This is a genomic window from Burkholderia seminalis DSM 23518 (assembly GCF_902832885.1).
GTDB lineage: Bacteria > Pseudomonadota > Gammaproteobacteria > Burkholderiales > Burkholderiaceae > Burkholderia > Burkholderia seminalis.
The window spans coordinates 743,241-795,452 of the sequence record NZ_CADFDK010000001.1 but is presented as its reverse complement, the minus strand read 5'-3'; the positions used below and the strand labels follow the sequence as shown (position 1 = coordinate 795,452).

The 52,212-nt window shown below is 61.3% G+C and carries 73 protein-coding genes (1 of these 73 cut by a window edge); 58 read left to right on the top strand and 15 right to left on the bottom strand.

The window, feature by feature from the left end:
- Positions 1-249: the 5' end (the start) of a hypothetical protein gene (locus tag HWX00_RS03730; RefSeq protein WP_175027014.1), read on the bottom strand. It extends 441 nt beyond the left edge of the window; the window shows 249 of its 690 coding nt (coding positions 1-249); the start codon lies at positions 247-249; the stop codon falls past the left edge of the window.
- Here HWX00_RS03730 and HWX00_RS03725 point away from each other — a divergent pair.
- Entirely contained in the window at positions 248-766 is a 519-nt protein-coding gene (locus tag HWX00_RS03725; protein ID WP_175026901.1) for a hypothetical protein, read from the top strand. The genes HWX00_RS03730 and HWX00_RS03725 overlap by 2 nt on opposite strands.
- A 122-nt stretch (positions 767-888) precedes the next feature.
- On the opposite strand, the gene HWX00_RS03720 is transcribed toward HWX00_RS03725, so the two are convergent.
- Positions 889-1,134, bottom strand: coding sequence for a hypothetical protein (locus tag HWX00_RS03720; RefSeq protein ID WP_175026900.1), 246 nt, complete (start codon positions 1,132-1,134; stop codon positions 889-891).
- Positions 1,127-3,103, bottom strand: coding sequence for a hypothetical protein (locus HWX00_RS36695; RefSeq protein ID WP_244131153.1), 1,977 nt, complete (start codon positions 3,101-3,103; stop codon positions 1,127-1,129). Before HWX00_RS36695 ends, HWX00_RS03720 begins: the two co-directional genes overlap by 8 nt.
- 205 nt (positions 3,104-3,308) lie before the next feature.
- Here HWX00_RS36695 and HWX00_RS03705 point away from each other — a divergent pair, with 205 nt between their 5' ends.
- Together HWX00_RS03705 and HWX00_RS03700 are read left to right on the top strand one after the other, a co-directional pair.
- Positions 3,309-4,013, top strand: a complete 705-nt coding sequence (locus HWX00_RS03705) for a hypothetical protein (RefSeq protein WP_175026979.1) — start codon at positions 3,309-3,311, stop codon at positions 4,011-4,013.
- A 15-nt stretch (positions 4,014-4,028) separates the two neighbouring features.
- Positions 4,029-4,679 carry a hypothetical protein gene (locus HWX00_RS03700; protein ID WP_175026978.1) on the top strand — a complete coding sequence of 217 codons (651 nt, stop codon included), beginning with the start codon at positions 4,029-4,031 and terminating at the stop codon, positions 4,677-4,679.
- Between the two features lie 64 nt (positions 4,680-4,743).
- Here HWX00_RS03700 and HWX00_RS03695 read toward each other — a convergent pair whose 3' ends face one another.
- From HWX00_RS03695 to HWX00_RS03680, 4 genes are read right to left on the bottom strand one after another with little or no spacing between them, the layout of a single operon-like run.
- A complete protein-coding gene (locus HWX00_RS03695; protein WP_175026899.1) occupies positions 4,744-4,965 on the bottom strand; it encodes a hypothetical protein in 222 nt (73 codons plus the stop codon).
- Positions 4,965-5,294 (bottom strand): acetyl-CoA carboxylase, encoded by a 330-nt coding sequence (locus HWX00_RS03690; RefSeq protein WP_175026977.1) that lies wholly within the window; start codon positions 5,292-5,294, stop codon positions 4,965-4,967. The genes HWX00_RS03695 and HWX00_RS03690 overlap by 1 nt, the downstream gene beginning before the upstream one ends.
- A 47-nt stretch (positions 5,295-5,341) precedes the next feature.
- Positions 5,342-5,521, bottom strand: a complete 180-nt coding sequence (locus HWX00_RS03685) for a hypothetical protein (protein WP_175026976.1) — start codon at positions 5,519-5,521, stop codon at positions 5,342-5,344.
- A gap of 28 nt (positions 5,522-5,549) precedes the next feature.
- Complete coding sequence (locus tag HWX00_RS03680) at positions 5,550-5,729, bottom strand: hypothetical protein (protein WP_175026975.1); 180 nt, start codon at positions 5,727-5,729, stop codon at positions 5,550-5,552.
- A 721-nt stretch (positions 5,730-6,450) separates the two neighbouring features.
- Here HWX00_RS03680 and HWX00_RS03675 point away from each other — a divergent pair.
- Positions 6,451-6,714: a hypothetical protein gene (locus HWX00_RS03675; RefSeq protein WP_175026974.1), complete on the top strand. Its 264-nt coding sequence runs from the start codon at positions 6,451-6,453 to the stop codon at positions 6,712-6,714.
- Here the strand turns inward: HWX00_RS03675 and HWX00_RS03670 are convergent.
- Positions 6,682-7,083 carry a hypothetical protein gene (locus tag HWX00_RS03670; protein ID WP_175026973.1) on the bottom strand — a complete coding sequence of 134 codons (402 nt, stop codon included), beginning with the start codon at positions 7,081-7,083 and terminating at the stop codon, positions 6,682-6,684. The two genes, HWX00_RS03675 and HWX00_RS03670, sit on opposite strands and share 33 nt — an antisense overlap.
- A gap of 85 nt (positions 7,084-7,168) precedes the next feature.
- On the opposite strand from HWX00_RS03670, the gene HWX00_RS03665 reads away from it, so the two are divergent.
- Positions 7,169-7,453, top strand: coding sequence for a transcriptional regulator (locus tag HWX00_RS03665; RefSeq protein WP_175026972.1), 285 nt, complete (start codon positions 7,169-7,171; stop codon positions 7,451-7,453).
- An 8-nt stretch (positions 7,454-7,461) separates the two neighbouring features.
- Here HWX00_RS03665 and HWX00_RS03660 read toward each other — a convergent pair whose 3' ends face one another.
- The gene (locus HWX00_RS03660) at positions 7,462-7,992 is read right to left on the bottom strand and encodes a hypothetical protein (protein ID WP_175026971.1); all 531 of its coding nucleotides are present in this window, start codon (positions 7,990-7,992) and stop codon (positions 7,462-7,464) included.
- Positions 7,993-8,251: 259 nt separating this feature from the next.
- On the bottom strand, positions 8,252-8,527 hold the full coding sequence (locus HWX00_RS03655) for a hypothetical protein (protein WP_175026970.1): 276 nt from the start codon (positions 8,525-8,527) through the stop codon (positions 8,252-8,254).
- 146 nt (positions 8,528-8,673) lie between these two features.
- On the opposite strand from HWX00_RS03655, the gene HWX00_RS03650 reads away from it, so the two are divergent.
- The 13 genes from HWX00_RS03650 to HWX00_RS03590 all read left to right on the top strand — a co-directional run bounded on the left by HWX00_RS03650 (position 8,674) and on the right by HWX00_RS03590 (position 14,677).
- Positions 8,674-8,973 (top strand): DNA-binding protein, encoded by a 300-nt coding sequence (locus HWX00_RS03650; RefSeq protein WP_175026969.1) that lies wholly within the window; start codon positions 8,674-8,676, stop codon positions 8,971-8,973.
- A 97-nt stretch (positions 8,974-9,070) separates the two neighbouring features.
- Positions 9,071-9,370, top strand: a complete 300-nt coding sequence (locus HWX00_RS03645; protein WP_175026968.1) for a hypothetical protein — start codon at positions 9,071-9,073, stop codon at positions 9,368-9,370.
- A gap of 1 nt (position 9,371) precedes the next feature.
- On the top strand, positions 9,372-9,716 hold the full coding sequence (locus HWX00_RS03640; protein ID WP_175026967.1) for a hypothetical protein: 345 nt from the start codon (positions 9,372-9,374) through the stop codon (positions 9,714-9,716).
- A 21-nt stretch (positions 9,717-9,737) separates the two neighbouring features.
- Positions 9,738-10,619 carry a hypothetical protein gene (locus HWX00_RS03635; RefSeq protein ID WP_175026966.1) on the top strand — a complete coding sequence of 294 codons (882 nt, stop codon included), beginning with the start codon at positions 9,738-9,740 and terminating at the stop codon, positions 10,617-10,619.
- On the top strand, positions 10,616-11,629 hold the full coding sequence (locus tag HWX00_RS03630) for a helix-turn-helix domain-containing protein (protein ID WP_175026965.1): 1,014 nt from the start codon (positions 10,616-10,618) through the stop codon (positions 11,627-11,629). Before HWX00_RS03635 ends, HWX00_RS03630 begins: the two co-directional genes overlap by 4 nt.
- The gene (locus tag HWX00_RS03625; RefSeq protein ID WP_226193768.1) at positions 11,626-12,171 is read left to right on the top strand and encodes a DUF1064 domain-containing protein; all 546 of its coding nucleotides are present in this window, start codon (positions 11,626-11,628) and stop codon (positions 12,169-12,171) included. The genes HWX00_RS03630 and HWX00_RS03625 overlap by 4 nt, the downstream gene beginning before the upstream one ends.
- 13 nt (positions 12,172-12,184) lie before the next feature.
- Entirely contained in the window at positions 12,185-12,526 is a 342-nt protein-coding gene (locus HWX00_RS03620) for a winged helix-turn-helix domain-containing protein (RefSeq protein WP_175026964.1), read from the top strand.
- Positions 12,523-12,957, top strand: a complete 435-nt coding sequence (locus HWX00_RS03615) for a nuclease domain-containing protein (RefSeq protein ID WP_175026963.1) — start codon at positions 12,523-12,525, stop codon at positions 12,955-12,957. Before HWX00_RS03620 ends, HWX00_RS03615 begins: the two co-directional genes overlap by 4 nt.
- Positions 12,948-13,271 carry a hypothetical protein gene (locus HWX00_RS03610; protein WP_124668901.1) on the top strand — a complete coding sequence of 108 codons (324 nt, stop codon included), beginning with the start codon at positions 12,948-12,950 and terminating at the stop codon, positions 13,269-13,271. The genes HWX00_RS03615 and HWX00_RS03610 overlap by 10 nt, the downstream gene beginning before the upstream one ends.
- Positions 13,268-13,756 carry a hypothetical protein gene (locus HWX00_RS03605; protein ID WP_175026962.1) on the top strand — a complete coding sequence of 163 codons (489 nt, stop codon included), beginning with the start codon at positions 13,268-13,270 and terminating at the stop codon, positions 13,754-13,756. The genes HWX00_RS03610 and HWX00_RS03605 overlap by 4 nt, the downstream gene beginning before the upstream one ends.
- Positions 13,753-13,992 carry a hypothetical protein gene (locus tag HWX00_RS03600; protein WP_175026961.1) on the top strand — a complete coding sequence of 80 codons (240 nt, stop codon included), beginning with the start codon at positions 13,753-13,755 and terminating at the stop codon, positions 13,990-13,992. Before HWX00_RS03605 ends, HWX00_RS03600 begins: the two co-directional genes overlap by 4 nt.
- Positions 13,992-14,252: a hypothetical protein gene (locus HWX00_RS03595; RefSeq protein WP_175026960.1), complete on the top strand. Its 261-nt coding sequence runs from the start codon at positions 13,992-13,994 to the stop codon at positions 14,250-14,252. Before HWX00_RS03600 ends, HWX00_RS03595 begins: the two co-directional genes overlap by 1 nt.
- A gap of 26 nt (positions 14,253-14,278) precedes the next feature.
- Positions 14,279-14,677, top strand: a complete 399-nt coding sequence (locus tag HWX00_RS03590) for a hypothetical protein (protein ID WP_175026959.1) — start codon at positions 14,279-14,281, stop codon at positions 14,675-14,677.
- A gap of 53 nt (positions 14,678-14,730) precedes the next feature.
- Here HWX00_RS03590 and HWX00_RS03585 read toward each other — a convergent pair whose 3' ends face one another.
- Entirely contained in the window at positions 14,731-15,690 is a 960-nt protein-coding gene (locus HWX00_RS03585) for an SEC-C domain-containing protein (protein WP_175026958.1), read from the bottom strand.
- A gap of 243 nt (positions 15,691-15,933) precedes the next feature.
- On the opposite strand from HWX00_RS03585, the gene HWX00_RS03580 reads away from it, so the two are divergent.
- From HWX00_RS03580 to HWX00_RS03425, 32 genes are all read left to right on the top strand, one after another.
- Complete coding sequence (locus HWX00_RS03580) at positions 15,934-16,554, top strand: hypothetical protein (protein WP_175026957.1); 621 nt, start codon at positions 15,934-15,936, stop codon at positions 16,552-16,554.
- Positions 16,555-16,635: 81 nt separating this feature from the next.
- Entirely contained in the window at positions 16,636-17,241 is a 606-nt protein-coding gene (locus HWX00_RS03575; RefSeq protein ID WP_034176046.1) for a hypothetical protein, read from the top strand.
- Positions 17,177-19,363, top strand: coding sequence for a phage terminase large subunit family protein (locus HWX00_RS03570; RefSeq protein WP_175026956.1), 2,187 nt, complete (start codon positions 17,177-17,179; stop codon positions 19,361-19,363). Before HWX00_RS03575 ends, HWX00_RS03570 begins: the two co-directional genes overlap by 65 nt.
- A 10-nt stretch (positions 19,364-19,373) precedes the next feature.
- Positions 19,374-19,622: a gpW family head-tail joining protein gene (gpW, locus tag HWX00_RS03565; RefSeq protein ID WP_175026955.1), complete on the top strand. Its 249-nt coding sequence runs from the start codon at positions 19,374-19,376 to the stop codon at positions 19,620-19,622.
- A gap of 11 nt (positions 19,623-19,633) precedes the next feature.
- Positions 19,634-21,256 (top strand): phage portal protein, encoded by a 1,623-nt coding sequence (locus HWX00_RS03560; RefSeq protein ID WP_226193766.1) that lies wholly within the window; start codon positions 19,634-19,636, stop codon positions 21,254-21,256.
- Positions 21,256-22,146 carry a S49 family peptidase gene (locus HWX00_RS03555; RefSeq protein WP_175026953.1) on the top strand — a complete coding sequence of 297 codons (891 nt, stop codon included), beginning with the start codon at positions 21,256-21,258 and terminating at the stop codon, positions 22,144-22,146. Before HWX00_RS03560 ends, HWX00_RS03555 begins: the two co-directional genes overlap by 1 nt.
- A gap of 20 nt (positions 22,147-22,166) precedes the next feature.
- Positions 22,167-22,787: a hypothetical protein gene (locus HWX00_RS03550; RefSeq protein ID WP_175026952.1), complete on the top strand. Its 621-nt coding sequence runs from the start codon at positions 22,167-22,169 to the stop codon at positions 22,785-22,787.
- A gap of 35 nt (positions 22,788-22,822) precedes the next feature.
- Positions 22,823-23,500, top strand: coding sequence for a head decoration protein (locus tag HWX00_RS03545; RefSeq protein WP_175026951.1), 678 nt, complete (start codon positions 22,823-22,825; stop codon positions 23,498-23,500).
- Positions 23,501-23,581: 81 nt separating this feature from the next.
- A complete protein-coding gene (locus HWX00_RS03540; RefSeq protein ID WP_175026950.1) occupies positions 23,582-24,652 on the top strand; it encodes a major capsid protein in 1,071 nt (356 codons plus the stop codon).
- The gene (locus tag HWX00_RS03535; RefSeq protein ID WP_175026949.1) at positions 24,652-24,918 is read left to right on the top strand and encodes a hypothetical protein; all 267 of its coding nucleotides are present in this window, start codon (positions 24,652-24,654) and stop codon (positions 24,916-24,918) included. The genes HWX00_RS03540 and HWX00_RS03535 overlap by 1 nt, the downstream gene beginning before the upstream one ends.
- A gap of 1 nt (position 24,919) precedes the next feature.
- Positions 24,920-25,243 (top strand): head-tail joining protein, encoded by a 324-nt coding sequence (locus HWX00_RS03530; RefSeq protein ID WP_175026948.1) that lies wholly within the window; start codon positions 24,920-24,922, stop codon positions 25,241-25,243.
- Positions 25,240-25,803, top strand: coding sequence for an ATP-binding protein (locus HWX00_RS03525; protein ID WP_175026947.1), 564 nt, complete (start codon positions 25,240-25,242; stop codon positions 25,801-25,803). The genes HWX00_RS03530 and HWX00_RS03525 overlap by 4 nt, the downstream gene beginning before the upstream one ends.
- Before the next feature lie 9 nt (positions 25,804-25,812).
- Positions 25,813-26,013: a DUF2635 domain-containing protein gene (locus tag HWX00_RS03520; protein WP_175026946.1), complete on the top strand. Its 201-nt coding sequence runs from the start codon at positions 25,813-25,815 to the stop codon at positions 26,011-26,013.
- A complete protein-coding gene (locus HWX00_RS03515; protein ID WP_175026945.1) occupies positions 26,010-27,494 on the top strand; it encodes a phage tail sheath subtilisin-like domain-containing protein in 1,485 nt (494 codons plus the stop codon). The genes HWX00_RS03520 and HWX00_RS03515 overlap by 4 nt, the downstream gene beginning before the upstream one ends.
- A 61-nt stretch (positions 27,495-27,555) precedes the next feature.
- Complete coding sequence (locus HWX00_RS03510; RefSeq protein WP_111442574.1) at positions 27,556-27,927, top strand: phage tail tube protein; 372 nt, start codon at positions 27,556-27,558, stop codon at positions 27,925-27,927.
- An 8-nt stretch (positions 27,928-27,935) separates the two neighbouring features.
- Positions 27,936-28,280 (top strand): phage tail assembly protein, encoded by a 345-nt coding sequence (locus HWX00_RS03505; RefSeq protein WP_175026944.1) that lies wholly within the window; start codon positions 27,936-27,938, stop codon positions 28,278-28,280.
- Between the two features lie 135 nt (positions 28,281-28,415).
- Positions 28,416-30,329: a lytic transglycosylase domain-containing protein gene (locus HWX00_RS03500; protein ID WP_175026943.1), complete on the top strand. Its 1,914-nt coding sequence runs from the start codon at positions 28,416-28,418 to the stop codon at positions 30,327-30,329.
- Between the two features lie 11 nt (positions 30,330-30,340).
- Positions 30,341-31,771 carry a DNA circularization protein gene (locus tag HWX00_RS03495; protein ID WP_175026942.1) on the top strand — a complete coding sequence of 477 codons (1,431 nt, stop codon included), beginning with the start codon at positions 30,341-30,343 and terminating at the stop codon, positions 31,769-31,771.
- Complete coding sequence (locus HWX00_RS03490; protein ID WP_175026941.1) at positions 31,768-32,922, top strand: phage baseplate assembly protein; 1,155 nt, start codon at positions 31,768-31,770, stop codon at positions 32,920-32,922. Before HWX00_RS03495 ends, HWX00_RS03490 begins: the two co-directional genes overlap by 4 nt.
- On the top strand, positions 32,919-33,542 hold the full coding sequence (locus HWX00_RS03485) for a phage baseplate assembly protein V (protein WP_175026940.1): 624 nt from the start codon (positions 32,919-32,921) through the stop codon (positions 33,540-33,542). Before HWX00_RS03490 ends, HWX00_RS03485 begins: the two co-directional genes overlap by 4 nt.
- A 59-nt stretch (positions 33,543-33,601) precedes the next feature.
- Positions 33,602-34,042, top strand: a complete 441-nt coding sequence (locus HWX00_RS03480) for a phage GP46 family protein (RefSeq protein ID WP_175026939.1) — start codon at positions 33,602-33,604, stop codon at positions 34,040-34,042.
- The gene (locus HWX00_RS03475; RefSeq protein ID WP_175026938.1) at positions 34,042-35,193 is read left to right on the top strand and encodes a baseplate J/gp47 family protein; all 1,152 of its coding nucleotides are present in this window, start codon (positions 34,042-34,044) and stop codon (positions 35,191-35,193) included. The genes HWX00_RS03480 and HWX00_RS03475 overlap by 1 nt, the downstream gene beginning before the upstream one ends.
- Positions 35,194-35,835, top strand: a complete 642-nt coding sequence (locus HWX00_RS03470; protein WP_175026937.1) for a YmfQ family protein — start codon at positions 35,194-35,196, stop codon at positions 35,833-35,835.
- 8 nt (positions 35,836-35,843) lie between these two features.
- Positions 35,844-36,770 carry a hypothetical protein gene (locus tag HWX00_RS03465; RefSeq protein WP_175026936.1) on the top strand — a complete coding sequence of 309 codons (927 nt, stop codon included), beginning with the start codon at positions 35,844-35,846 and terminating at the stop codon, positions 36,768-36,770.
- Between the two features lie 4 nt (positions 36,771-36,774).
- Entirely contained in the window at positions 36,775-36,969 is a 195-nt protein-coding gene (locus HWX00_RS03460) for a hypothetical protein (protein WP_175026935.1), read from the top strand.
- An 11-nt stretch (positions 36,970-36,980) separates the two neighbouring features.
- Positions 36,981-38,237: a hypothetical protein gene (locus HWX00_RS36690; protein ID WP_226193763.1), complete on the top strand. Its 1,257-nt coding sequence runs from the start codon at positions 36,981-36,983 to the stop codon at positions 38,235-38,237.
- A 60-nt stretch (positions 38,238-38,297) separates the two neighbouring features.
- Positions 38,298-38,480, top strand: a complete 183-nt coding sequence (locus HWX00_RS03450) for a hypothetical protein (RefSeq protein WP_124668928.1) — start codon at positions 38,298-38,300, stop codon at positions 38,478-38,480.
- Positions 38,481-38,490: 10 nt separating this feature from the next.
- Positions 38,491-39,060: a glycoside hydrolase family 19 protein gene (locus HWX00_RS03445; RefSeq protein ID WP_175026934.1), complete on the top strand. Its 570-nt coding sequence runs from the start codon at positions 38,491-38,493 to the stop codon at positions 39,058-39,060.
- Between the two features lie 59 nt (positions 39,061-39,119).
- Complete coding sequence (locus tag HWX00_RS03440) at positions 39,120-39,656, top strand: hypothetical protein (RefSeq protein ID WP_175026933.1); 537 nt, start codon at positions 39,120-39,122, stop codon at positions 39,654-39,656.
- A complete protein-coding gene (locus tag HWX00_RS03435; protein ID WP_175026932.1) occupies positions 39,656-39,985 on the top strand; it encodes a hypothetical protein in 330 nt (109 codons plus the stop codon). Before HWX00_RS03440 ends, HWX00_RS03435 begins: the two co-directional genes overlap by 1 nt.
- A gap of 25 nt (positions 39,986-40,010) precedes the next feature.
- Positions 40,011-40,634: a hypothetical protein gene (locus tag HWX00_RS03430; protein ID WP_175026931.1), complete on the top strand. Its 624-nt coding sequence runs from the start codon at positions 40,011-40,013 to the stop codon at positions 40,632-40,634.
- On the top strand, positions 40,634-41,449 hold the full coding sequence (locus HWX00_RS03425; RefSeq protein WP_175026930.1) for a patatin-like phospholipase family protein: 816 nt from the start codon (positions 40,634-40,636) through the stop codon (positions 41,447-41,449). The genes HWX00_RS03430 and HWX00_RS03425 overlap by 1 nt, the downstream gene beginning before the upstream one ends.
- A gap of 18 nt (positions 41,450-41,467) precedes the next feature.
- On the opposite strand, the gene HWX00_RS36685 is transcribed toward HWX00_RS03425, so the two are convergent.
- The gene (locus HWX00_RS36685; protein ID WP_226193761.1) at positions 41,468-41,929 is read right to left on the bottom strand and encodes a hypothetical protein; all 462 of its coding nucleotides are present in this window, start codon (positions 41,927-41,929) and stop codon (positions 41,468-41,470) included.
- An 80-nt stretch (positions 41,930-42,009) separates the two neighbouring features.
- Between HWX00_RS36685 and HWX00_RS03415 the strand changes: the two genes are divergently transcribed.
- Positions 42,010-42,660, top strand: a complete 651-nt coding sequence (locus tag HWX00_RS03415; protein ID WP_175026929.1) for an SOS response-associated peptidase — start codon at positions 42,010-42,012, stop codon at positions 42,658-42,660.
- A gap of 58 nt (positions 42,661-42,718) precedes the next feature.
- Positions 42,719-43,429: a hypothetical protein gene (locus HWX00_RS03410; RefSeq protein ID WP_175026928.1), complete on the top strand. Its 711-nt coding sequence runs from the start codon at positions 42,719-42,721 to the stop codon at positions 43,427-43,429.
- A 581-nt stretch (positions 43,430-44,010) separates the two neighbouring features.
- Here the strand turns inward: HWX00_RS03410 and HWX00_RS03405 are convergent.
- On the bottom strand, positions 44,011-45,099 hold the full coding sequence (locus HWX00_RS03405; RefSeq protein WP_226193759.1) for a class I SAM-dependent methyltransferase: 1,089 nt from the start codon (positions 45,097-45,099) through the stop codon (positions 44,011-44,013).
- A gap of 417 nt (positions 45,100-45,516) precedes the next feature.
- Between HWX00_RS03405 and HWX00_RS03400 the strand changes: the two genes are divergently transcribed.
- A complete protein-coding gene (locus HWX00_RS03400) occupies positions 45,517-46,629 on the top strand; it encodes a hypothetical protein (RefSeq protein WP_175026927.1) in 1,113 nt (370 codons plus the stop codon).
- Positions 46,630-47,244: 615 nt separating this feature from the next.
- Positions 47,245-47,760, top strand: a complete 516-nt coding sequence (locus tag HWX00_RS03395; protein WP_175026926.1) for a GNAT family N-acetyltransferase — start codon at positions 47,245-47,247, stop codon at positions 47,758-47,760.
- A gap of 42 nt (positions 47,761-47,802) precedes the next feature.
- Here HWX00_RS03395 and HWX00_RS03390 read toward each other — a convergent pair whose 3' ends face one another.
- Entirely contained in the window at positions 47,803-48,267 is a 465-nt protein-coding gene (locus tag HWX00_RS03390; RefSeq protein ID WP_175026925.1) for a plasmid fertility inhibition factor family protein, read from the bottom strand.
- Between the two features lie 448 nt (positions 48,268-48,715).
- Here HWX00_RS03390 and HWX00_RS03385 point away from each other — a divergent pair, with 448 nt between their 5' ends.
- Positions 48,716-48,982, top strand: coding sequence for a hypothetical protein (locus HWX00_RS03385; RefSeq protein ID WP_226193757.1), 267 nt, complete (start codon positions 48,716-48,718; stop codon positions 48,980-48,982).
- A gap of 775 nt (positions 48,983-49,757) precedes the next feature.
- On the opposite strand, the gene HWX00_RS03380 is transcribed toward HWX00_RS03385, so the two are convergent.
- Positions 49,758-50,501 (bottom strand): DUF695 domain-containing protein, encoded by a 744-nt coding sequence (locus HWX00_RS03380; RefSeq protein WP_175026923.1) that lies wholly within the window; start codon positions 50,499-50,501, stop codon positions 49,758-49,760.
- A gap of 185 nt (positions 50,502-50,686) precedes the next feature.
- Here HWX00_RS03380 and HWX00_RS03375 point away from each other — a divergent pair, with 185 nt between their 5' ends.
- The 3 genes from HWX00_RS03375 to HWX00_RS03365 all read left to right on the top strand — a co-directional run bounded on the left by HWX00_RS03375 (position 50,687) and on the right by HWX00_RS03365 (position 52,068).
- Positions 50,687-50,995, top strand: coding sequence for a hypothetical protein (locus HWX00_RS03375; protein WP_034187035.1), 309 nt, complete (start codon positions 50,687-50,689; stop codon positions 50,993-50,995).
- Positions 50,996-51,185: 190 nt separating this feature from the next.
- Positions 51,186-51,425 (top strand): hypothetical protein, encoded by a 240-nt coding sequence (locus tag HWX00_RS37260; RefSeq protein WP_124607996.1) that lies wholly within the window; start codon positions 51,186-51,188, stop codon positions 51,423-51,425.
- A gap of 103 nt (positions 51,426-51,528) precedes the next feature.
- Complete coding sequence (locus tag HWX00_RS03365; RefSeq protein WP_034187034.1) at positions 51,529-52,068, top strand: hypothetical protein; 540 nt, start codon at positions 51,529-51,531, stop codon at positions 52,066-52,068.
- Positions 52,069-52,212 lie beyond the last annotated feature (144 nt).

Genomic DNA, 52,212 nt, shown 5'->3' with positions numbered 1-52,212 from the left:
CAGACGGTCGCCGACGTCGCCATGCGGGCAGACGTAGCAATCGCCGGTGCGTGTGTGCCAGATCGCGGCCAGGTCCGGCGCGGGCGTCCCGCCGGCATACTTCACCGAGCCGCCGCCGGCCGTTGTCGGTTCCCACACGCCGAGCGGATTGTTGTGCGGCAGCTTCACGATGCGCCGCGTCTGCGTCTTGCGACCTTCGAGGATGGCTCGTACCATCGGGCCGGAGAACAATACCGGGAGTTCACGCATGTCTTGGCACCATGAGGATTGGTTATCGTTTGCCCAAGCTGCCGCTTCTATCGCGGCGATCATTGGGGCATTCGGTGTCGTTTTTCTTCAGCATCATCTGGAAGGTAGGCGTAAGCGCAAAGCCGACCGGGACGATGCCCAAAGAGTGTTGAGAATCGCGCATGCTTTTACGAAGAGAGCATGGCTCGTGGTTTGCGACGTTTCCAACATGCGGAACAATCCGGATCACGTAGAGAATGAGCCGGACCGCCGGAAATTTCGCAACGATTTGTGTCAGGTGCTGGAAGCCCTGAATGGGCTTCCGATCAATACGTTGCCTACCGCTGTGTCGGCAGAGCAAATCATCCGGGTACGTACTGAGCTCGCCGCTGCTTGCTTTGAAGCGTCAAAACACCGAGGGGTGGACGGCCCGGGCAGTAGGGAGCTTGGCGCGCCGTGGTTGAAATGGGACGCGCGGCTCGCGGACGCAATGAAGATCATTCGAGACGAAATGGAAAAACTCTCGAACGAGAAGTAGCACAGTCACATCCCAGGCTGACCTTCAGATGCCTTTCCACGTGTCGAACAGGCGATCGCGTAATTCGATCTGCGCATTGTCGCCGCGGAAATTGTCCGTCAGCACGTTGTCATTCGGCATGGTCAATCTCCCCAATACGACATTTCGCAGTCGGCCGCGCCTTCCGGATCGTTTTCGAAACCGAAGTCTGCAATGTTTTCGAAGCACGATTCCGCGAATGACCGCGCGATGGTTTCGTTGACATGGGCGCGCTCGACGAAGCGTGCGGCGCAGCGCTTGAGCCACTGCTCATCGGTCATGACCTCGGGTTCGCGGCCAATGCCAAGGATTGCGGTGCGCCAGCGCTGGAAGAACGAAGGTTCACGCATGGTTGGCTCCTTGGAGAAGGGCGAGTGCCTCGTCGACCAGTTTCGGTGTGTCGTGCGCGGGGTCCGGGCAATTCGCATCCGGCATGCGGATGAATCCCAACTCGATGCCATTCGCGATGAAATGCTTGGCTGCCGTCAGGCCAAGCCGAATCGTGGCGAGCTGCTCGTCCGTCAGCCCGACCCGAGCGTCTGCCTGCGCGGGCTGCGGAGTGGTGTAGACGGGCACCAATCCGCCGATGCGCTTTGCGCTGGATTCATTGCGCGTGAAGTAGTTGCCGCCCTTCGGCTGCGCCCATCCAAACGGCTTCTGAGCTTCCGCCGCCATAGCGGGCGAGCGGGCGGTGACCGGGCGCATCGACGTCCAGCGTTCGATCGTCTTATTGGCGTAGTCGCTGGCAGCGCTCCAGCTATCGGCTTGGTCGGGCATATCTTCGCGGTCGTAGTGCTGACCTTCGCGCCACGCCGCGCGCAGATACGCGAACAGGTCGCGAACGTCGAGCATCACCAGATACGGTTCATCCGCCCCTTCCGCCCCCGTCTCGTTGGCTGATGCGGCGCGGGCTTCGTCGCGCTCGTTGATGAGGTCGCTGACGATCTCGACCGGGGATTCGTTCCAGTGATAGCCGGGCATCATCCGATCAATCTGTTCGAGCAGCGCGTACCCGATGTTCGCCATGTCTGCGACGGCGTGCCGCGCGCTCGGCTCGAAATCCAGATCGCTGTCGATGAACGACGGATCGCGGTCGGTCGTCTTGATCGGGTTCGCCGCGAGCAGATCACCATGCCGAGGCCCGAGCAGCGACACGTCGTCGCCGCCGCAATGGCGGATGACCTGACGCCACGTGTCGTCGAGCGACCGGCGGTGCACGTTGATGAGAGGCCGGTTCTTCACTTCGGCCTCCCATCGGCCGACGGCCCATTCCAGCAATTTCAGCATCGAGGAGGGTGCCGCCCGCTCGTCCGCCGGCGAGGGTGCGGGTTCTTCGACCGGGTTCTCGCTGCCGATGCCGAAGCGCACGGGCGATCCCGCCGCCTTCAGCAGACTGTTGCAAGATTCCTGAATCCGCTCGGCATACCAGCCGCCTATTCCGGTTTCTTTCTCGTAGGCATTCACAGCGCCCATCAGCACCCGGAGCGGGGCTTCGATCGGCGCTGCTGCGTGCTGCTCGACGGGGGATGCGGCGAGGACGGCGCGGGCGTATTGGCGACGAAGGACAGCTGTCGGAATAGGGATGCTATATAGATCCATCGTCGGGATCGAATACCAGATCGCGTCTAATTGCTCGTCCGTCAGCGCATCAGCGCGGCTATTGTCGGTGGTCATGGTGTGGTCCTCAGGTAATGAGCTGCTTCGCGTTCGCCGCAAACACTGCTCGGGCGAACCCGAGCGGCGTAGCCGAGCGGATGTCACCGCGGTCATCGGATGGGGGGCAGCGTGGATGCGGTTGTCGGGCGCGCCGAGCCCATCGGCGCGGTTCGGTGCCGGCATCTCGAATCCACCGCCGGCCCAGATGCACGTCTTCTTCGTGTAGTTGTCGGACAGCTCGAAGCCGGTGAACTCGTACGGGTGGAACGTGTAGTCCGGCTTGCGCCAGTGCGACGAGATCACGCTCACCGGGTTCTCGATGCCGTACGGCACGCCGAGGCCACTGAGAAACTCGTCGGCGACAGCAACCATCTCGATCGCCTGGGCGAGCCGGCGCAGGCCCTTTTCCTTGAACCAGCGCGCGCCGCTGACCGCGAGGTCCGTGCATGGCGGAAATGCGAAGCCGAATACGACGGTCGAGTCCGCGGGAATCGCCGGCGCGCCGAGCAGCGCGTCCCATTGCTGGAAGATGATCCCGTCGCGCACCGTGCGGCCGACGTGCTGGATGTCGTAGCAGATGCATCGATAGCCGGCGTCCGCCCACGGCCGTGCCATGTTGCCCGTGCGGTCGAACAGGAAAATCGCGGTCGGTACCATCGTCATCCTCTAAATCAGTAGATCAAGCCTCAATGGCTGGTGCTCTGCTACGTGGTGTAGTCAAGCAACTGCCGTTGAAGCCGGGAGGGAAAAAGACGGGCGCCAAACTGGCCGCCCTCAAGAAGAAACCGCGCATCCGAGGCAACGGTAAGTGCGCGGTTTGGGGCAGGGTGGTCGTGCTACGATTTGAAAAAAATCATCGGGGTTGCGTATGCAGACATTCGTCCGAATCGCCAAATGGGCGACTATTCCCTTGGGTCTCGCAAGCTTGTACGGTCTAGCCTATTTGATCGGGTCGTACGGAGGGTCGCAGGGCGTCACGAAAAAGGATCTCGTTGATCTTGCGGTGGCCGTTGGAACATGTGCCTCTGCGCTTTTGGCGCTCGCGTTCGCACTCCGGCAAGAATTCATCAAGCGTCAGGAATCGCTCGTAGTGGCGAGAATCACGGTCCACACAATTTTGTCGACGCTCATATCCATGAACAACACACTCATTGAGTGTGCCAAGTTGCTTCGGAAGGTTGCGAGTCAAGATGTTCTCAACCTTGGAACCATTTCGGAAATTGTCGTCAAGCTGGACACTCTCCCCCAGGTGACGGACCAGCAACTTATTGCGGTTACACCATTGCAATACAAATGTGCCGCTAAGATTGCGCAGGTCCAGGGGTCGATGACATCCGTCAAGACCCAATTGGAGCGTTTCCGAGGTCGGTCAGATCAGATCTATGGGGCTCCTCCCTCTTTACTCGAGATGATTGCCCTAGTAGCGCAGGCGCTTGAGCAAGGTGCGTCGGAAGTCGATCAAGCGCTGAAAGAGCTGAAAAGCAAGGCTGGATCGGAAATTACTCCTGTGAAAATCCCGCCTTCAGTGAAGAAAGCGATGGAGTCCATGAACCAGGCGTCTGTCGATGCTTAATGAATGGGGTGCGCGATGAAGACGTGGAAGCACGCGTTGGCTGCCCTTGGTGGAGTCGCTGCCGTTATCATCATTTCAGCTTTCGGAGCGACGTCTGCTGGCACACAGCCATATAAGACTGACTACATGGCATCGTGGATGCAAGCGATTGGCTCGATCGCTGCGATCGTTGCATCCGTCGCGCTTGTGCGGTGGCAAATGAACGCAGAACGCTCGCGACAAGAGCTTGCCGAACAGAAGCGTATTGAGCTGCGCGTCGAAGTTGTTCTGCGAATTCTCGCTGAGACGCATGGGTGGATTGGCGTGATCGCGGCGAACATGAAAACAGATGAGGACGTCCGCGTGAATGTCTGGCGGGTTATCGACGAGCACACAATCGCGACGCTACAGACGGCTCTTGATGGAATTCCTCTCTGGGATTTGCCATCGTCAGACTTCGTGACGCCGATCATTCAGTTCAAGCATTCTGCCGCGCGCGTATTTCAGTCACTTCATGTGATCAAGGCGGAGCTTTCTCAGAATCCGATCGACAGCACGACCGACTTTAGTCAGCACGAAGATGTTCACGCCATCCGAAGCCTGCTGCCGACGCTTGGTCGCGCATTCGACCGCGCAAAGCGGTATTCGCGCCAGTTTGGGGTAGATCCAGTGCTTGTTACTGGCTAACGATCGAGTGTTGCTTGCATCAACAAGAATATGACGATGGCTATCACGGAACCGATCCAGACCTTCACCAGGGCCATGCGAGCACCCCAGCACGAAAGGCGACACAGAGAAACCAGACACATGCGACAGCGATCCCGCTCCCGACGACCCACAGGCTTCCCTTGATGATGTAGCCATGGAGGTCGCCGCAGGCAGCGAGCAGCTCGTTATCGGTTGATCCGGCCAGGACGAGCGATCTTTTGTTTTTGTGCATTTCAGGCTGAAGGCTATCGGCGACGGTCGGCATCACAGGTTCTCCCCGCAGATCCGGTAGTGTGTCGGCGGCTCGCTCTTGGGCTTGATCGTCAGGTAGCCGGCCTTCACGAGCGCCATTTCCGCCACGGTTCGAATGCTGGACTTGAGCACATCGGCGGGTAGTTCCCGCAGGACCAACTGCAGTGCTTCGGCGACGTCGACTCCAGAACTTGCAAGTTGGCAGTCGTGCGCGTTGATGAACCGGGCCGCGCCGGCTGCGTCGACCGTCAGCAGCGACAGCGTTGGCGCATGCGAAGAAACGAGAATTTCCGGGTAAAGCGCATGCTGCTGCCACGGCCCGGGCGTGATCTTGGTATGCATGTGGTCCCTCGGTGTGGTGTGATTGCCCGCAGGGCGGGCGCGGGTGGTCAGTCTTCGACGCGGACGTGCCACATCCCGCATTTGCGGGGCTGGCCGTCAACGACAACTTGTTCCGCCGTTTTGCGCGCGGGGACGTTATGGATTTCCGCGATCTTTGATTCCGGGCCGCGCCAAAATTCGCTGTCCCCGAGAATCTCGTTTTTCACTTCCACGATTACGGTTCGCATCGTCTTTCTCCTGTAGCGGGAGCTGTTGTTAGGCGGCGTCACGCACACGATCAATCGCAGTGCAGCGGTACGTGTATTGCGGATGAAGCGTGCTGCGCGCCATGTTTTCCGCCTGTTCCGCGCTGAATGCTTTCACGTTGAAAACCGAGATTTGCGCGTCGATCTGATCGATGTCGAAATCCACGGTGTAGATGGCTTGCTTGTTCATCGTCGTTCCCCTTCGTGTTGCGTTGGTCAGTGCCGGTGGTGCTCGTCGTCGTTCGTGTGCTTAACGCCGCGAATGATCGCGATGCCAAGCACGACGGCAAGCGCAAACACGCCAATCAGGATCTTTTCCATTTGAGGATTCCTAAATAAGTGCCGAAACACTGAAAAACTCGACATCCAAGACCGCGTTCAAAGAAGGGCACTGGAGGTCAATGCCCTTCGATCAACGCAGTCAGAAACCCTCAAGGGCGCGCACTCGGCGTGCTGCGTGCGCTGCGTCGGTTGGAGGTTGCGGAGGATCCGCATCCCGAATGCGCGCTCTTGAGGATGGAAGGTGTCGGGAGCTACCCCGTTTCACGGCTACACCTCAGAGCCGCCCGGTTGCTCCCGTGAGGGTCCCGGGTCCAAGAAATCAATTTTTAGAGAGCTGTCCGCCTGGAGCGGTGGCGCGGCGATCTGTGCTGCGTTGACGTGAACTTTAGCGAAACGCAAAATGTTTGTCTATAGCGAAACGCGAAAATTTTCGCGAATCGTGACCAACGATGGAAACGGATGCGGTAGGACGGGCGCTCAGTGGCATCTCCCGGATGGTTCGATGTCAGTTATGACAACGGGAGTTGAAAGCGCCCCAATTGTGAGGATAAACTACTGTACATTCATACAGTATTTGGCCGGCGACAAAGCGGGGTGCTAATGTGAATCGAGACGCGAGGACATGCCGAATGAAGTGCAAACCTGGAGATCTGGCGCGGGTAGTCCATTCGCGAAACCAGGCGCTGATTGGCAGGGTCGTGAGAGTCGACTATCCGCACGGTGACGGTCGCTGGGAATGCGAACTGGTCGGAGATCCAGTCGTCGGGTTAGCCGACGATGGGGAAGGATTGCTGCTTACGCGTGACTGGCTTTTTTCGGACGCGTCGCTCGAGCCGAGGGTGACCGATCATCCTGAAATTTTAATCACCTTTACCGAAGCGTTTGCCCTCTGACGCCGATACGTTGGTGTGGGTCGCTGATTCACTAATGAGCCAACGGATAAACGATTCGACCTGGGCGCGCTGAGCTTGGGAAAGTTTGTCCCAACCGGCGGGAACTCCGTGGCTCAGTACGTCGGCCGTAGTGTGGGAGTGATCGGTATCGAGCCAACCAGCCGGTTTGCCGGCGAGTTCGTCGATCTTGCGGGCCGTCGCAGTGCGCATACCGCGTGGCCGACCGGTCTTCGAATCCTTCGCGCCGTCTCGGAGGTTCGTGAATTGGGAATGGGACATCCCAAGAGCCGCGGCAGCGGCCGAAGGGCCGCCGTGCTCAGCCTCGATGATCCGGAGATTGTCTCGACGGATTTCGTCAATTTCCTTCATGTCTCGCATTCAATAGCAAAACGCTAAAGCCGTATATGCGCGAAACGCTATAGACAAAGCTTTTGCGTTTCGCTAAAGTCCGGGCATGGACCTCAGAACCTACCTTGATGTGGAGCGCGGCAGGCTAGTGAAACTAGCTGCCGCCATTGACGCCCACGCCTCCGACATCAGCGCATGGGCGAACAAGAAGAGGCCCGTGCCAATTCCTTACGGTTGGCCTATCGAGCGTGAGACAGGCGGCCAAGTGCGCCGCGTTGACCTCTTTCCGCCGAAAGTGATTCGGGATACATGGCCCGATCTCGCAGACGTTCCGAGCAGCACCGATGCGTCGGACGACGTCCAGCCGCTTGATGACGATGAGGTTCGCTGATGGGCGCATCACGGCAACCTCTGCACGCGTCGACGGATCGCTGCTTGCATTGCAGCTGGATCGGGACTGCCGCTGGCGAATTCCTCTTTGCAAATCCGGCACTTCCAGCCAGTTTGTTGCCCCATATAAATGTCGGGCTGAAGCGTGGATTTGATCCCCGTGCTCTCGAAGCAGGGTTGACAGAAGAAGTGGAGCGCATTCGGCGCAACTGGCGAGACTTCGCCAGCCGGAACAGCGCGGTCTTTGTCCTGATACGCACGGAATCCCTTGCCGATGTCGACAAGTTCGCAGTCCGTTTGGTCTTTCAACGCCTTCTCCAGTTCCACGATCTTCTTCTCAGCCTCGAAGTGCTCTTGTTGTTCCCGGAACAACTCGCGCTGCAGAGCGAAAAGCTTGTCCTGAGCATCAAGGATCTGATCGTTGAGCTTGCTGACGATTGCCGCCATCTCATTGAAATCACGAACCGCCAGCGCTGCTTTGCCGAAATCGCGAGCGATGCCAAGCGATGCAGCAGCGGCGTTAATGAACGAAACGTCCATGAGGGTTCCTTCCGTGAGTGAAGTGGAAAAAGTTTGTGTGAGAACTGCTGATTCTACGGCGAAGGCTGGAACCCTCACCCCTATGCCGGTTGTGATCATTGCATCCAGCGTGTACTCGGCTGAACGACTGAGCGTCAGCCGAATCCTGCCGCTGATCGGAACGCCGGATCGACAGGAGGTTCGTTAATGGCAGGCGTCCCGATGGACGAGTGGGTCCCGTTCCTCAGGGCACCCGACGATACCGACTGGCAGGAGATTCTCAGGCGCCGTGCTTCTGAGGCGGCAACCATGAGGAAATTACTTGGACCTCGGCGTCGAAGGCGGCCATGTAAGCGTCGTTCGTCTCCGTCGAAAACAAGGCGTGGGTACCGGTATAGCTCAACGAACTTGTGATCTTCTCGATTAAGGGCGCTGCCTGAGGCAAGGAAAGAAGGGCGTGTTTCACAACGAGCGATAGAACGTCGCTGCGAGCGCGCTGCATTTCGAGGGCGATCGCAAGGCTCTTGAATTTGTCGTTGATTTCGTCGTCGGTCATGCGAACCCCGTTGTGTGGTTGTTGAAGAGGTCAGAGGCTTCAATTCTCGCATAGCGATGGTTCGCATCCGGTTGAGTCAGCGGTTACAGGTTACGCAGGTCGACCCTCAAGGTCATTCAAGCAATTTTGATTACTACGGAGTTGGTATGAGCACGATTGAATTTGTCCGAAAACCGAGCATCGAGCGCGCGTTCCGCGAAGCGCTGACGGATCCGCGTGCGCGCGGTCCGGTAGCTGAAGCGCTCGGGTGGGACGAATCTCAGGTCAGCCGTTTTTTGTCGGGGCAACTCGGTATTCCGATCGGCAAGATCGATGTTGGGCTGAATGCGCTCGAGCTCCGTGTCGTGTCACGCGAGTACCTCGATGGGCTGTCGACCATGAGCAAAGTCGGCGTGAACTGCCACTGCGCGCGCGAAGGGTTCGGGGAGTGCGGCGGCCGGTTCTGATGTAAGCGGCAGGAATCTCGATACAAGCGTTTTCTGCGGAAAGCGTTTTTATCCGGATTTCGTAGTCCTAAGCGGCTTCGGCCGTAGGAGAGGCCGCATGGATGATTTTTTCAGCGCCCGAACGGGCCATCGCGTCTCCGAGACGCAACAAGACAGCTTCCACGCCATGCCTGTGTCCGAACTCTCGGCCAAGCAGCAGATGGTGATGGATTGCTTCGATTCGCCCGAGACCTTGCTCACGCGCGAGGACATCTCGGCGCGCACCAATCTCAAGCTTTCCAGCGTGTGTGGTCGTGCACGTGAGCTGCTCGACGCCGAGCGGCTGGCGAAGCGCGGGTCGCGCAAATGCACCGCGACGGGCAAGTCGCAAGAACTGCTCGGCCTGCCGGTCGCCTGACATGGCTCGATTCCATTGCCGCTGTCGCAAGTGCGACCGCCGCAAGGTACTTCAGGACAAACCTAGCGTCCTGGAGGACGCGGCATATCCGGAATGCATCTGCGGCGCCCGCGACTGGCGCATCGACAAATGGATGATGGAGCGCAACGCCGGCGTGACTCGGTGCGATTGTCCCGGCTACTGGTTTCCGCACCGCATCGGGTGCTTCTACTGCCAGCACCGCAAGGACGGCAGCGACCGGCTGCCCGGTCATCCCGACTTCTGGACGCGCGACATGACCCAAGACCAACACGACGCCCTGGTGGCGCAATACAGCGCAGAATCGCGCGAACCGATTGCCGCGTGAGCGGCAGCATAGGAGAAAAACGTGGGCAGAAGCTCGAAAGAAGTTTACGGGGCGTCGGGTCAAGGAAACGTGCTCGGCATGGATCCGGACGCATTCACGCTCGTAACCGATCCGACGCACCCGCTGTACGACCGTCGAGTGCATCAGGCACCGGACGAAAAAACGATTCGCAACTATCGGGCGCATGGCGTTTTCACGCCGGTGGTTTTCTTCAAGGACCCCGAGACCGGTGAATTCCTGATCGTCGAGGGGCGCCGCCGGGTCATCAACGCGCGCGAGCTCAATCGCCGCCTGCGGCATGAAGGTTTCGAGCCGATCACGATTCCTGCGATTCCGAAGCGCGTTCTCGGCGACGGCGTGAAGCCGTTCGTCGGCGTGATGATCAGCGCGAACGAGATTCGCCAGGGCGACTCGCTCGTGAATCGTGCCGAGAAGATGGCGCGCGCGCTCGACGTCGGACATCCGCTCGACGCCGTGGCGACCATGTTCGGTGTGAACGAGGCGACGGTGACGGGCGCCATGAAGCTGCTGGAGTGCTGCATGGCTGTCCGTGACGCGGTCGAGGCCGGCACGATTACCCAGGTCGTCGCGATGAAGCTCGCGAAGCTGTCGCCGGACGAGCAGCGCGCGAAGCTGGCCGAGATCGAAGCCGCCATCGAAGGGAAGAGGGGGCACGAACGGTCGCGTGCGATGCTCGCTGCGCTCGACGCTGCGCCGGTAAAGCGCGCCAAGCCGACGCGGAAGGACATTGCCGAGGCGCTGAAGACGGCAACTGGCGAGCGCGCCGAGGCGCTCCGCTGGGTGCTAGGCCTCTCCGAAGGCGAGAACGCGTCGGAGGTCGATCCGCGCCAGGTGACGATCGACGACGCCATCACTGCCACGCACGCGGACAAGGCTGCATGAGCATCAAGGTCCAAACGATGGTGTGGGATCGCTTCCCGGGCGAGGATCACGAGCTGTTGCTCGCCCTGAAGCTGGCCGACTTCTGCGACGACAACGGCGAGCACATCTTCCCGAGCATCGAAACCCTGGCCGAGAAGACGCGTCGCTCCGTACGCGCGGTTCAGTACCAGATCAAGAGCATGGTCGAGCGCGGCTGGTTGATCCTCGTCGCGAATGCGGCCGGCGGTCGTGGCCGCGCCTGCGAATACCGCATCAATCCCGACTGGATAAACGGTGCAGAGATTGCACCCATTTCGTCTGGCTCAAAGGGTGCAACGGATGCACCCATCGAAAAGGGTGCAACGGGCAGCAAAAAGGGTGCAACGGACGACGGAAAGGGTGCAATGGGTTTCGCAAAAGGGTGCAATGGGTTGCACCCGATTCACCATGAACCACCACAGGAACCATCAGAGAACCACCAAGGCGCACGTCGTGCGCCGAAAGTTGCGGCTCACGGCGCGTTGCAGGCGATGGAATTGCCCGAGTGGCTCGCGTTCGAGGACTGGGACATGTGGTGCGAGCACCGCGAATCGAAATCGACGGGCAGGAACGGCATCCCCTGGACGCGGCCGGCCGCGATCGTCTCACTTCGGAAGCTGACGAAGCTGCGTAGTGTCGGGCAGGACCCGAAGGCGTGCATCGAAGAGGCCGTGTTGCGGGGCTGGACGGGCCTGTTCCCGCTGAAAGCGGAAGCGGTTGTCGCGGCGACAGGTGCCGCGTCGATTCCTGCCGACTGGTGGAAATCGGAGAGCGGGTATCTGGCGATGGGTGCGCACTTCGGCGTCGAGCGTTCCAAATTTCAATACTTCGAGCAGTACAAGGCGAAGGTCTGCAAGCTCGCTGGCCCGGGCGAATGGATGGAGGAACTGCTGCGCACGGTCAGTCGGGAAAGCGAGGAGCGCTACGAGGCCTTGTACGCGTACCTCAACGACATCCCGCGCGACCAGGTCGCGCAAGCGGAGGCCGCATGACGAAGCGAGCCTCCTGGTCGATGCGCGTCGATGTTGGCGCGACGCATGTCGGAACAGCCCGTATTCGCGATGACTCGCGGCCGAAGATGACGGCCGCCCAGAAAGCGATCTTCGACGTGACGGGTAACCGCCCGCAGGTCGATGCCGGCTTCGACGAGATCGCGGATGGACTCGATTCCGGCCGGCCGGTGCCGCTGTCCGCACAGAAGCCCGTGAAGCCGTCGAAATACCGGAACCAGCGCTGCGAGCATGAGGGCATCACGTTCGACAGCCGGCGCGAGCGTGATCGCTGGATTCAGCTCTGCCGCGAGCGTGACGCCGGTGTGATTGCCGAGCTCGAGCGCCAGGTCACTTTCATTCTTGCCGATCCCGTTGTGATCGATGGCAGGAAGAAGCCTGCACTGCGCTATGTCGCGGACTTCGTCTATGAGCGCGAAGGCAAAACGGTGATCGAGGACGTCAAGGGCGTGATCACCCCCGAATACCGCATCAAACGGCACCTGATGGCCGCACGCGGCCTGCAGATCGTCGAAATCAAGTGATAGGTGAATGCGAATGGCTGAACGGAAGATGACCCTGTTGGCGCTTCAGATTCTGAAGGCTCTCGAAGAGCACCCGAACGTCACGGTTGTGCAGTTGGCCGAAAAAATGGGTCGGGTGGTCGAGGCTATCCGCCGCCCGACACGCAGGCTGATCGCCGACGAGTACATCACGCGTGGGCGGCGGCTGAAGGGCGGTAGTCGCTTGAAGCTCAGCGGGAAGCCGTTCCCTTCGGTGGAAAGCTATTCGCCGATCGAGAACGCTGTCGCCGCGCGCCATCGGCGCATCGAAGAAGGATTCGAGCAGCTCGTCCCCGCTATGCGGGCATTCGTTGAAGTGGGGCGAGTAGAAGCATGAAGCGTTCCGGATTCGGCCCGCGCAAGACCCCGATGTCGCGGGGTTCGTGGTCCCGCAAAAGCTCACCTTTGCCCGAACAGTCGCCGCGCAAGGTAGCGATGAAGCGGCGAGCGAAACGGCCGACGGTCGCCGAGGGTTCGAAATACCTCGCCGCATGCCGCGGCGAACCTTGCTATCTGCGCATGCGCGGGTGCCTCGGCGGCGGTGAGACGGTTGTTCCATGCCACTCGAACCAGGCGAAGCATGGCAAGGGCATGGGCATCAAGGCGCGCCACGAATTTACGGTGCCGGGCTGCTCGAATTGCCACGCGTTGATCGACCAGGGGCCCGGGTTGCGCGAGCACAAATTCGCAGTATGGGACGTGGCATTCGAGGCATGGGAGCCGGTACGGGCCCGAAAGATGGGATTGACGGAGGAAGCGTGCGCCTGAAAGTGAAGATGTCCCTGCCTGCCGTACGGCACTGGCGCTACCTGCGCGAGAACTACGCGACGTTCGAATGCCGGGCCGTGCGTTTGCGCGGTCCGGTTCGTCACGGCACGCCTGCGAAGCCTGCAACGGCATGGATCTACGCGGATGTGATCGTTCCGGAGCAATACCGCGACAAAGCCGCCCCGCACGCATGGAATCCGGACGGCACGTATCCGGTGGAAGTGCCGGTGAACTGGAACGCTCGGACATTGGCTCCGTATCTCGTTCGAATGGACGCAGGTGAAATCGAGTTAGACGTGGGGGATCGGCAATGACGCCAGCGAAATATCAGGCCGCGCTCAGCGGTCAGTCCGCTATTGCGAAGAAGGTTCTCGAAATGGTCCCGATTCAGGAGGCATGGTCGCGTGCTGAGATCGCCGGACACCTCCTGCGGGTCACGAAGAGTTCGCCGGACCCCGCCGTCATTGAGGGTTGTCTTGGGCGGCTTAAGGATTCGGGGCTGATTCGCGAGCCGAGCCGCGGACGCTATCAACGTGTCGAGGTCAGAGAGAGGGAGGTATTGCAAGTGCCGGTCCAGAAATCCGAAATCACCATAGCACCGCCGGAGGTTCAAGCGGCTCTTCCGATCGAAATTCTCGCGAAACTGTCCGAGCGCGCGCGGTCACTCGCAACCGAACTCGTCATGCTCGCATCGGACATCGAGACGGCTGCGCTCACGATCGAGCAGGACAACGCTGAAAATGCCGCCAACCTCGAAAAGTTGCGCCAGTTCCAATCCCTCCTCAAGAGCCTGGCATGAGCGAAATCGCGTGCATCGAACTGTCCTCGGTGCCGGCGCCGCTGATCGCCGGTGCTGCTCGCCGGGTAGACGGTGCCTCGGGTGACCGGGTCATTGCGTTCAATGGCTGTCCGATGGTCGGACGCGAACTCGCCGACGGAGAAATCGAATTTTCGTTTCCCCGCGCGATCGAGATTCGCGAATCGTTTATCGACTGGATGCTGTATTGGGGCATCCCTTTCCGGGTGATGCCGTGATGGCTTCGATCCAACGACCGAAGGGTGGCCCATTGGCGAAGCTCGCGGGCCGCTGGGCGAACGAGCCGACGTTTCTCGACTGGATGCGCGCGATCGGCCAGCCGGCCAATACACCTGACGATGCGGCCGAGTTCATTCGTGCGCGTTGCTGCGTCGAGAGCCGTGCATTCCTGGACCACGATCCGCGCGCGAAAGCCAAGTTCGAGCGATTCATCCGTGGCCCGTATTCCAAGCACCGAGCCGCAGCGGGTCTGCGGTGAAATTCAAATTCAACGATAGGACGACCATGACGCCCGATCAGAGCCAACAAATCGAAGAACTCTTGCTGACCTGGTACCGCTGGCAGATCCGCCAGTCGCACGCCGAGACCCTGGCGCACTTCTATCGTCCAGAGGATCGAACCTGCCGTGGCTACGTGACGCCGTCGACCGACGAGGAGGATGACGAGGGCGCTTACCAATGGGCCGACGATCGTCAATCCGAGCAGGTGCAGCTTTGCGTCGACATGCTGACTGCTGAGCAGCGCGCCGCGATCTCTGTGAGTATGCGCAACAAGGAATGCGGGCGTGACGTCTGGAGCAGCGTTCGCGCTGGCGCGCAGCATGCGAGATACCAGGCGGCGAAGGATGCACTTCTGCCGATGCTCCTTTCGAAGCATTTGATCCGACCGGTAGCACACGCGTGAATATTCTGGAACAGCGTGGCCGCAAAAAATTCGTCGTCGGGGCTCACGACATCTTACGTGAACGTCTGGCGGGACCTAGCCCCGTGGCAATGCTTAAAGCGTAGGCCGCTCTTGCACCAACACCGTTCATTGGGGCCCCGCATAGCGCCGATCGCTGGTTTTCCAGGGGTTGGATTGGTTGCCTCAAACGTTACGTTGCGAATTGAGACACCGGCTGCTTGCTGTCCATCTGCGCCCGGAACAGCAGTAACACAGTCAATCATCGTAATCGAGTCCGAGTCAGCCCCCAATCTGACGCGACTGGACATCGGCTGGTTGAGGTCGCATGGAACGATGGTAATAGCGACCTCTTCACCGACAGTGTTTGCGGACAACGGGCGGTTCGAGATCTGGCGTACGACACTTACGCCGGCATTGAGCACAGTCTCGATGGAGTTCGAGCGTTCGAGAACTCGACGGAGTATTTCTTCGTCACGCAAAGTCATTGCACTCCATGCTCCAACCCGCTGGACCATTACAACTGGGCCAGTAGGAACTTCTTTTTCTACCGCTGCCGCATACCAAAATCGAGGCTGTGCCTCATTGAGGTCGATTCCTGACTCAAAATTTTGGAAGTTTGTGACCCAGAAGTTGCACATATAAGGGCGGCCGTCGAACCGGTAAGCGTATCCGGAGATCATGACGGTCAAGCGCTTGGCATGCTTGGGAAGCCACCGGATTCCTGGCTTTGTCGACAGCAGTAGGTCGAGCTCCAGGATGAGCCTTTCAATCGTCCCAATGATCTGAAAGTCAGGTGGAGCGCATCGGCGCAACGCGTCGACCAACCACGCCTGGAACTCGAAATCTGAGGTTTTTGCGAGTCCCGTGAAGCCTATGGCAAAACGTCCGTCACGGCAGATGAATGCAGTCGCCTTGTTAGAGTGTTCGTCGATGACTTTTTTTCCAATCGACAATCGACGATCGGAAAACTGGATAACTGACTCGGCGTTACCGGCTGTAATAATGATCGTCATAGTTGGTTCAATAGATTGTTGTTGAGTCAAACCTCAGCGTCGACGATTTTACTCGGGATCGAGAGATCGGTTTTCGCGATCCCTATCGAGAGGTTGTATGGGCAGGAAGGGCTGAAAAAGTTTTCGATCGACACTTGCAGTCAGAAAAAAGATGCTGTACATTAATCGACGGGAAGATGCGTCTTCTGAAAGCCCGCAAACCGAAAGGTTTGCGGGCTTTTTTGTTTCCAAATCCCGTGCGCGATGCTCACACTTTCCGTGAAGGCCGATGTTCGCTCGCTCGCGAGGAAGCTTGACTCGCTTGCGCGCAAGCAGCTGCCTTTCGCGACGGCCCAAGCGATCAATGCGACGGCCGAGAAGGTCCGTGACGCCGAGCGCGAGAACATGAGCAAGGTGCTCGATAACCCCACGCCATTCACGCTGAACTCTGTCGCGATCAAGCGAGCGACGAAATCGAGCCCTGTCGCACTTGTGTACGTGAAGCCGATCGCGGTGTCGTATCTGCTGCCCTATGAAGTGGGCGGCAAGAACAAGCTGAACAGCCGTGCGCTGATCAAGCCTGTCAACCAGAGGGTCAACCAATACGGCAACCTGCCACGCACGACGCTGGCGCGACTGAAGGGCAAGCCGAACGTCTTCATTGGCAAGGTGCAGACCAAAGCCGGCGTGGTTGATGGCGTGTGGCAGCGCACGAAGAAGGCGCGCGGAAAAGCCGCTGGCCTCAAGTTGATGATGAAGTTCGAGGACGCGCACGACGTGCGGCAGCACCTCGATTACCGTGGTGTTGGCAAGCGTGTCGTTGCTGCCGTGTTCCGCCGCGAGCTCGACGCCGCGATGGCGAAGGCGCTCGCGTCCGCGCGGTGAGGCCAACGGGTCCCATCCGGAGGGGGGAGGGTCACGGGCAATTGCGCATCGCGATATTTCACCAGCCACAGGTTCTGAAAAGTGTCCGCACCCCACGTTACGCAGCGCGAGTTCGCGAAGCTCGCTGGATGCGATGAGAAGCAGGTTCGTCGTGCCGTCGCATCCGGCAAACTTAAGCCGGACGCGGATGGCAGGCTAGATCCTGCTCTCGTTTCGTCTGGCTGGCGCAGGCCGATCAGATCGAGCAAGACGGTTGCGGACAGTGCGGACACTCCGAAAGTGTCCGCAAAAACTGTCCGCACGGAAAGTGTCCGCGCCCCGGTTGTCGACGAGAACGACTCTCCGACCGAGGCCGCGGCCAAACTCGTGATGGCGATGGGTGCCACGAACAACCTGGCCGAAGCTATTCGGATCAAGGAAAACTTCAACGCACTGCTCAAGCAGCTCGAATACGAACAGAAGTCAGGATCGCTCGTCGACCTGTCCGTTGCGCGGACGGTGCTCTTCGATTGCGCGCGCGCAGCGCGGGACTCCTGGATGAACTGGCCGATGCGTGTCGGCCCGAAAATTGCCGCCGATCTTGGGCTGGAGGCTGACCGAGTAACCGAGGTTTTGATTGAGCATGTCCACAGACAAATCGCTGACCTCGGCGAACCGGATGCTCACTTCGACGGATCGCAAAGCTGAAGGACTTGCGCGCGACTATCGCCGCGGCTGGACGCCGCCGCCGCGCATTAGCATTCCCGAATGGGCGGATCGCTACCGCAAACTCGCGAAGGAGGCCGGTAGTACGTCGGGAAACTGGCGTACCTCTACGGTGGAAGCTGCGCGCGGCCCGATGTTGGCCGTCACGGAGCCGGGCATCCATGTGATCACTGTAATGGTGAGCACGCAGATGCTGAAGACGGCGTTGCTAGAAAACATTTTCGGATACTTCGCCCATCTGGACGCGTGCCCGATCCTGCTGATTCAGCCCAAGGACGAGGCGGCCGAGCAGTTCTCGAAGGAACGAATTGCCCCGCTGATCCGCAGCACACCGGTGTTGCGCGAGATCATGGGCGCGAGCAAATCGCGGAACAGCGATGACACGCTTGGCTACAAGGCATTCCCGGGTGGCTTTCTCGCGCTGGTGAGCGCGGGCAGTCCGGATAACCTGGCGCGCCGGCCGATCCGCGTCATTCTGGCGGATGAGATCGACAAATACCCGCCGTTGAAAGAGGGCGATTCGATCTTCATTGCGGAAGAGCGAACTGCATCCTTCGGGGTGAACTGGCTGTCTGTGCGCGCCTGCTCACCGACGTATTCCGGCGAGAGCCGGATTGAGAAGAGTTACAACGACTCCGATCAGCGCCGCGCCTCGGTGGCCTGCCCGCACTGCGGGCACCGACAGTTTCTCGATTTCTTCAAGCATGTCCATTGGGACAAGGAGAAGGATGCGCAGGGCAATACGTTGGCGCACAGAACGAAGACGGCTCGAATCGTCTGCGAAGGTTGCGGAGCGGCATGGTCGGAGGGGGAGCGTCTTCGTGCGCTCGATACGGTGCGCTGGCACCAAACGCGCCCGTTCGAGTGTTGCGGCCGTCGCCATGCTCCGCTGACAGATTACGACATTGCCTGGCAGGACCGAGATGAGGGGGCGATCGAAAGGGTTTGGCGTTGGTCTGAAAGCGATCGGCATGCGGTCTATTACGCTCACTGCCCTACGTGTGGGGCGCGCGGTGTCGAGGGCGAACACGCTGGATTTCAGGCCTCGAAGCTGTATAGCCCATGGAGCAAGGACAAGCCCTCTGACATCGCAGGAAAGTGGGTTGCCGCGCAGGGTGACGAAGAGCAGTTGCAGGCCTGGTGGAACACGCAAATGGGTCTCCCGTATCGTCGACACGTCGGTAAAGGAACGACGCCGGACGCATTGCTGGCACGTTGTGAGATGTGGCCATCCGAAGTTCCGAACGGCGTTGCAGCAATCACGGTCGGCGTCGACATTCAGCCAGACCGCGGCGAGTTGGAGACGGTCGGCTGGGGGCGCAACGAAGAGTCTTGGTCTATCGACCATCACGTCATCGAAGGCGATCCGGAAACCCCGGTGTTCTGGGAACAGGTGGATGCATACCTGAAGCGTACCTGGTACCGGTCCGACGGCATGCCTTTCGAGGTGATGGCTGCTTGTATCGACTCCGGCGGCCACAACACACAAAAGGTGTACGAGTTCGCGAAGGCGCGCCTCGGTCGCAGAATCTGGGCGATCAAGGGTGCGTCGGAGCGATCTGGCGCGCGCTCGCCGGTGTGGCCCACGAAGCGCCCGAGCAGCCGGAACAAGCAGAGCTTCAGACCCGTGATCATCGGCACGAACGCCGCCAAGGACGTCATTTACGCGCGGCTTCGCTACGAAGAACCCGGTCCCGGATATATGCATTTCCCGGCCGATCGAGACATCGGGTACTTCGCGCAGCTGACTGCCGAGGTGTCTACCCTGAAAACATCCGGCGGCCATCGCTACCGGGTGTGGGAACTGCCGAACGGGAAGCGGAATGAGGCACTCGATTGTCGCGTCTACGCGTACGCCGCCTTGTGCGGGCTTTCGCATTTCGGGTTGCAGTTGAACCGGCGTGCAGATGAGGTCGGCGCAGCGTTCACGGCGAAGCCATACGTCGAGCCGAAGCCCGCGGTCGGCGCGGAAGGCGGCGAGCAGAACGAGGCGGTCGAGCAGCCGGCGGCGTCACCGGTCGTAGCGGTGGCGCGCGGGCCGATGGTGAAGAAGGTAGGTGCATCGAGCAGCGGTGGCAAATCGCGCGCGAGCCGCCTCGCATAACGGAGTGGTGATGGGTGCATACGATGGACGCAGCAGGGCCGACCTGCAGGCGCAGCTGACGGCGCTGCTGAAGGCCTACGCCCAGCTGGCCGCGGGCCAAATGGTTGCGAGCGCCAACTACTCGCAGAGCGACGGCTCGCGCTCGGTCACGTTCCGTCAAACGGATCTCGGTACGCTCGATGGGCTGATCTCGAAACTTCAAGAGCAGCTCGGCATCGTGCGCCGAGCACGCAGGCAAATTCGATTCGTGTATCGCTAATGGACAATCCCGTGCAAATTCTCGGCGTGGATGGCAAGCCGTTGCCCCCGCGTCAGGGGCGTGCGTCGATGCTGTCCGGAGCGAGCCAGACTCCCTACGACGCGGCCAACCTGTACGGTGCGCACGTCGAGGACTGGAATCCGTACCTGTGGTCTCCCGATGGGGAGATCAACATGTACCACGACCGGATCACTGCTCGCGCGCGCGATCTGGTCCGAAACGACGGGTGGGCGACGGCCGCAGTAATGCGGACGCTCGACAACGTCATCGGCCCGGATTTCCGGCCGATCTCGAAGCCGGACCATGTCGCGCTGCGTGCGCTGACCGGAAACAAAGCATTCGATCACGTTTGGGCCGATGAATTCGGTCAGCAGGTTGAGGCGAACTATCGTGCGTGGGCGCACGATCCCGGCTTCTATTGCGACGTCGAACGGATGCTGCCGCTGCCCGGGCTGTTTCAAGTCGCATTCCGGCACAAGATTGTCGACGGTGACGGACTGGGCCAGCTTCACTACCTGACGCAGCGAGTTGATGTCGGCCGTGCGCGCTATGCGACCGCATTACAGGTGCTCGATCCCGATCGCCTGTCGAATCCGCAGCTGCAGTTCGACCAACAGGCGTTGCGCGGCGGCGTCGAGGTCGACGAGTTCGGCGCACCAACCTGGTATCACATTCGTGAGGCGCATCAGGGCGACTGGTTCAGCGCAGCGAAGTCGGTGCGCTGGAAGCGTATCCCGCGCGAGACGGACTGGGGGCGCCAGATCATCATTCATTCGTACGAGCATGATCGAGCATCGCAGCACCGCGGCATCGGCTTCCTGACGCCCGTGCTGCAGCGCTTCAAGATGCTGATCAAGTACGACGAGACCGAGCTCGACGCGGCGATCATCAACGCTTTTTTTGCGGCGTACATCCAGAGCCCGTTCGATGGAGATCTGGTCGAGGAAGCGCTCCAGAGCCCTGACCGCCTCAACAAGTATCAGGAGGAACGCGCTGCGTTTCACGAGGAGCGCAAAACCCGGCTCGGCAACGTCGGGATGACGCACCTCTTTCCGGGCGAAACGATCGGTTCGGTGATGCCGAACCGTCCGAGCGCGAATTACGCGGCGTTCAACAGTGCGTTTCTGCGCAGCTTCTCGGCATCGACCGGCCTGGCCGCGCAGCAGATCAGCCAGAACTGGGCCGAGGTCAACTACAGCGCATATCGTTCGGCGATGCTTGAAGCGTGGAAGACATTTCATCGGCGCCGCCTCGGCTTCGCCGCGACGTACACGCAGCCGATCTTCACGGGCTGGCTCGAGGAATCGATGGAGGTCGACGATTATCCGATGCCGCTCGGCGACGTGCCCGACTTCATCGAAGCACGCGCGGCGTATTCGCGCGCGAAATGGCTCGGCCCTGGCCGCGGTCTGGTGGACATCGTGAAGGAGCGGCAGGGCGCTTCGATGGGCGTCGCGGGCGGCTTTTCGTCGCTCGAGGACGAGTGTGCCGAGACGGGCGGTACCGATTGGCGCGAAGTCGCGCAGCGGCGTGCGGTCGAAGAGGCCTATTACCGCGATCTCGGCCTACGGCCGCCGGCGACGCTGGTAGGTGACAGCGTCAAGGAAGCGAGCGCAATTCCGGAGGAAGTCTGATGAAGTTCGCGCACATGGCGCAGCGGCTGTTCAACGTGCCGCTCGCGATCCGCCGCGAAAAGGCCGAGGTGATCATGGCCGCGCTGATGGATCGGCTCGGCGTGTCGCAGATTGCGCGGCTCGAAGGCGGTCGCCTGAAGCCGATGGCGATGGAGGACTGGGACGACGATTACGACAGCTTTTCGCGTGAAGGGCGTGTTCCGGATCCTGGCTACGACATGATCGAGGACACCGGCGTGGCCCTGATCAGTGTGCAGGGCACGCTCGTGCAGAAGCTTGGCTCGCTCCGTCCGTGGTCCGGTATGACCGGCTACGACGGTCTGCGCCAAGCGATCCTGCGCGCGCACGCCGATCCGAAGGTCAAGGCCATTGTGTTCAATGTGGACTCGCCCGGCGGCGAGGTGGCCGGGTGTTTCGATCTCGTCGACACGATCTACGCGCACCGCGGCAACAAGCCGATGTGGTCGATCCTGACCGAGTCGGCGTATTCGGCCGGATACGCGATCGCCAGCGCGGCCGATCGCGTAATCGTGCCGCGCACCGGCGGCGTTGGCTCGATCGGCGTGATTGTGATGCACGTCGACTGGTCGAAGGCGCTGACGAATGCCGGTATGGCCGTGACGTTCATCACCTACGGCGAGCGCAAGGCGGATTTCCATCCGGAGATCCCGCTCTCGAAAGAGGCCTACCAGGCAGCGCAGGCCGACATCAACACGATGGGCGAGCTGTTCGTCTCGACGGTCGCGCGTAACCGCGGCCTGTCGGCGGACGTCGTCCGAAAGACGGAGGCCGCCTGCTACATGGGCGATGCCGGCGTGAGCATCGGATTGGCCGATGCCGTGATGGCGCCCGACGAGGCGCTTCTCGCCCTGCTCGCAGAGCTTGGCTGACAACCATTGAAAGGAAAGATATGAAATCGAAAATCTTGGCTCCGTTCGCCAGCTTTCTGAGCAGTGCCCCGCGTGCGGCCGGCGCTCGAATCGAAGACGGCGGCGGTGAAGACGACGAGCGCAAGCAGCGCGAGGGCGAGTCCGACGAGGACTACGCAAAGCGCATGGACGAGCTCGACGAGAAGGAGCGAGCCGAGGAAGAGGAGCGCAACAAGCAGGAAGACGCTCGCCGCGCCGAGGAAGAACGCAAGAAGGAAGAGGACGCGAAGCGCGCCGCGGCAGAAGGCGACGACGACTCCGAGGACGACGACGGTGACGGCGACGACGCAACGGCAAGTGCAGCGCGTCAGCGCGAGCGCGTGCGCTGTGCCCGCATCATGGCGCACGGCATCAAGCTCGGTCGGGCGCGCCACGCTGGCGTCTTCGCATTCGACACGAAGATGTCCTCGCGCGCAGCGATCGCGGCGCTCAACGCCGGCGTCGAAGATTCGCCTGCGCAGCCGCGGCGCGCATCCAGCCTGTCGAGCCGCATGGCGTCGACCGTCATTCCGGCGGCGGGTGCGGGCGGCGCGATGCCGAAAGCCCCGAACCTGGCCGAGCAGATCGTCCAGGCGGGAAAGATCCGTCGCGGCGAAGCTTGATCGGTCGTTCAATCTGACACGAGTAAGGAGAAGTCATGACGCTTCCCGTCAACACGATCGGCGATAACCCGCAGCAGCCGGGTATCCAGGCCGAAACCTACATTCCCGATCAGCTGATCGCGGGCGCGCTGCAAATCGTCTCGCAGCCGATCATCCTGGCTGCCGGCACGCTGCCGCGTGGCTCCGTGCTCGGCATGGTGAGTTCGCTGAACGCGATCGCCGAGCCGGGCGCCTCGAACACCGGCAACGGCACGATCGGCAGCGTCAGCGCAAACGGCGCGCTGGCCGGCGCCTACGTGCTCACGGCCACCGCAGCAACGACGTTCTCGGTGACCGACCCGGAGGGCAATGCGCTCCCGCCGGCTACCGTTGGGACCGCGTATTCGCAATCCGGTATCGGCTTCACGCTGACGGCTGGTGCGACGGCCTTCGGGGCTGGCGACACGTTCACGATCGAAATCGAGGATGCGGTCGGTACTTACAAGCTGTCGGTGAAGACGGCGTCGGACGGCAGCCAGATCCCGTCGGCCATTCTGGCAGACTACGCCGACGCGAGCGCTGGGCCCGTGACGGCCGGCGCGTACGTCGCCGCCGAAGTCAATGCGCGTGCGCTGAATTTCGATCCGTCGTGGGACATCGCCTCGCTGCGTGCAGCGCTGCGGCAGTACACGATTTTCGTCAAGTCCTCGGTCTCCGCTGCCGACCCGACTTAAACCCGACTCCGCTTCGAGAAACCCCGCTTCGGCGGGGTTTTTTGTTTTCAGCGGGGCAATTCGTATCAAGGAGATTGAGGGATGACCACGCCCCAAGGATCGTTGGTGTACGACACCAACACGCTGATTCAGGTTGTGCCGAACCTGAAGCTGGCGCAGCAATTCATGCTCGACAAGTTCTTCCAGAACATCGTCATGTCCGATTCCGAAAAGGTGTCGATCGACGTCGACGTCGGCCTGCGCCGGATGGCGCCGTTCGTTTCGCCGCTGGTCGAAGGCAAGCTCGTCGAGCAACGCCGCTACCAGACGAACGAATTCAAGCCGGCGTACATCAAGGACAAGCGCGCTCCGGACCTGCGCAAGCCCGTTCGCCGGATGATCGGCGAGCGCATCGGCGGCGAGCTGAAGGGCGCCGAGCGCGAGATGGCGAACCTCGAGGCCGAGATGACGGATCAGGTCGACATCCTGAATCGTCGTCTCGAATGGATGGGCTGCTGTGCATTGCGCACCGGCGTGGTCCGCGTCGAGGGTGAAGGCTTCGAAACCGTCGACATCGATTTCGGTCGCGATCCGTCGCTGACCGTGGCGCTGTCTGCCGGCCGAAAATGGACCCCGCAAAACGTGGTCGCCGGCACCGCAACGCCGGTCGACGATGTCGAGGCCTGGCAGCATCAGATCCTCAAGAAGTCCGGCGCGAAGGTATCCGACATCGTTTTCACGACGTCGGCCTGGACGGGCTTCATTCTCGATCCGAAGCTGAAGGGCGCGATTATCTTCCCGGCGCTGAACGTCAACGGGAACATCATCAATCCGGGCGCGCAGATCGAACAGGGTGCGGTCTACAAGGGGCGCTGGGGTCAGTATGACCTGTGGGTCTACAACGACTGGTTCATCGACGAGAACGGGGTCGAGGTCCCGATGATGCCGGATGGCGAGATCGTCATGAGCGGCGCAAACCTGCTCGGCACGCGCGCCTTCGGCCAGATCATGGATCCGACGTTCAACTACGAGGCGTTGCCGTACGCGCCCAAAACGTGGGTGAAGGAAGATCCGGCGCAGCGTTACCTGTTGATGCAGTCGTCGCCGATCGTCATCCCGAGCCGGGTGAATGCATCGTTCGGCGCCCGCGTCACCGATCCGGTGCTCGACTAATGTCGACGCCGACCACACCCGAGGCCGGCGGCAAACCGGCACGCACCGTGACCGCGATCGTCGCCCGCGGTCGCATGGTGATGGGGGCGGACGGAAAGCTCGTCGCGGCTGGCAAAGAAGTCACCTTGCTCGCCGCGGAAGTCGCGTCGCTGCGCAAGGCCGGCTATCTGGTCGACCCCAAAGAGCCCGAGGTGCTGCGGAACGATGGCGCGACGATCGGGCCGCGCATCACGATGAGCGCGGGCGTCCAGATCAAGCGAGGCTGACGTGTACGACTTCGACCAGCTGAACGCCTCGATCAACGGCGTGTTCGGCGAGTCGGTGTTGTACCAGCCGGCCGCCGGCGGCGCGCCCTTCGCCGTCACAGGCGTCGTCGTCGATTCATTCCGAACGCCTTACTACAAGGATGACGGTTCGGTCGGTTACACGACGACGGCGCCCGCGATCGGCGTGCGGCTCGCTGATTTTCCTGCGAAGCCGGTGAAGAACGACGTGCTGACTCGCCTGAAGACGGGCGACCGTTTCATGGTGCTCGACGTTCACAGCGACGGCATCGGCTGGCTGAACCTGATCCTCAAGGTTGCGAAATGACCACGAAAACCGATTTGCTCGCGGCCGCCATGCAGGGGCTGATCGGGCAGACGGACGCCGGCGCGCGAGTGTACGGCGCACGCGACGCGTCGACGTGGGACGACGAGTATCCGGTGCTGTTCGTCTCGATGCCGCTCGACGAGGACGGTGAGTCGTTCGGGCGCAACGGCGCGCCGGCCTTCACGGTGTCCTGCAGCCTGATCGTCGAGGCACGCACGAGCGCACTTGCGGTACCGGACGACGGCGGCGCGCTTGACCTGCTAGGCCAGCTCGAGGCGCTGCGCGATCAGGTCAAGCGCGCGGTCATCAACTACGGGCCGCTGATGAGCCAGATCCAGCAGTACGCGTTCTTCAAAGTCCGGGGAAAGCCCGGGCCCGGTGACGCGGGCGAGCACGTCGGCGGCGTCGAGATCGAGATCGGGCTTGAGTTCGTGCAGGACGCCAGTGATTTCCGGCAATCCAACCCGCCTGCTCTTGAGGCTATCGGCGGCTCAGTCGTGATGCCTGAGGGCACCGTGCAGCCGACGTTCTCGATTCCGATTCAACCACCTATTTCGTAGGAGCGCCGCATGCGCGTGAAACCTGCCCCGGGTCTGCAAGTGCGTGACCCGCATACGAAAAAGCTTTTGCCCGAAGAGGGCATCGACGTGCCGGACGACAGCCCTGTCTGGAACAGGATCCTCAACGACGGCGATGTCGTGCGCGTCGAGCAGCCGGCGACGGCCAAGCTGACCAGCGCCCGCGCTGCAACCGAAGGTGAAAATGCATGAGCACGATTCCGTTCCGGGTCATCCCGCAAAACTACCGTCTGCCGGGCGCGCTGTTCGAGCTGGACAATTCGCAGGCGAATACCGGCGCGACGACGCAGCGCGCGCTGATCATCGGCCAGATCACTGCGGCCGGCGCTGCGACGCCGAACGTGCCCATTATCTGCGGCGGCATTGGTGACGCTCAGGTCGCGGGCGGCGTGAATTCGATGCTGGCGAACATGGTCGCCAAGTATCGGCTCAATGATACGTTCGGCGAACTGTGGATCCTGCCGGTCGCTGACGCCGCCGGTGCGACGGGCGCCGCTGGTTCCGTGACTTTCACGGCGGCGCCGTCGGCAAACGGCACGCTGTCGCTGTACATCGCGGGGAATCTCGTTACGGTACCGGTCACGGCCGGCCAGGCCGTCGCAGACGTCGCTACGGCGGTGGCCGCCGCAGTCAATGCCGTCTCCGGTCTCCCGGTCACCGCGGCGAGCGCCGCCGGTGTCGTGACGGTCACTGCCGTCAACAAGGGCTTGAGCGGCAACGAGATCGATATTCGATTCAACTACCGCGGCACGGCCGGCGGGGAAGTGCTGCCGACGGGCCTGGCGTACTCGATTACCGCAATGACCGGCGGCGCGACGAATCCGTCGCTCACCACGGCGCTCGCAAATCTCGGGACGACGTCGTTCGACTTCATCGTCAATCCGTACAACGACGCCGCGTCGCTCGACGCCGTTAAGACGCTGCTCAACGACCAGAATGGCCGGTGGAGCTATCTCGAGCAGCTCTACGGCCATTCGTTCGGCGGCTTGGCGGCCACGTTTGCGCAGGCAACGACGCTCGGCAACGGACGGAACAATCAGCACGAGACCATCTTGCCGGCCGACAGCAGCCCGACACCTTCGTGGCTCTGGGCGGCGGCGCTTGCCGGACAGGCCGCAGTGAGCGTTCGCGCGGATCCGGGCGTGCCGCTGCAGTCGCTGCCGCTCAACGGCGTGTTGCCGCCGGCGGTCGAGAAGCGTTGGCAGCCGTCGATTCGCAATACGCTGCTGTTCGACGGCATGTCGACGTTCACCGTGGCGAACGACGGTACCGTGATGACCGAAAACATCATCACGACCTACCAGACGAACGCGCAGGGCGTCGACGACGACAGCTATCTCGAAGTCGAAACGATGTACCAGCTGGTGCTGGAAATTCGGACGCTGCTCGCGATGCTGTCGTCGAAATACGCACGCTGCAAACTCGCAGACGACGGCTCGCGGCCGGCTGCCGGTTCGAACCTGGTTACGCCGAGCACGATCAAGGCGGACATCATCGCGCTGTACAACGAGCGCGTCGATGCTGGTTTCGTGCAGGGCAAGGCGGCATTCGCTGCCGCGCTCGTCGTGCAGAAGAATACGGTCAACCCGAACCGCGTCGACATCCTCTGGCCCGGCACCCCGGTCAACCAGATGCGCACGTTCGCGACGCTGGTGCAGTTCCGGCTGCAGTAACGCCGCTCGACGGTCAGAGATCGCCGCCTCCGGGCGGCTTTTTCATTCTTAGGAGAAACACATGTCGGGTAGCCAACTGCTCGCAGGAATCACCAACGCCAAGATCGATGGCGTTACCTACCAGCTCGAGGGCAAGGCGCGTTACAGCGTTGCCAAGGTGAAGCGCGACACGCTTATGGGGCAGGACGGTTTCCACGGCTTCAAGGAAATGCCCCGCCCGGGCTCGATCAAGATGTCGCTGCGCGATTCGGGCGGCCTGTCGATCGCGGACTTCAACGCGATGCGCAATTCGACGGTGGTGCTGGAACTCGCGAACGGCAAGATCGTGACCGGTCGCAACATGGGCACCGTCGAGGCCGAAGAAGTCGACACCGAAGAAGCGACCTTCGAAGTGTCGTTCGAAGGTCCCGAAGTCACCGAACAAACCGCTTGAGGCGAGTGATGGAAGAGAACGAAAAGAAGCCCCGGAAAATCCAGCCGTCGACGATCACGATCACGCTTTCCGAGCCGATCACGTTGAGCGGGAAGGATGAGGACACCGTTCATACGGAACTCGAACTGCGCGAGCCGAATCTCCGCCAGATCAAGGCCTTCGTGAAAATGGTCTCGGCAAAAGGCGCTATCGAAGCGTTTCAGACGCTCATCAGCGAGCAAACCGGCATTCCCGTGTTGGGCATCGACAAGATTTCGGCGCGTGACTACTACAAGGCGCAGGAATACCTATCGTTCTTCCTGACGCCGCCCGACGAGGACGACCCCGAGGGAAACGAGGTGGGCTCCCGATAGATTGGGAGCACTTAGTCAAGGTGGTTGAACGGTCATGGGGCTGGCAGCCGAGCGAAACGAAGGAGCTTACGTGGAGCGAGGTGTGTGAGTACGCCTACCACGCGGCGTTGATGTTGAAGAAAAAGGAATCGGGCAATGGCTGAAGAGTTCGTCATCCGGATCCAAGCCGACGATGCAGCCACGGCCACGATCAAAAAAATTCAAGCCGCACTCGGTAAGGTGACGGCGCCGGTTGACAAGGCGCAAAAGCGCTTCGCGAACATCGGCGCGGTCGGCATACGCAGTTTTGAGAAGTTGACGAAGGGCCTGGAGTCGGCAGCAAGGGCAGCGCACACACTCGTCGACAAGGTCGTCGAGCTCGTGCCGGGGCTCGCTGCGCTCGGCGCGGCCGGGACGGTGGCCGGGATCGCCGGCCTGACGAATCGCTTCGGCAATTTCGGTTTCGCGCTGAACAAGTCGTCGAAGCTTCTCGGCATGAATGCTCAGGAGCTCGCGGCCTGGCACGTCGCAGCGAAACGAGCCGGCGTCTCTGCCGATGAATTTGATTCTGCGATTTCGTCGTCGCAGATGGCGATCCGTGATGCAGCGAATGGCGCGAACCCGGCCGCGTTGGTGCTGATGCAGAAGATGGGTGTGCAGATCCAACGCAACAAGGACGGCACCGTCGACTACTACACAACTCAGCAGAAGCTGATGAAGGCGATCGCCGGCCAACGCAGCGCCGTCACGCAGCGAGCAGCTGCGGACGCGGTCGGCATGGGTGGGTTGCTGCCGATGCTGCAGCAGGGCACGTATAACGAAGATAAGGCGCGTGCGTTCAGGAAGGGCCTGATTCCTACCCCGGATGAAATCGCCCGGGCCACGCGATTCAAGGAAGAGGTCAACGACCTCGAAGATTCGGTGTCGGGGCTCGGGAATTCCATCGGTGCAAGCCTTGTCCCGGTTCTCGAGCCGGTCGTCAAGCAGTTTTCGGCGTGGCTGGATGCGCATCGCGCGGAGATCGCTGACAAGCTGGCTGACGCGGTACAGCGCTTCGTCAACTGGATTTCCAAGGTTGACTGGGATGGTGTAGCGAAGGACGCCAAGGAGCTGTGGGACACCCTTGGCGGCGCCAAGGGCGTCATGGTGGCGATTGCCGCGATTACCTTTGCCGGCCCGATCGCAGGGATTGTCAGCCTCATCGGCAACCTCACGAAACTCGCTACGACTGTCGCTCCCGCAGCCGTGAAGGCCCTGAGCCCTCTTGGAGGAGTTCCGACCGTTGCCGGTACCGCTGCAGCTGGATTCGGCGGATGGGAAATCGGGAAATGGCTTCGCCCATATTACGACGAGTATGTTCGCAAGGTGACGGGCGGTGATCGGTGGTCGCTGAATGACTATCTGACTGGGACTCATCGTCTCCAGCTGGGCGCGACCGGAGGCTATACACAGGATGAGCTGGATAGCGTTGGCGGTGTCCGCGCGAAGCTCACGCGAGGTGCGGCGCGGGCGGCGACGCCCGAATCGAATTCGCTGTTCAGCAATCTCGAGGCGCAGTATCGGTTGCCACGTGGCCTTCTCGATAGCGTATGGACAGTCGAATCGGGGCGTGGCGCCAACATGCTTTCGCCTAAGGGCGCAATGGGGCATTTCCAGTTCATGCCGGCAACCGCGAAGCAATATGGCCTGCAGGATCCGAATGATTTGCAGCAGTCGGCGACGGCCGCGGCCCGGATGTATAGCGATTTGCTGAAAGCGAACGGCGGTGATCTGGAGCGTGCACTGGCCGGTTACAACTGGGGGCAGGGAAACCTGAATCGCTCAGGCCTCGGCGCCGCACCTAGCGAGACGCGCAGATACATTGCGGCGGTCGAAGCGAATATGGCAGGAGCCGTCCCGACATCCGGCGTGGCGCCGTCGGGCTCTGCCGGCGGCGTCGGGGCACAGCAATCGATGCACGTTACGCTCGACATGAAGAACGTGCCTCAAGGAATGCGGGCCGAGGCGAAGACGGCCGAGGGGAACTATCTTCCTACGCGGGTCCAATATCGATTGGACGGCATTACGTAAGGGGAATCGCAGTGGCATCGACAACAACCGACGTCCTGAGCGTGGTCGGGAGCATTGGCGGCCTGGCGTCGGCGGTTGGCGATGCTGCGTCGCTGTTGGCGGGCGACTGGTTTTCAACACTTCAGAAGGCCAGTTACGGCGGCGTGCCTTTCGGCGTCTTTGAAATTCGCAATTCGACCGGTCGGCAGCAGGCAGTTCATACCTACCCGTTTCGTGATGAAGTATGGGTGGAAGATCTGGGCCAGAAGCCTCGTGCGTTCGAGGTTATTGGCTTCCTGCTGGAGAACGATCTCAAGACGAATCGAGGGTCTGTAATTGATCAGCGCGACGCCTTGTTTTTTGTATGCGAGTCGCCCGGAAACGCTACGTTGGTTCACCCGACGTTCGGAACTGTCAACGACGTTGCATGTTTGAGCGTCGAGGCGATCGAGCGGCTCGACCTAGGTCCGGTCTTCGAGATCCGGCTCACCTTGATCGTGTCGGGGCCGCGCAAGTTTCCGACGACTCAGGTATCCACGGCAGACGATAGCGCGAACAACGCGGCGAACCTGAAGGAGAAAGGACTTCTCGACTACGCAAAGGACATCGCGGCGGACATCCGGAACGGTGCGGCCGTCGTGCAGAAGGCTGTTTCGACGGTAGTTGCCTGGTATCAGCTCGGCGTCACGGCCGTAAATGACGTTAAGCGCGTGATCGGCGCTGTCTCGACACTTTCAGGAAATTTCGGCCGCCTCTTCGGTGGCGGCAATTCGGGCTATTCGGCGAGCAATGCGAAAGCGTCGCCCAGCACCACGGCAGCTGACCTGCTTGCGGCGTCGGCTGCAGGGCGCGCCGCTGTCGTGTCCGCTGGCGCGGCCATGCAGGCGGCCGCGGCGAATCCGTCGGAAAGTGCCACGCTTGGCTCGAGCGTCGATGCGTTTGTTGCTGCGATCGCCGCTTCGGCGAACGATCCGGCGGACGCCGTGCGTTTGGTGAGTGGACTCGTGCAGTACTCGCCGGATGACGTCGTCGTGCCTGGCCAGATCGGCGCATCGATGAGCGTGGTGCAAGTTGCGACAGCGGCGCTGCTTCGGCGGTACGCGCTCGCGCAGCTGGCCGTGACGCTGTCGAGTTATCAGCCATCGTCACAGCAGGATGCAGCGACGGTTCTGTCAAACGCGCTCGATTTGTATGACGCAGAGATCGACATCGCGGGCGACGCGGGCGACGACGATACGTTCGTCGCATTGCGATCGCTGAGACGAGCGGTCTATGCCGACTTGACGGCGCGCGGGGCCGATCTTGCGACGCTCGCGACGTTCTCGTTTAACACCACGTTGCCGTCGCTGCTGCTCGCACAACGCATCTACGACGATGTGACGCGTGAGCCGCAGTTGCTGCAGCAGATCGACCCGATTCACCCGGCATTCTGCCCGATTACGTTTCAAGCGCTTGCGAAATGAACGACGACGTAACCCTTAAGGTCGCAACCTGCACGTTCAATCCCGCAGCTAAACCCGGGCAGGAGACGTTCACGACGTCGAATGCGCGCTCGATTACCGGGTGGACTGACGTGACCGTTTCGCGAGGTATCGAGCGCTGCCCATCGAGTTTTGAGGTGAGCTATACGGAGCCATATCCGGGCGTGGGCGAGATCCTCGCGCAGCCTGGAGACTGGGTGCAAGTCGTGCTCGGCGATGATCTGGTATTGACCGGCTTCGTCGACCGCTACATGCCGTCGTACAGCGGCAATCAGCATAGCGTGCGAATCGTCGGCCGAAGCAAGTGCCAGGATCTCGTCGACTGTGCAGCGCTCATCGATGGCGGTCAGCTGCTCAACATGACGGTCGACAAGATCGCGGCGGCGCTATGCGCACCGTACGGGATTGCGTCCAGCGTCGCAGCTGGCACCGATGTCGGTGCGCCGATCGAGCAGGTCAACGTCATGGTTGGACAGACGTCATATTCGGTACTCGAACTTTTGTGCCGCTACCAAGGACTGTTGCTGTACGACATGCCGGATGGCAGTTTGATCTTCGCGTCCGGTGGCCCGGCTACGCGTACCCGTAACACGTCAATCGGCACGCGGGTAGCTTCGAGTGGCTTCACAGAGGGAATCAACGTCGCATCGGCCTCGTTCATGATGGCAATGGACGGCCGATTCTCAAGGTACGACGCAGCGTATCAGGGGCTCGACACGCTGCGCGACATCGGTGACGGGGGAAATATCATTTCCACCGTGCACGACAGCACAGTGCCGCGTTTTCGGTATAGGGCGATCATTTCCGAGAATGTGAACGGCGGGAGGGATATTGCCCTGCAGCGTGCAAACTGGGAGATGGCATATCGGCTCGGCCGGTCGTACCAGGTGCGACTCGTAACGGATTCGTGGCGCGACTCGGCGGGGGCATTGTATGAGCCGAATGTGCTCGTGGACATCGACTTGCCGTCGCTGAAGCTGCCGAAGAAGCGTTGGCTGATTTCTGACGTGACGTACAAAAAGGATTTGCAGGGTACGTCAGCTGAGCTGACGATCATGCCGCCGCAGGCGTTCTATCAGGAGCCGATCATCCTCAATCCGGTCGGTCCGGACTTCAGTAGGGTTGCGCAATGACGGAGATTTTGAATCGTATTCGAAACCTGTTCGGGCGTGGCCGGATCACCATAGTCGACGATACGGGCCCTGTGCAGATCGTGCAATTGCGGATGAACGGCCTGGAGGTGCCTGCAGGCCGGTACCGCGTGCCGGAATTCGGTTTTTCTTCGAATCCACCGATCGGCTCGGATGCACTTGCCCTGCACGTCGCCGGCGACAGGTCGGCCGGCGCGGTGGTCGGAACGAACCACCAAGAATCGCGGCCGCGCGGGCTCGCGCCTGGCGAATCGATCCTGTACAGCCAAGACGGGAAGAGCGTCTACCTGAAGAACGGCAGCATCGTCGTTGACGCGAAGGGGCAGGACGTTGTCGTGAACGATGCAGCGAACGTCACCTGGAACTGCAGCGGTGATTTCAAGATCGTCGCCGGCGGGAAGTTCAGCGTCGTCGCGCCAGGCGGGTCCGAATTCGACACGCCGATGCTCTCGTCGACAGGTGACATGCAGGACAACGTCGAAACGAACGATGAAACGATGAAGGGCATGCGTGAGCGGTACGACGAGCATACGCACGACGTGGTGAACGTGCAGGGTGGAAGCTCGACGATCGTCTCGGACGTGCCGAATCAGCAAATGTAGCGCTGCTGCGCCCCGCCACAACCAACCCGCTTCGGCGGGTTTCTTTTTGCCTGCACGAAATGCCCGACATCACGCTTTCTTGGGACGCCGCGACGAATTACGCGGACTGGGTCCTAGCCGGGGCGGACCTCGCGACAGGGAGCGACCTCCAGAGCGCAGTGCTGATCAGCATCTTCACCGACCGCGAGGCGAGCGTCGACGACGTCATTCCGGACGGATCGGCGGACCGACGCGGCTGGTGGGCAGACGACGAGATCCCGATCGGTTCTCGGATGTGGCTGCTGAAGCGAGCGAAGCAGACGACGCAAACAGCGCAGCGCGCTTACGACTATCTCGCCGAGGCGCTTCAGTGGCTTATCGACGATGGCGTGGCCGGGCGCATCGAGATCACGACGCAATGGGTGCGCCGAGGCGTCCTCGGCGCGCGGATCGTCGTGATCAAGAACGGCGTCGTCCCGTTGGACGGTCAATACGTGTGGGTTTGGGAAGGAATTAACTGATGCCGTATCTTCGTCCGACACTTTCCGAGCTCAAGGCGCAGGTCGCGGCCGACATCCAGAGTCGGTTGCCGGGTACCGATCCGTTGCTGAGATTTTCGAGCTTCGGCGTTATCGGCCGCGCACTGGCCGGGCTGGCTCAGCTGCAGTATGGCTATACCGACTACATCGCGAAGCAGTCGAACCCATTCACCGCGACAGACGAGTTCCTCGAGGCGTGGGCCGCGCTGAAAGGTATCTATCGCGAACCGGCGGCACAGGCCGGCGCATTGACGCCCGGGCAGATTCAATTCATCGGCACGAGCGGGACGATTCCTGCCGGCACGTCGATTAGCCGCAGCGACGGCGTCGGCTATACGACGACGAGCGAAGGAACGGTAACGGCCGGAGTCGTCACGGTGAATGCCGTGGCGAACGCGGATCCGGCCGGCCTGGTCGGCGCATTCGGGAATTGCGCCGTTGGCACCTCGATGACGCTCGGCGTCTCGATCGCCGGCATCAACTCGACAGGCCAGGTGTCGGTGGCATTCACTGGTGGCGCCGACATCGAGAAGGATGACAGCTTGCGTTCGCGCATGCTGTTCGCGTACCAGAATCCCGCTCAGGGCGGTTCCGAATCGGACTACGTCGGCTGGGCGCGTGCGGTGGCGGGCGTGACGCGCGCTTGGTGCAATCCGGTCGGCTTCGGGCCCGGCACTGTCGTCGTGTACACGATGTTCGACCAAGCGGAATCGGGCAACGACGGGTTTCCGGTTGGAACGGATGGCGTCGCGACGAACGAGAAGCGCGGAGCGCCGGCCACCGGTGACCAGCTCACGGTCGCGAACTCGATTTACCCGTTGCGCCCCGTCACGGCACTCGTTTATTCGTGCGGCCCGATCCCGACTGCGATCGATTTCACGATCACTGGGACGGCCAACTTCACCGCGGCGCAGAAGGTCGCGATCGAATCGGCTATCTCGGGGATCTTCGTGTTGTACGGATCGCCGGTAGGAACTGGCAGTCAGAACGGCGTCGTTGACCTGTCGTACATCGATTCCGCGATCGCCGCGATCGCAGGCACGCAGGGCTTCGTGATCACGTCGCCGCTGCAGAACATCGTCGGAACGACGGGGCAACTTCCGGTACTCGGCAACATCACCTGGCTTCCTTAAATGAGCGCACCGAACTATTCGGCGACCGACTTCGAGTCGGCGTTGCATGCGCTCATGCCTCGCGGATTGGCGTGGCCGCGCGATCCAAGTTCGGTGATGGGGCAGTCAATCGCGGCACTCGCGCCGATCTGGGCGCGGCATGTCGCCGCGAATAACTTCCTGCTCATCGATGCATTTCCTTCAACAACGGTCGAGCTGCTGCCGGAATGGGAGGCGACCCTCGGGCTTCCTGATCCGTGCGCGGGTGAGGCCCCAACGATTGCGCAGCGACAGGCGCAAGTCGTTGCCCGATTCGCGAACAGCGGCGGTGCGTCGATCGCGTACTTCGTCAATTACGCGAAAAACCTCGGGTTCGACGTAACGGTCAGTGAGTTCACGCCGTTTCGTGTCGGGGTGCATGCCGCGGGCGATTCCGTTGGCGCAGAGGGATGGGCTCACACGTGGCGCATCAACGCACCGTCGACAACGATCAATTACTTCCGCGCCGGCCTGTCGGCCGCAGGAGAGCCCCTCGAATCATGGGGTAACGCGGTCCTCTTTTGCGAGATCAACTCGCTGAAGCCCGCACACACGCTGGTGATCATCGCCAACCCTGGTTTCTTGGATTCGACCTTCAGGCTCGACTCAACGACTCTGTCATAGAGGCATTCATGTTTCGTACCGATCAGAACACGGCTGTTACATCGCTGCCCGTTCCGGCGCCGGCGGGGACGCCCGGCTTTTTCACCGGCGGAAACCCGGCAACCGGTCAGGCGGCCACCATCCTCGATGCCGACTGGCTGAATATGGTTCAAGAGGAGCTCATGAGCGTCCTCGCAGCTGCGAGCATCACTCCCAGCAAGACCACATACACCCAGATTGTGGCAGCGATCCGAGCGCTGATTGCTTCCTCGGTCGGCGTGATCAAGGGCATCGCGCGTTTCACTTCGAGCACTTCATTCACGGTTCCTGCTGGCGTTACGACCGTCTATGCGAGCGGGTGTGCCGCTGGAGGGGCAGCGGGCTCGGGCGGCGCTGGTTCGGTATCAAGTACATCGGCCTGGTCCGCGGGCGGCGGCGGTGGTGGTGCCGGTCAATCGATGATTCGCGTTCCCTATACGGTTGTGCCCGGGAGTGTGATCAGCATCACGATTCCGGCTGCGGCGACGGGCGGCGCAGCCCCGACGTCGGGCAACGGCAACAACGGAGCGTCAGGCGGAAACCTGGTCATCTCCGGTACGGGCTTCAATGGGGGCACGCCGGTGACGCTTCCCGGTGGTAACGGCGGTTCTGGAGGTCTGGCGGTGACGAACTCCAATGCTGCAGGCGGGGCGGGCGGTGCTGGCTTTCCGAGCGGCACTTACGGTTCCGACGCCACGGCCAATAATGCGAGCGGGACTGGGGGGATGGGCGCAAGCTCGCCTTTCGGTGGCGGCGGCGGTGCTGGCCGTGGTGCCGCTGGTGGAGGCATTGCCGGTGCGAGTGGATACGGGTTTGGATCTGGCGGCGGCGGCGGTGGGGGGGTCTACATCGCGGGCGGCGGCAACGGCGGAGCGGGCGGCAACAGCGGCCCGGGTTTCCTGATGTTCGAATGGTGATCACATGACAGTTTCCAGCTACGCGATCGTCGAGAACGGCGTCGTCATCAACATCGTGCTTTGGGATGGCAAAGCCGAATGGGCCGCGCCAGACAACTGCCAGGTTGTGGCCGCGACGGCCGGCGCCGAAGTCGGCGGGACGTATGACGGTAAGGCCTTCACGCCTGTGCCCGTCTCCCAAAAATCCATTTCTTCCTGAGCGAGACTGTCATGAAAAGGATCTTTGCCACCATCGGGAGCGCGATTTGTGCAATCGTGCTGCTCTGGACGTTGCCAGCGCATTCGCAGTTCATTTCCGGGCAATTACTCACGGCCGGGCAACTGAACTATGCATTCTCGAACGTGCTTCCTCTCACGGGCGGTACGCTGACCGGCGCGCTGACGGTGCCGACGCTCGCAAGCTCCAACGCCACGATCACGGGCGGTTCGATCACCGGCCTGTCATCTCCTATCCCGGTCGCGTCGGGTGGCACTGGCACAACGACTCGAACGGGAACGGGTTCTGTCGTGCTGTCCACGGGGGCGTCGGTTGGCAGCCTCACCGTTTCGTCCGGCACGTTCGCATCGCCTGCGTTCGCATCGTTCGGCAACCAATCTGCCTGGCTTAACTCATTGATTCCATGTACGACCGCGTGCGCGCAAACATGGTCGCAATCGACCGGCGGTGGAATGGGTTTGCTCGGCGCGACACGATCGTCGGACAACACGCTTGCTGGATCGATGGCTGCGCAAGGTGTCGCTGGATATGCGATCAACGACAACACGTCGCAGGTGCAGACCGTCTACGCGGGCTACTTCGAGGCGCGTCGAGCGGCCGGAGCTGGCACCACGCAGGGCAACGAAATCGACATCGTGAACCAAGGTTCCGTTGTCGGCCTCGACCCGTACAACATGTTCTCGACAGGCACGACGCCCGGAATGTGGATTTCGTCGGGGCGCCCGGACGTCACGACGAGCGCGGCGAACGCGAGTGCGGCGATCGGCGTCATCAACAACAACACCGCGTTCGAGAACGGGCTCGTTTTCCACAGCACCGCATTGAACACGACGTCCGGCGAAGGTAACGCGATCGTGCTCCCGCAGAAGGACGCGGTCGTGTGGTATGGAAGCGCGGGCAACAAGGTGGCTGCGATCCGAAGCGACGCGACGACCGCGTCGCTGCGCATGATCTTCGCGAACGGTCAGATGGTGCTGCAAGACCTGTCCGGCAACACGAAATTCACGTTCACGACGACGGGCGGATTCACCACTCCGTCGAGCATCCAAGGCTCGACTGTATACGGCACGAATGGCGTCGTACTGCCCGTAACGACAGTGGCCAGCCTGCCCGGTTGTGGCGCAGGCACGCGCGGCTATCTCTACGCCGTGACCGACGCAGCGTCACCGACATACAACAGCTCGGTCACTGGAGGCGGATCGACGACGATCCCCGTGTTCTGTAACGGGACGTCCTGGACGGCTCACTAATACGCGCATCAGCCAGCAGCAGGGCGCCATCGGGCGCCCTTTTTTATTTCCGGGGAATGAATGAAAAGCGATCTGGCATCGAGCGCAGCGAAGGCGGCGCCGGCAGTGGGAAGCAATTTCTGGTTGTGGCTGACGAACCACGACATCAACTGGTGGGTAGCCGTTGCGACAATCGTCTACATCGGGTTGCAGGCGTACTACCTGGTCAAGAACAAGGGCAAGCAGAGCTTGCTCGATACGTGACGAGGTCGCAATGACACCCGATATTTTGGCGAGTGCGTTGCAAATTTCGCCCTCACGCGCGACGCCTTGGGCTGACCCGCTCTCGGCAGTGATGGCGCTGTATGCGATCGATTCGCCCGCGCGGCAGGCTGCGTTTCTCGCGCAGTGCGGTCACGAATCTGGCCGCTTCCAATGGCTGCGCGAGATCTGGGGGCCGACGCCGGCGCAGCGTGCGTACGAGCCGCCGGCCGCGAAGGCGGCCACGCTCGGCAACATGCAGCCCGGAGACGGGTTTCGGTACCGCGGCGGTGGCCTGCTGCAGATCACCGGCCGCTACAACTACCGTGTGATGGGCCAGAAGATCAGCGTCGACCTCGAGGGCAACCCCGACCAGATCGTGCAACCGAGCGTTGCGGCCGAAGTATCGGCCCAGTTCTGGGCCGACAACGCGTTGAGCGCCTTCGCCGATGCAGGCGATTTCCTGTCGATCAGCCGCGCAATCAACCTCGGCAATCCTCGCTCGACGGGCACGCCGAACGGGATGGATGACCGCCAGGCGCTCTGGACTTCCTGCAAAGCGGCGCTCGGCGTCAGCTCGTAATTCTCGGCGCGCATGCGCTACACCTCGCCGCGGTCGCGGCACAAAACGGAGATTCGTTCATGAATCGTGCAACCTGGATGAAGTTCATCGCCGGCGTTCTGCTGTTCGGCACCTGGCTCGGCCTCGTGCTGGCCCGTCTCGCGCCGGCGCCCGCTCTTGTCGACGCGATCGGCTATGCGCTCGTCGGCCTCGGGATCTATCACGCGGCCTCGGATGGCGGGAATATCGTGCTGAAGTTCCTGGCCGGACTGCTTCTGTTTGGCGCGTGGCTGGCGCTCGTCGCCAGGGGCTTGACGCCGGCCGCTGGCCTGATCGATGCAATCGCATATACGCTCGCGGGCCTCGGCGTCTATCAGGCGACGGGCAAGCCATCGCTTGTCACCGCGCGGATCGACGGCTTCTCGGTGACGCCGGTGACGCTGACGGGCCTCGCGGGCGCCGGCAGTGGTGGTGCCGCAGCGATGCCTGCAGCTGCCTCGGCGGCTTCCGCGGTCACCTCCGCCACCGCTGATTCGCCGGCGGCACCGGTGGCAGGCGCCGACGCCGTACCCGCAGCGGTCCCGGCCGTTGCGGCGCAACCCGCGCCGGCGCCGTAATGCGCGCGGCCGTCGTGCTGGCCGCGTGCCTCGCATTCGGCGGTTGCGATTCGCTGCGCTATGCCGGCATCGCGCGGTACGACGTATCGCCCCTCGTCAACGAGGCCGGCGATCCCGCTGGATGTTGCGTGCTGCGCGTTTGGAACGGCAAGCAGATGGCGACCGTCGAGGCGACGTTCACGCATCAATCCGACAACTCCTATTCCATCTCGCTCCGCGAAACCGACGTTGAAGCATTCGCAGGGCAGGCAACCGCCGCAGCAGCGGCATCCGATGTCGTCGGCGCGGCAACTTCCGCCGCGGTGACGGCGATCAAGACCCTCAAGTAAGGAAACTCCCATGAAGCGTTTTTCGATGCTGCTCGCGGCAGGCGTTGTCGCGTCCGTCGCGCTGTTCAGCGCATGCTCGTCGCTCTCCCTCCAGACGCCCGCACAGGTCGCCTCGAAGGTCTGCCCGTTGCTTCAGACCGAAATCAGTACCCTGTCGCAGGCCGGCGTTTTCACCGGCGGCGCAGCCGTCACGCTGAACGAGAAGATCGCCCCGAAGGTCGATGCAGCATGCGCGGCTGGCGCGGCGGTCACCCAGGTCAGTGTGCAATCGATCTCGTCGGCGGTCGCGCCGCTGCTCATCACGGTCGTGAAGGAATCCGGGCTGAAGCAGTCCGACCAGGTCACTGCGGTGCTGGCGATCGGCACGATCAAGGGCATGATCGACGCGGCATTCCCGCCGGCAACGGTGACCGCGCCGGCCTCGGGCGCCTCGTCCGTCCCGACTGTGCCGATCGCGCCGGCTGCGATGACGACGTTCCGTCACGGCGACGTGCTCACGGCCGACGATCTGAATCGCAATTTCGAGGCGCTCAACAAGCGCCTCGAAATGCTCGAAGGCGTGCCGCAGCCGGCCGAGATCAATGGCTTCTGGCGCGCGGTGCCGGCGGTCAATTACCCCACGGCAGCGATCGCCGGCGCGCCGTTGTGATGAAGCCGATTCGCGTCGCACTGAGCGGCAGCGGCTTTCGCCTCGGCGCGCATCTCGGCGCGCTGCAGGCGATCGAGGATGCCGGCTATACGATCGTCGAGCTCGCCGGGACGTCGGGCGGATCGATCGTCGCAAGCATGTACGCGAGCGGCGTGCCGCTGGACGTAATGCGTCAAATGCTGATGGAGATGGACTGGTCGCGGATAATGAGCTTTTCGCCGTGGACGCTGATCCGGCATCAGGCGCTATGTAGCGGCGAGGCCCTGCGCGAGTATCTGATGGGCGTGACGAGCGGGAAGACCTTCGCCGAGCTCGAAATCGATCTGAAGGTGATCGCGACGGACCTGTTGAACGAGCGCGAATTCCAGTTCTCGAAGACTTCGACGCCTGACGTCCCGATTGCGCTGGCCGCGCGCGCGAGCGCATCGATCCCGATTGTATTCGTGCCGGTCACCGTCGCGGGTGGCCTATTCGTCGACGGCGGCATGTGCGACAACATGCCCGTCAGCGACCTGACGGTCGATGACGTGCCGCGGGTGGGGATCTTCCTCGAGTCCGACGATTCTCCGCTTCTGCCTGGTCGATACGGATTCGCGACGCTCGCACCGCGGATGATCGACGTCATGCTCGCTTCGAACGAGGAAACGCACCTCACGCTTGATCAACTGACCGGCGCGACGTTCGTGCGCGTGCCGACCGGCTATGCCAGCTCATTCGACCGGCACATGTCGGTTGCCACGCGGGAGCGCCTGTACGACGACGGATACGCGGTTACGGCCGGCGAACTGGCGACCTTGCTGGCGCGCGCAGCATGATCGAGGGGCGCCGTCAGCTCACGGTGGCCAAGAGTTCGCGCGCCGCATCTCGTCCCTGACCAGCAGATACAGCTTGCGCCAATGTCCGAAGGGGCCGCTCAATTCACCAACGTCTTTGGTCACGCGGTCCACGCATTCCCAAAAATCCAGAATTTTGCGAAGCGATTGGCGAAGCGTCACGATTTCGAGGATCAGGCGCCTGAATTCCTTATCGTGATGCGTGCGCCACAGCTCGCGCAGCTCCGAGTCGCTCGGGGCATCGAATTTTGGCATCCGAGGAACACGCCTGACGTGAGGGTCTGTAAGCCGCACGACGTTGCGGTCGACTTTCGTTTCTTCGATCGGCCGAGCGTCCGATTCGTCGAGGAACTGGTCTGTCAGGGCCTGAAATTCTCCGGGCGTAACGGGGACGTGCGTGCGCCGCCGCTCCCCGGATTCGAGGTCCGTGTACTCCCAGATATACGCCCAATTGGGTTTCATGATGCGATACGATACTGTATGGATATACAGTGTAGCGCGGGGTAAGATGGGGCCGTCAAGAACGAAAATAGGGGACGGCGATGTGCACCAACTACCGCGCGTCGCATGAAGACTACGAGCTGCGCGAGCTGAAGATCCAGCCGTTCAGCGATCTCTACCGGCGCTTCCCATGGAAGCCCGAGATTTTTCCGGACTACCTCGCGCCCATAGTGCGCGCGGCCGGCGACGGTGCCGAAGCGGTGATTGCGAACTTCGGCATGATGCCGAAGGCATTCCAGCCGGCGGGGAAGCACTTCATGACGGTCAACGCTCGATCCGAAACCGTCGCCGAGAAGCCTGTATATCGTACGGCATGGCGCGCTGGACAGCGCTGCCTGGTTCCTGCGGCGTGGATCTACGAACCGAACTGGGAGACCGGTAAGCACGTGCGCTACCGGATCGGCGTCGGCGATTGGCAGCCGTACTGCGTGGCTGGGATCTGGCGCGCGTGGCGCGGCCCGGACGGCGCCGAAACGCTCGCCATGGCGATGCTGACCGTCAACGCCGACGCGCACCCTGTGATGAAGCACATGCACAAGCCCGGCGACGAGAAACGGTCGGTCGTGATCCTGCGGCCGGACGATTACGACGAGTGGTTGCACACGAAGAACGTCGATGCGGCACGCGCGATGCTGCAGCTATATCCAGCGGATCAGATGGTTGCGGAGCCAGCTCCACGTGAGACTGAGTAATAGTAGACTGTTGAAATCAATCTACAACAAGTCATGACGGGGAACTCATATGCTCGGGATGAACGACGATACGTGGTTTCGGGTCGTATCCGTTACTTATTTTGCTGCCGCTTCATTAAGCATTTTGGCTGGTGTTGCTCAATATCGGGTGAGTAATAGAATATCAGACAAAAAAGATGCGGAGTTGGCGCAATATAAGGTCGAGGCAGAAGCTAAAATCGCAGATGCAAATAAGAAAGCAGCGCTGGCAAATCAGGAAGCGGCAAATGCCATTCGTGAGGCGGCTGTAGCCAACAAGGCTGCTGCCGAGCTTAATGAAAAAGCGATAGTTTTGGAAGCTGAAAATCTTCGCGTAAAAAAGCAACTTGAATGGCGGGCCATCGATTCCGAGCAGCGACAGAATATTATAAAAAAGTTTCGGGCGCGTCCGGGAGTAGAGGTTGAATTGGGTTCGGTGATGGGAGATGCGGAGGGGTTGAGTTATGCATCTCAATTTGCTGATGCTATAATCTCATCAGGTTGGAGCCTTCCTGATGGCGGTGCAAAACAAATGGCGTTTGGTGGGAGTGCTCCTGTAGGTGTTCAAGTTTGGGCAAATCAAGCAGACGAAGATAATCCAAAGATTCGCGGCATTTTAGATTTAATCGTGTCAACTTTGTTTGATGGAAAAATAATACCAGAACGTAGAGTTGAAGGGCGACCCGATGTCCAGCAAGGAAAAGTACTCATCATGATTGGTGTGAAGCCACCGCTTAAAGTGCCTCGGTGAGTACGATTGAGATCGTGCAAATGTAGCCTGGATGAGCTAAATTTTAATAATTTACGCTACCTAATACCTTGGAACATGAGCAAAACTCGCTACGCCAGATAAGCCGCTTGCAGCACCTTATATTCCAATGATTTTATGTAAGTTATTGAAATATAAGGAAAATATTCAAGGATTGTGATTCCTGTCGTCGTGGGTTCGAGTCCCATCAGCCACCCCACAGAATTCCTAGCGGTATCAAGAAGTTAAAAACGGCACTGTCCCAAAAGACAGTGCCGTTTTTGTTTTGACTTCCGCAAAGAGAATTTTCATGGGGCCTTTGCGTTTCACGATCTTGTTGCAGACGCATGCCGCGCGTGGCTGTTGCCGTATCTGCGAGTGGGGCAGGGCATGCACCGCGCTGCTTTACGCGAACGTGCCCGGAGTCGCGTCGATCTGCGGCCAGCCGAGATCAGAAACTTGATTTCCCGATTGCCGTCCAATGGCGCGTACTCGGCAGCCGTCGAGATTCCTGATGGCGCGCCGGTATGCACCTGTTACGGATACGGCGCGACCTTCGCAGAACCTTCCAACAACAAGGGAACTCACGCGCTGCGGCGAATGCAGATTCCGGCGGAGGTGGTTGTATAGCCGGCCAACCTCAATTTGAGATGCGGGTTGTTGCTGTACGGCGGCGCGTCGACGTGGAAATCGAGTGCGTGCGCGTGTGGTGCTGGCGCGAACGACTCAACCTCGTATCCTCGCTTGCGTAACCGCATGACGAGTTCTTCCATATCGCGCTTTCGGTAAATCACGGTGCCGCCTTCGCTGGACGTATCGTCGTTCGACGAAAGATTGTATTCCGTCGTGTGAACGGCAACCCCACCGGGCTTCAGTGTATCCATGCTGTTGATGACGAACTGAAGGCCGGCCTCCAGATTGCCAAGGTGCTCGAAGCAGCAGGAGGACCAGTTGAAATCAAAATCGCGCAAAGACGGGGCAATGGCGTTCATGTCGCAATGTTGATGCGTCACGGCGCGATCGAAAATTTCGTCGGCCACGATGTTCGGGAATCGCAGCTCGTTGAGGGCGTTACTGTGTTGTCCGGTTTGGGACCATCCGCTGGATTGTCCAATTTCCGGTGGCGCGTCAGTGGCGACGATGAAGCATCCCAGTTTGGCGAAAAGCGCCGGCAATCGCTCCTGACCCACGCCAAAGCCGAGCCCGCGCCGACCGGGGGTGAGCATGCCTAGCCGGTTCAGGTGGTGGATGATGTATGTCCATTCCCAAAATTTTCGCTGATACATCGGGGGGAGGCAGAGCATCGCGCAAACTCGTGCATGCTCCGGGTGAAGCATATCGGCCGCACTACATGTCGAGTACTGCATGAACGGCGCTTGATCGTCGAGGACTGGATCGGATGGAACGAAGATTCGTTGTTCGATTGCATTCGCAATGCGTTTGTCCAGATCGAAATGCTCACTTGTGCATCCGCGCTCGACGTACAGGGAGTCGATCTTTTTTTGAAGGTCGACAGTCGCCTGCTTGAGCCGCGCAATTTCTGCCCGGTCAGATTCGATGCGCCGATCGATCGCAACATTGATACGGAACTGCACCCGCTTCCAGATCGGCCTGCCGATCGCCTTCAATGCCGCCTTCACCATTTCGGTCTCCATCGATGTGGTGGGGGTCACGGTTGGCAATCTTACGTCATGTAAGTGGGATCATCCATCCACTGTCGTTCGGCGTTTGCTTCATTCTCGGGAGTGCACTACCGACGGTGTATCGGCACGCACACGTGTCGAGGGGCAGCCGCACACGGAGGATTTGTCGTTTCTCGAAACTCGAACCGTGCCTCGACGCGACCTCGTGACAGGGTGGATTCGCGATTGGCCGGCGTGAGCATCTCCCGAGCCTCAAGCCGGAATGCGTGCGCGTCAGCCAGGCGACCACGGCGACCCGCGACACTTCGGTTTTTCGGGTTCGATTACGACAATGCATACTGTGCAGGCCTCGATTTCGGGCCGTGTGAAGTGCCCACGATCGTCGCTCGGAACTTGCTCGATTACATGTTCGTTCTCGACGTTTCACTTCTCGGTTGACCACTCACCATGAAGAACATCCGCATTCGCTTGCTTGTCGCGCTCGTATCGTTGGCCGCGTTGCCGTCGCACGCTCAGCCGGCGGCCGGCCTGCCACGCACGGCTTCTCAACCCTACGGCGCGTCTTCCTCGAAAACCGGCCACACGGCACCCACCGTTGCATCATTCGGAAATCAATTCACCTGGCTTAACTCATTGATTCCATGTACGACCGCGTGCGCGCAAACATGGTCGCAATCGGCCGGTGGTGGAATGGGTTTGCTGGGAGCGACGCGCACGTCGGACAATTCGCTGACCGGGTCAATGGCCGCTCAGGGTGTTGCGGGCTATGCAATCAATGACAATACGGTTCACGTCCAAACTGCCTATGCCACCTACTCCGAAGCGCGGAGAAGGCCGGGCGCCGGAACGACTCAAGGGCATGAAATCGACGTTGTAAATCAGGGCTCCGTCGTTGGACTCGACCCGTACGACATGTTCCGGAGCGGTATCACCCCGGGGCTCTGGTTGTCATCGGGACGCCGTGATGTGAAGACCGGCGCGGCCAACGCCAGTGCCGCCGTCGGCATCGTAAACAACAACACTGCCTTCGAAAACGGGATCGTGTTTCAAAGCAGCGCCTTGAACACGACGACTGGCGAAGGCAACGCAATTGTATTGCCACGAAAGGACGCTGTCGTGTGGTTCGGCAGTGCAGGGAACAAGGTTGCGGCAATCCGAAGCGATGCAACGACCGCGTCGCTTCGCGCGATATTTGCGAACGGGCTGCTTGCGTTGCAGAATCTTTCCGGCGTCAACGAGCACACGTTTTCAGATACCGGAAACTATTCCGCAAAAGGAAATATTTCGGCTGGCGGAACAGGTTCAATGCCGCTTTATAGCCCGACCGGTGCCGGCGCGAATGCTCCGCACATGGTGCATGGATCGGTCGTGTTGGCATCCGGCAGCGCCACGGTCAAACTCACCGGTCCAGCCGTTTATACGTCTGCGTCGAGTTATACCTGCACGGCCAACGACACGACCGCGGCGAACGCCGTGAAGGTCAGTCAAGATTCGGGTGCATCGATCACTTTCACCGGAACCGGCACGAATACGGTTCAGTTTCTCTGCGCGGGCAACTGATCCGCTGCTCATTCGGAGCCAGCCGCTTTGGGACGACATTCTTCAGGCGGTGTTCATCGCCACCACCAGTTGTGCGGCGGGCCAACGGCACAAGCCGTCGAATCCCGCTAGAAGCACCGGCATCAATCCTCCTGGGTGCTCGTTCGCCAGGCAAAGCGGGCGTGTGTCGAAATTGGGCTCGACATCGAACGCAGCATCGGCTGATATCGCTGCTGCTTTCCGCTAAGGTTTGCGCGCGCCGTGCCGTTATCTCTCCTGGACAGCCCTCGTGCCTCGAATGCTGATCCGTTTTCTTGCCTGCTCGCGTGATGCGCGAGCAGGCTTTTTTCGTTTACGGCATTCCATCGAAGACTGGATTGGCGGAATGGAACAGGGACTTGGCGCCAACCGACAAAGCGCAACAGTCTTTCATGGGTGTAATGTATCGCCTTCCTCGTGCCCTCATGCTTTGCAGGGCCGTTCGATCCCGACGACCCATGAAGGCGCCGGGATTTTTTTTGCATATGCAGCGATACCCCCGCGATGCGTCACCGAGAAAGGCATTTCGCAAGGCACGGTATATTTTGCGACGACACATACCGATCGATAGAACACGCTACAAGGAGTCGCCAACCCATGTCGGACACTCGGACCACGCTTCGCGCCGCGACTGCGCACGACGCGTCCCTCATCGCTCGCCTGCATACGCAGAGCTGGCAGACCGCATACAGTCATATCCTTCCGGCCACCTACCTGTCGGATGAGGTGCCGACAGAGCACGCGATCCGGTGGCGCAAGTATCTCGATCGCAACGAAGACGAGTGGGGCTTGGTGCTGATCGCCGAGTCGGACGGCGCGCCCGTCGGCTTCGTCAGCGCGGAACGTCCTGACGATCCGGCGCTCGGTGTGCTGCTCGACTGCCTGCATGTCCATCCTTCGCATCACGGCTGCGGGACGGGCAAGCGCATGATCGAAGCCGTCCGTGCGTGGGCGCGGTCGATCGGCGCGGGCAAGGTCCACCTGCAGGTGCTGGACGGCAACGTGCGAGCGATCGGTTTCTACGAACACAACGGCTGGCAACTGGCCGGTATCGAAACGAGCCGCATCGGCCCGACGGAGGTCACCGATCGGATCTACGCGATCGACGCCTGAGGGCTTGCCGGTATCGGTGAGAAAGCCGGACGCGCTTCGCCGTTACTCGCCGCAATATCGAACGAGCAAATCAGCCTCGGTCTCGTGGATCTCGACGGGCAGCGCCGTCGCGCCCGCATGGGCAAGATAGCGCGCCCGATGCTGGCCGTTGCGAAACGACGCGACGCCGATTTTCGACAGGCCGGGAATGCCGAGCAGCGTTCGCGCTCTGGTCTCGCGAAACGTGATGAACGGCATGTCGGGAATCCTGTCCTGATCCGGAGCGAGGAATGTGCGGATACCCGCGGCTTTTCCCGGGGCCCAGTACTGGACCGACGGCAGGACATAGTCCGTCGTGTCGCGGTCGGCGCACGCCAGCAACTTCTTCAGATCGATCATCACGACCCGATGTCGCGAGTCGTCGGACGAGAATACCCGCTTGAGGTGCGTATAGGCATACGGGGCATGTCCGGGGAGCTGGATAATCCAGACATCCACGCCGCTTTGTTGTGCGTGGGCGAGTGTCATTATTTCCTCTGGTGGTGCGAGCGGGTTCTTGGGTTCGAGTTTAGCAGTGCGATCACGGCAACGGAGCAGGTCGATACGCGGAATGGAAAAACGGAACGACTCGCCGCATAGGCACAGGGGCAGGGAAAGCCGGTGGCAAAGTAGCGGCGGTCATGCATCGGCAGTCGATATCGACAGGGGGCGAGACTGTCGTGATACTGCCAGCCGGAAGGACATGCGTTGTAACAGTCATGCAAGATTCACACAGTGGCGCGCAATGCGGCACGCGTGGTTCGTCATGAGGCTGGAGAGGGCGGAGTGACGGGCGCAAATCATGTCGTCGAAACTTGAGATCGAGTATCTCGATTACTGCTTCACCGCGACGCTCGAAATCAGGGCGTCCGGCCGGACAGCCGTCGTCGACTGGCGACTCGAATCCGACTCACGTGGCAAGACGCTCGCGTGGATCGTGTTCGATCGCTTTCTCGCGCGCAACGACTTCGCCGACGAAGAAGATGCGCGCGCCAATATCGTCGACTGGCTGGAACGGCTTGCCGACCCGCGGTCCGGCGCATCCACCGAGATCGCGAAGGCCGGTGCGGCGGTTTCCGGGGGCGGCGTGGCGACGGACGCATCGGCTGCCGAAATCGTCGGCGAAACCGTCGTTGAAATCGTCAGCGATCCGGACTGGGTCGACATGGTTGCCGACTGGTTTTCCAGCAGCGCGCCTGGATGATGAAACCGGGTTGCCGCGTTTCCGATGTAATTTATGCTATTGCGTTCGAAAAACGCCAATTCATAAAATCAGGCGCGAGAAAATGCAGCCGGAATCACGTCGCGTGAAAAATAGAATAAACCTGCTTTGACAATGCGCGTGATTTACCGGAAACTGGCCCGATTCCGAGGACGTCCGCGTGAACTAAAAAAATAGAAGACCAGACATGAAAAGAAAAACGCCGGTAACGGCTGACATTGATCAAAATCGCTGCCGACCTGGTGGGCCGCATGGCCATGCCGTTCAATGAAGGCAGAAATTTCCTGAATCGTCGACATACCCGAGTATCGCCCGGCAATCGACCGGGAATTTCGCGCCCGGCTCATGAGGCTGTCGCCCGTTGCCGCATGTCATCAAAGGGTGAGTTGCCGCACAGACCGTCTTGTGACCCGCGATCACAATTTGGCCGGTTGACCGTTCTTCCCCGGCCCGGTCAACTATTTCCCCGCTCGCTCGCGCAGGAGCGGGGGCTTTTTGCCCGTCCGACGCCGGAAGACCGCGTCGGCGGAACCGGACAGGCGTTCGGCAGGCTGCGCGATGGCACCCACGGCGCGCCTCGGCAACCGTTCGCCTGATCAGCACGCATCGTTTTCCTCGTGCCTGAGCGAACCCTCAGGCCCATCGCCGGTTTCGGCCGGCGATGCCTTGATCCCGGCGGCGTGTCACAACGCTGCCGGGATGTTTTTTGCGCCGGACGCGTCGCGTCACGTCGTGCGCGACGGCCATGCCGATCCGCTCAGCCAGCCTGTTCGACGCTGGTTTCCCATCCGTCGTATTCCCCGCCGAGTGAACGCACCTCGCGATTGATCGCGATCGTGTGACGCGTGATGTCGGCCAGCGCCATCGTGCCTTCGTGCGAAAACCGTACGGCCGACTTGCCGTCCTCGGTCGGCGCGACCGACTCGACCGGATAGCCTTTCCCTTCGGCCCAGTCCGCGAACTGGTGCGCGTCGCTCGGGTCCGGGAAGTACGCCCAGTGCATCACGCGCCGGCTCACGTCGCTGGCGTCGCCTTTCTGCCGCAGCGCATCCAGTACGCGCATGTCGCGCATCATCTGCCAGTCGTCGTCGGTCGGGTATAGCGTCTGCCAGTACGATGCCTTGTCCGGATCGTCCTGGTGCGCGTACTGAAGCGCGTAGGTCGTCTGTTCGGCCAGCGCGTCGACGATCTCGGCCGCCGCCTCTTCGTCGAACGGCACGTAGAACAGGAAATCCCGGTTGCCGTCGACGGTGATGCGGCCGACCTGCACGCCGCCTTTCGCGGTGATCGCCGCGTCCAGCAGATCCTCGATCTTTGCCAGGTCGGCGAATTCGTCGCCGGCCGGCAGGCCTTCGGGCGTCGGATGCGCGAACGGAACGCGCACGGTGAGCAGCGACGTGCGCGGATCGCCTTCGGCGATTTCCGCGAAGCTGTGGTTGAAGCTGATGAAAGCCTGATGGTCGCCCATTCTGGCAGGGAAGGTTCCCCAGGCGTCGGTCATGTGTTTCTCCCGTACACGATTGTCTGTTGACGGTTGCAAAGCGTCCCAATGTATCATCGAAAATCGCGTGGGCAGCGACGCGCGCATGATCGCGTGCCGCGCGCGAACGTCGGCGAGAGCCGTGGCCGACTGCGGCTTTCCGCAGGCGTGTGGCGGGCCGCGAGAAAAATCCGAAGGAGATTCCGATGTCGATGTTTGCGGTGAATGGTGTCCGAATCGATCCGCTCAGCGCGCGCGTGACGCACGTGCGCTGGGCGGCCGTGAATCCGGCCGACCGGTCGTGGGCGGCGACGCCGAGCGAGGCGCCGGTGGCGGACGTGGCACGCGCGCTTGCGTCCGGCAGCGATGTCCGCGCGATCTTTTCGGCATCGGACGCCACCGCGATCGGGCCCAGGCTGAAACGCGTGCTGTATCGGGATGCGTCGGAAGGCATCGAGCTCGACATCGATGCAACGAGCGAGTCGCGCACGTTGCGCGATCTTCCGCAAATCTGAGCGGACCGGCGCGCGCGCTGCGGCGTCGACTGCGGAACCTGGCCGAACGGCCGCTAGCACGACACTGATCGCGAGGCGTAGTATCGAATCGTCGCCATACTGCATGCGGGTTGCGCCGAACGGTCAGGAGGGGCGCGCGAGGTTCGGCGAGCCGGTATCCGAATCGAATCGCGCAAACGCGTACGAGATCATGTCCAGGCCTGTTATCGCTCCGTTGGGATCCGCGCTTTGTCTGGCGCTCGCAGCCTGCCAGGCCGCGCCCGAAGCGCCGCTTCCGCCGCCGTCGCCCGAGACCGCATCGGCAGCCGTGCCGGCAGCGTCGCCGGCCGAGCCGATTCGCGGCATGGGCATGGCACCTCATCTGGCAGGGCAGAGTCACTGGGCCGTCGGTCAGTGCACGACCAACGGTACCGTCAAGGTGTGCAATTGACCGGCGCCGTCGGCGCGGGGCGCATGCCGCGTAAGCAAGACTGGAATCCTGATTGGGCACCCGCGTCGATGGGCCGGTTGCCGTCGACGCGAGCCAGCGAGTAATGAACGACGAACACGTGACAGACGATTCCGGCCTGCATGTCGATCCCGCCGAGGGAACGGTCATCGGCCAGTTGCCGATGACGCTGGCGGTCGATGGCAGGAGCCTGAAGAGAAGGGCGGTGGTGTGTGCGGTGCTGGCCGTGGCGAGCCTGTGCGGTTATGCGGCCGATCCGGCACTCTGGCCCGTGGCGGCGCTGGCCGCGATGCTGGCGCTGGCCAGCGCGGCCTTCTTCTTCGCGTCGCGGCGCAAGATGGCGCTGCATATCGACGAGACAGGCTTCAGGCTGATCGGGGCCGCGCGTGAAAAACCCGTCACGCCATGGCGCGACGTCACCGAATTCCGGATCATCAGCGTGGCCGGAAATCGCTACATCGGCTACCAGTTCTCGCCGCATTCGTCGCGCACCAGGGTGCCGGGTGGCGTGATGCTGCCGATTGCCCGGTTTGTCGATCTTCCACTCGACGCGGTGGCCGGATTGCTGGAGGCATGCCGCCGTCAGTTCGGCGCGCCTGATGAGCGGGCCGACCGAATGGGGTGACGGCGGGGGTGACGGCGCCCGATTCGGGCGCTCGCGCGACCCGCGACGCGAAAAAACAAAAAATAGGCGGGGCGTCGTGTCGAATTCCGCCGTGGTCGTCCGTCGTAGCATCGGAGGCGTGCGCATCGCGCGTCCGTCCCGATT

Excerpts from the sequence above, each read along its gene's own strand:
- HWX00_RS03630 (WP_175026965.1), top strand. The coding sequence starts at position 10,616 with ATGAGCATCAAGGTCCAAACGATGGTGTGGGATCGCTTCCCGGGCGAG.
- HWX00_RS03590 (WP_175026959.1), top strand. The coding sequence starts at position 14,279 with ATGACGCCCGATCAGAGCCAACAAATCGAAGAACTCTTGCTGACCTGG.
- HWX00_RS03640 (WP_175026967.1), top strand. The coding sequence starts at position 9,372 with ATGGCTCGATTCCATTGCCGCTGTCGCAAGTGCGACCGCCGCAAGGTA.
- HWX00_RS03675 (WP_175026974.1), top strand. The coding sequence starts at position 6,451 with ATGAAGTGCAAACCTGGAGATCTGGCGCGGGTAGTCCATTCGCGAAAC.
- HWX00_RS03375 (WP_034187035.1), top strand. The coding sequence starts at position 50,687 with ATGTCGATGTTTGCGGTGAATGGTGTCCGAATCGATCCGCTCAGCGCG.
- HWX00_RS03685 (WP_175026976.1), bottom strand. The coding sequence starts at position 5,521 with ATGCGAACCGTAATCGTGGAAGTGAAAAACGAGATTCTCGGGGACAGC.
- HWX00_RS03600 (WP_175026961.1), top strand. The coding sequence starts at position 13,753 with ATGAGCGAAATCGCGTGCATCGAACTGTCCTCGGTGCCGGCGCCGCTG.
- HWX00_RS03365 (WP_034187034.1), top strand. The coding sequence starts at position 51,529 with ATGAACGACGAACACGTGACAGACGATTCCGGCCTGCATGTCGATCCC.
- HWX00_RS03615 (WP_175026963.1), top strand. The coding sequence starts at position 12,523 with ATGAAGCGTTCCGGATTCGGCCCGCGCAAGACCCCGATGTCGCGGGGT.
- HWX00_RS03440 (WP_175026933.1), top strand. The coding sequence starts at position 39,120 with ATGAATCGTGCAACCTGGATGAAGTTCATCGCCGGCGTTCTGCTGTTC.
- HWX00_RS03540 (WP_175026950.1), top strand. The coding sequence starts at position 23,582 with ATGACCACGCCCCAAGGATCGTTGGTGTACGACACCAACACGCTGATT.
- HWX00_RS03395 (WP_175026926.1), top strand. The coding sequence starts at position 47,245 with ATGTCGGACACTCGGACCACGCTTCGCGCCGCGACTGCGCACGACGCG.
- HWX00_RS03430 (WP_175026931.1), top strand. The coding sequence starts at position 40,011 with ATGCTGCTCGCGGCAGGCGTTGTCGCGTCCGTCGCGCTGTTCAGCGCA.
- HWX00_RS03585 (WP_175026958.1), bottom strand. The coding sequence starts at position 15,690 with ATGACGATCATTATTACAGCCGGTAACGCCGAGTCAGTTATCCAGTTT.
- HWX00_RS03475 (WP_175026938.1), top strand. The coding sequence starts at position 34,042 with ATGCCGTATCTTCGTCCGACACTTTCCGAGCTCAAGGCGCAGGTCGCG.
- HWX00_RS03515 (WP_175026945.1), top strand. The coding sequence starts at position 26,010 with ATGAGCACGATTCCGTTCCGGGTCATCCCGCAAAACTACCGTCTGCCG.
- HWX00_RS03680 (WP_175026975.1), bottom strand. The coding sequence starts at position 5,729 with ATGAACAAGCAAGCCATCTACACCGTGGATTTCGACATCGATCAGATC.
- HWX00_RS03480 (WP_175026939.1), top strand. The coding sequence starts at position 33,602 with ATGCCCGACATCACGCTTTCTTGGGACGCCGCGACGAATTACGCGGAC.
- gpW (WP_175026955.1), top strand. The coding sequence starts at position 19,374 with ATGGGTGCATACGATGGACGCAGCAGGGCCGACCTGCAGGCGCAGCTG.
- HWX00_RS03445 (WP_175026934.1), top strand. The coding sequence starts at position 38,491 with ATGACACCCGATATTTTGGCGAGTGCGTTGCAAATTTCGCCCTCACGC.
- HWX00_RS03665 (WP_175026972.1), top strand. The coding sequence starts at position 7,169 with ATGGACCTCAGAACCTACCTTGATGTGGAGCGCGGCAGGCTAGTGAAA.
- HWX00_RS03720 (WP_175026900.1), bottom strand. The coding sequence starts at position 1,134 with ATGCGTGAACCTTCGTTCTTCCAGCGCTGGCGCACCGCAATCCTTGGC.
- HWX00_RS03505 (WP_175026944.1), top strand. The coding sequence starts at position 27,936 with ATGGAAGAGAACGAAAAGAAGCCCCGGAAAATCCAGCCGTCGACGATC.
- HWX00_RS03650 (WP_175026969.1), top strand. The coding sequence starts at position 8,674 with ATGAGCACGATTGAATTTGTCCGAAAACCGAGCATCGAGCGCGCGTTC.
- HWX00_RS03415 (WP_175026929.1), top strand. The coding sequence starts at position 42,010 with ATGTGCACCAACTACCGCGCGTCGCATGAAGACTACGAGCTGCGCGAG.
- HWX00_RS03655 (WP_175026970.1), bottom strand. The coding sequence starts at position 8,527 with ATGACCGACGACGAAATCAACGACAAATTCAAGAGCCTTGCGATCGCC.
- HWX00_RS03690 (WP_175026977.1), bottom strand. The coding sequence starts at position 5,294 with ATGCATACCAAGATCACGCCCGGGCCGTGGCAGCAGCATGCGCTTTAC.
- HWX00_RS36695 (WP_244131153.1), bottom strand. The coding sequence starts at position 3,103 with ATGACGATGGTACCGACCGCGATTTTCCTGTTCGACCGCACGGGCAAC.
- HWX00_RS03570 (WP_175026956.1), top strand. The coding sequence starts at position 17,177 with ATGTCCACAGACAAATCGCTGACCTCGGCGAACCGGATGCTCACTTCG.
- HWX00_RS03400 (WP_175026927.1), top strand. The coding sequence starts at position 45,517 with ATGAAGAACATCCGCATTCGCTTGCTTGTCGCGCTCGTATCGTTGGCC.
- HWX00_RS03660 (WP_175026971.1), bottom strand. The coding sequence starts at position 7,992 with ATGGACGTTTCGTTCATTAACGCCGCTGCTGCATCGCTTGGCATCGCT.
- HWX00_RS03645 (WP_175026968.1), top strand. The coding sequence starts at position 9,071 with ATGGATGATTTTTTCAGCGCCCGAACGGGCCATCGCGTCTCCGAGACG.
- HWX00_RS03595 (WP_175026960.1), top strand. The coding sequence starts at position 13,992 with ATGGCTTCGATCCAACGACCGAAGGGTGGCCCATTGGCGAAGCTCGCG.
- HWX00_RS03525 (WP_175026947.1), top strand. The coding sequence starts at position 25,240 with ATGACCACGAAAACCGATTTGCTCGCGGCCGCCATGCAGGGGCTGATC.
- HWX00_RS03425 (WP_175026930.1), top strand. The coding sequence starts at position 40,634 with ATGAAGCCGATTCGCGTCGCACTGAGCGGCAGCGGCTTTCGCCTCGGC.
- HWX00_RS37260 (WP_124607996.1), top strand. The coding sequence starts at position 51,186 with ATGTCCAGGCCTGTTATCGCTCCGTTGGGATCCGCGCTTTGTCTGGCG.
- HWX00_RS03670 (WP_175026973.1), bottom strand. The coding sequence starts at position 7,083 with ATGAAGGAAATTGACGAAATCCGTCGAGACAATCTCCGGATCATCGAG.
- HWX00_RS03410 (WP_175026928.1), top strand. The coding sequence starts at position 42,719 with ATGAACGACGATACGTGGTTTCGGGTCGTATCCGTTACTTATTTTGCT.
- HWX00_RS03510 (WP_111442574.1), top strand. The coding sequence starts at position 27,556 with ATGTCGGGTAGCCAACTGCTCGCAGGAATCACCAACGCCAAGATCGAT.
- HWX00_RS03605 (WP_175026962.1), top strand. The coding sequence starts at position 13,268 with ATGACGCCAGCGAAATATCAGGCCGCGCTCAGCGGTCAGTCCGCTATT.
- HWX00_RS03535 (WP_175026949.1), top strand. The coding sequence starts at position 24,652 with ATGTCGACGCCGACCACACCCGAGGCCGGCGGCAAACCGGCACGCACC.
- HWX00_RS03550 (WP_175026952.1), top strand. The coding sequence starts at position 22,167 with ATGAAATCGAAAATCTTGGCTCCGTTCGCCAGCTTTCTGAGCAGTGCC.
- HWX00_RS03380 (WP_175026923.1), bottom strand. The coding sequence starts at position 50,501 with ATGACCGACGCCTGGGGAACCTTCCCTGCCAGAATGGGCGACCATCAG.
- HWX00_RS03450 (WP_124668928.1), top strand. The coding sequence starts at position 38,298 with ATGAAAAGCGATCTGGCATCGAGCGCAGCGAAGGCGGCGCCGGCAGTG.
- HWX00_RS03580 (WP_175026957.1), top strand. The coding sequence starts at position 15,934 with ATGCTCACACTTTCCGTGAAGGCCGATGTTCGCTCGCTCGCGAGGAAG.
- HWX00_RS03470 (WP_175026937.1), top strand. The coding sequence starts at position 35,194 with ATGAGCGCACCGAACTATTCGGCGACCGACTTCGAGTCGGCGTTGCAT.
- HWX00_RS03500 (WP_175026943.1), top strand. The coding sequence starts at position 28,416 with ATGGCTGAAGAGTTCGTCATCCGGATCCAAGCCGACGATGCAGCCACG.
- HWX00_RS03520 (WP_175026946.1), top strand. The coding sequence starts at position 25,813 with ATGCGCGTGAAACCTGCCCCGGGTCTGCAAGTGCGTGACCCGCATACG.
- HWX00_RS03485 (WP_175026940.1), top strand. The coding sequence starts at position 32,919 with ATGACGGAGATTTTGAATCGTATTCGAAACCTGTTCGGGCGTGGCCGG.
- HWX00_RS03465 (WP_175026936.1), top strand. The coding sequence starts at position 35,844 with ATGTTTCGTACCGATCAGAACACGGCTGTTACATCGCTGCCCGTTCCG.
- HWX00_RS36690 (WP_226193763.1), top strand. The coding sequence starts at position 36,981 with ATGAAAAGGATCTTTGCCACCATCGGGAGCGCGATTTGTGCAATCGTG.
- HWX00_RS03725 (WP_175026901.1), top strand. The coding sequence starts at position 248 with ATGTCTTGGCACCATGAGGATTGGTTATCGTTTGCCCAAGCTGCCGCT.
- HWX00_RS03695 (WP_175026899.1), bottom strand. The coding sequence starts at position 4,965 with ATGCCGACCGTCGCCGATAGCCTTCAGCCTGAAATGCACAAAAACAAA.
- HWX00_RS03460 (WP_175026935.1), top strand. The coding sequence starts at position 36,775 with ATGACAGTTTCCAGCTACGCGATCGTCGAGAACGGCGTCGTCATCAAC.
- HWX00_RS03490 (WP_175026941.1), top strand. The coding sequence starts at position 31,768 with ATGAACGACGACGTAACCCTTAAGGTCGCAACCTGCACGTTCAATCCC.
- HWX00_RS03620 (WP_175026964.1), top strand. The coding sequence starts at position 12,185 with ATGGCTGAACGGAAGATGACCCTGTTGGCGCTTCAGATTCTGAAGGCT.
- HWX00_RS03705 (WP_175026979.1), top strand. The coding sequence starts at position 3,309 with ATGCAGACATTCGTCCGAATCGCCAAATGGGCGACTATTCCCTTGGGT.
- HWX00_RS03545 (WP_175026951.1), top strand. The coding sequence starts at position 22,823 with ATGACGCTTCCCGTCAACACGATCGGCGATAACCCGCAGCAGCCGGGT.
- HWX00_RS03390 (WP_175026925.1), bottom strand. The coding sequence starts at position 48,267 with ATGACACTCGCCCACGCACAACAAAGCGGCGTGGATGTCTGGATTATC.
- HWX00_RS03625 (WP_226193768.1), top strand. The coding sequence starts at position 11,626 with ATGACGAAGCGAGCCTCCTGGTCGATGCGCGTCGATGTTGGCGCGACG.
- HWX00_RS03435 (WP_175026932.1), top strand. The coding sequence starts at position 39,656 with ATGCGCGCGGCCGTCGTGCTGGCCGCGTGCCTCGCATTCGGCGGTTGC.
- HWX00_RS03700 (WP_175026978.1), top strand. The coding sequence starts at position 4,029 with ATGAAGACGTGGAAGCACGCGTTGGCTGCCCTTGGTGGAGTCGCTGCC.
- HWX00_RS36685 (WP_226193761.1), bottom strand. The coding sequence starts at position 41,929 with ATGAAACCCAATTGGGCGTATATCTGGGAGTACACGGACCTCGAATCC.
- HWX00_RS03555 (WP_175026953.1), top strand. The coding sequence starts at position 21,256 with ATGAAGTTCGCGCACATGGCGCAGCGGCTGTTCAACGTGCCGCTCGCG.